Raw genomic sequence first — 57,671 nt, 5'->3', positions numbered from 1 at the left:
TTGAAGAAGATCGCATTACAGTAATGCAAATTTGTACGCAGTTTTCATTAACTGTGATGAATGTCGAAGTGTGGATGCGGGTGGATGTTAGAATACTCACAGACCCGCAAGGTAAAATTTATACGGCACTGCCGTTGGAGAATGTTATGACCGATTTAACTGCAAGCAGCCTGCGCGCGTTGAAACTGATGGACCTGACCACCCTGAACGATGACGACACCAATGAAAAAGTCATCGCCCTGTGCCATCAGGCGAAAACGCCCGTCGGTAACACCGCCGCCGTCTGTATCTACCCGCGCTTTATCCCGATTGCCCGTAAGACGCTGAAAGAGCAGGGCACGCCGGACGTGCGCATTGCAACCGTAACTAACTTCCCGCATGGCAACGATGATATCGAGATTGCGCTGGCAGAAACCCGCGCGGCGATTGCTTACGGTGCAGACGAAGTGGACGTGGTGTTCCCGTACCGCGCGCTGATCGCGGGCAACGAGCAGGTCGGTTTTGACCTGGTGAAAGCCTGTAAAGACGCGTGTGCGGCGGCAGACGTGCTGCTGAAAGTCATCATCGAAACCGGCGAGCTGAAAGAAGAGGCGCTTATTCGTAAAGCGTCTGAAATCTCTATTAAAGCCGGTGCGGATTTCATCAAAACCTCAACGGGTAAAGTGCCGGTTAACGCCACCCCGGAAAGCGCGCGCATCATGATGGAAGTGATCCGTGATATGGGCGTGTCCAAAACCGTTGGTTTCAAACCTGCGGGCGGCGTGCGTACCGCTGAAGACGCGCAGCAGTTCCTGGCGATTGCCGACGAGCTGTTCGGCTCCGACTGGGCCGATTCCCGTCACTACCGCTTCGGCGCGTCAAGCCTGCTGGCCAGCCTGCTGAAAGCGCTGGGTCACGGCGACGGTAAGAGCGCAAGCAGCTACTGATTGCCAGACAATGCCGGATGACGCTTCGCTTATCCGGCCTACAGGATCGTAGGGCGGGTAAGCGTAGCGCCACCCGCCACAACTCCCCCGATTCCGCATGGAGGTTACCGTGTTTCTCGCACAAGAAATTATTCGTAAAAAACGTGATGGTCATGCATTAAGCGACGAAGAGATCCGCTTCTTTATCAACGGCATTCGTGATAACACCGTCTCAGAAGGGCAGATTGCGGCTCTGGCGATGACCATCTTCTTCCACGATATGTCGATGCCTGAGCGTGTCTCGCTGACCATGGCAATGCGAGATTCAGGAACCGTTCTGGACTGGAAGAGCCTCAACCTTAACGGCCCGATTGTCGATAAACACTCCACCGGCGGCGTGGGCGACGTAACCTCCCTGATGCTCGGCCCCATGGTGGCAGCCTGCGGCGGTTACATCCCGATGATCTCCGGGCGCGGCCTGGGCCACACCGGCGGCACGCTCGACAAGCTGGAAGCCATTCCGGGCTTCGATATCTTCCCGGATGACAACCGCTTCCGCGACATTATTAAAGACGTTGGCGTGGCGATTATCGGCCAGACCAGCTCTCTTGCTCCGGCAGACAAGCGTTTCTACGCGACCCGCGATATCACCGCAACCGTTGACTCCATCCCGCTGATCACCGCCTCTATCCTGGCGAAGAAGCTGGCAGAAGGGCTGGACGCGCTGGTGATGGACGTGAAGGTGGGCAGCGGCGCATTTATGCCAACCTATGAACTCTCTGAAGCGCTGGCCGAAGCGATCGTTGGCGTCTCCAACGGCGCAGGCGTGCGCACCACCGCGCTGCTGACCGACATGAACCAGGTGCTGGCCTCCAGCGCCGGTAACGCGGTCGAAGTGCGTGAAGCCGTGCAGTTCCTGACGGGTGAATACCGTAACCCGCGCCTGTTCGACGTCACCATGGCGCTGTGCGTAGAGATGCTGATTTCCGGCAAGCTGGCGAAAGACGATGCTGACGCGCGTGCGAAGCTGCAGGCGGTGCTGGACAACGGCAAAGCGGCGGAGATCTTCGGCCGCATGGTCGCGGCGCAGAAAGGCCCGACCGACTTCGTGGAAAACTACGCGAAATACCTGCCAACAGCGATGCTCAGCAAAGCCGTTTATGCGGACACTGAAGGTTTTGTCTCCGCCATGGACACCCGCGCGCTGGGTATGGCGGTGGTCTCGATGGGCGGCGGCCGTCGTCAGGCATCAGACACCATTGATTACAGCGTCGGCTTCACCGATATGGCCCGCCTGGGCGACAGCGTTGACGGCCAACGTCCGCTGGCGGTGATCCACGCCAAAGACGAAGCCAGCTGGCAGGAAGCGGCGAAAGCGGTGAAGGCGGCCATTGCGCTTGATGATAAAGCGCCAGAAACCACACCGACCGTCTATCGCCGTATCACCGAATAGCGGTATACTGATCTGATCAATCATTTTTAAGCACTACGTACGGAGAACAATTATGAAACGTGCATTTATTATGGTGCTGGACTCATTCGGCATCGGCGCAACCGAAGATGCAGAACGTTTTGGTGACGTGGGTTCCGATACCATGGGTCACATCGCGGAAGCCTGTGCGAAAGGCGAAGCGGACAACGGTCGTAAAGGCCCTCTGACTCTACCTAACCTGACCCGCCTCGGTCTGGTGAAAGCACATGAAGGTTCTACCGGTAAAATCGCAGCCGGTATGGACGGCAACGCGGAAGTGGTGGGCGCCTACGGCTGGGCTCACGAACTCTCTTCCGGTAAAGATACCCCGTCTGGACACTGGGAAATCGCCGGTGTGCCGGTACTGTTTGACTGGGGATATTTCTCCGATCACGAGAATAGCTTCCCGCAGGCGCTGCTGGACAAGCTGGTTAAGCGTGCCAACCTGCCGGGCTACCTCGGTAACTGCCACTCTTCCGGTACCGTGATTCTGGATGAGCTTGGCGAAGAGCATATGAAAACCGGTAAGCCGATTTTCTACACCTCTGCTGACTCCGTGTTCCAGATTGCCTGCCACGAAGAGACCTACGGCCTGGATAAACTCTACGAGCTGTGCGAAATCGCCCGTGAAGAGCTGACCGAAGGCGGCTATAACATTGGACGCGTGATCGCACGTCCGTTTATCGGTGACAAAGCGGGTAATTTCCAGCGTACCGGTAACCGTCACGACCTTGCCGTTGAGCCACCGGCACCCACCGTGCTGCAGAAGCTGGTCGAAGAGAAAGACGGTCACGTGGTGTCCGTGGGTAAAATTGCGGATATCTACGCTAACTGCGGCATCACCAAAAAAGTGAAAGCCACCGGTCTGGATGCGCTGTTCGATGCCACCATCAAAGAGATGAAAGAAGCGGGCGACAAGACCATTGTCTTCACCAACTTCGTGGACTTCGACTCCTCGTGGGGCCACCGTCGCGACGTCGCGGGCTATGCGGCCGGTCTGGAGCTGTTTGACCGCCGTCTGCCGGAGCTGATGGAGCTGGTGGGTGAAGATGACATTCTGATCCTGACTGCGGACCACGGCTGCGACCCAACCTGGACCGGCACCGACCACACCCGTGAGCACATTCCGGTGCTGGTGTACGGCCCGAAAGTGAAGCCGGGCTCGCTGGGTCACCGTGAAACCTTCGCGGACATCGGCCAGACTATCGCGAAATACTTTGGTACGTCTGACATGGAATATGGCAAGGCTATGTTCTGAGGTCATTGCCGGGTGGCGGCTGCGCCTTACCCGGCCTACAAAACCGTAGGCCCGGTAAGCGAAGCGCCACCGGGCAAAAAAATTCAAATGAAAAGGAACTGAAGATGGCAACTCCTCACATTAATGCAGAAATGGGTGATTTCGCTGACGTCGTATTGATGCCGGGCGACCCGCTGCGCGCGAAGCACATTGCAGAAACCTTCCTGGAAGACGTGCGTGAAGTGAACAACGTTCGCGGCATGCTGGGCTTCACCGGTACCTATAAAGGCCGCAAAATCTCCGTAATGGGCCACGGTATGGGTATCCCATCCTGTTCTATCTACACCAAAGAGCTGATCACCGATTTCGGCGTGAAGAAAATCATCCGCGTTGGCTCCTGCGGCGCGGTGCGCATGGACGTTAAGCTGCGCGACATCGTTATCGGTATGGGTGCCTGCACCGATTCCAAAGTTAACCGTATGCGTTTCAAAGACCATGACTTCGCTGCCATTGCAGACTTCGGCATGGTGCGTGACGCGGTTGACGCGGCGAAAGCGCTGGGCGTTGAGGCTCGCGTGGGTAACATCTTCTCTGCTGACCTGTTCTATGCACCGGACGGCGGCGAGATGTTCGACGTGATGGAGAAATACGGCATTCTGGGCGTGGAAATGGAAGCGGCGGGTATCTACGGCGTAGCGGCTGAATTTGGTGCGAAAGCGCTGACCATCTGCACCGTGTCTGACCACATCCGTACTCACGAGCAGACTACCGCTGCCGAGCGTCAGACCACCTTCAACGACATGATCAAAATCGCGCTGGAATCCGTTCTGCTGGGCGATAAAGAGTAAGAGCTGTTGTGCCGGGTGGCGGCTTCGCCTGACCCGGCCTACGGTTTTGTAGGCCCGCTAAGCGTAGCGCCAGCGGGCTTTTTACTAGCGCACGGCCTGTGCAATCCAAGCTGACAGTTCCCGCAGCTCATTTTCCTGCTCCGGGAAATCCCCAATCAACGCGTCGCATTCCTGCTGCAGCATATCCGCCCGGTACAAACAGCCCTGCAAGCGTGCCGCAAGTGCTTCCAGCGGCGCCGGATTCAGACTGTCCGTAAACACCTGCGTGCGGGTGATATGACCTTTCTCGACGTCAAAATGCAGCTCCACGCCGCCCCAGGTAAAACGCTCATCCAGCAGATGGGAAAATGCAGGTGCCTGACCGAAGTTCCACTCCCAGCTGCTCTGGCGGGCGAAGGTTTCCGCGAAGTTTGGCAGGTCCGGGGTTTTGTCCGGTGAAATCACTTCTGCTTCCACGCGCTCGCCGTAATGCGCAAAGAACGCCTCGCGCACGGCCTCACAGATTTGCTCGTGTGTAACGCCCGGCAGCAGTTCGACCAGATTTGCCACGCGGCCGCGCACGGAGGTAATCCCTTTGGCCTGGAGTTTTTTCTTGTCGGGATTCAGGTAGTTCGCCAGGCGGCTGAGATCGGCGTTAAGAAGCAGAGTGCCATGGTGGAACCCGCGATCCATCGTTTCGCGGTAGGCAGAGCCGGACACTTTGCGATCTCCGTCGGGCGTTTTGACCACCAGATCGTTACGCCCGGAGGCTTCCGCCGTCACGCCGAGCGAGTTGAGCGCGTTGAGGACGATGGACGTTGAGATGGTTTTGTCGTACTCCGGTTTACCCGCCATAAAGGTAAAGCAGGTATTGCCCAGATCGTGAAACACCGCGCCACCGCCGCTGCTGCGGCGCGCCAGGCGGACGTTGTCCTCTTCCATACGCCGCGTATTACACTCTTTCCACGGATTTTGCGCGCGGCCGATGACCACCGTATCGGCGTTACGCCAGAGAAACAGGACGCGCTGGGTGGCGGGCATCTGGCGGAAGATGCACTCTTCTACCGCGAGATTAAACCAGGGATCGTAAGAGTCAGAGATAAGCAGGCGTAACGTCGTCATGGCAGAGTTCCTTTTCCGAATCGTTCGCCTACTTTATCACTATTCTTTCTTCTCGCTCTCTTCGTCTTCAGGGACGGATTTGCTGGCGGTCAGCAGGAACGGGGATTGCTGCCAGCGCGAGCGTTTGCCCCGAAGCAGGGTACGCGCCAGAACAACGCCAATGGCGAGTGAAAGCAGCAGCATCAGGCGCAGAATGTTGGTGGTATTATCGACCTGTTTGGCTTCGGTTGGCAGGGTGTGAGTATCAAGGGTCAGGCGCAAATACCCGAGCGGCCCATTTTTGCCCTGAATAGGTTCGACGATCTGCTGGTTAAAATAGCCCCCGGCTTTTTTACCGTCCAGCGCCAGCCTGTCGCGCACGTCGACGTGTTCGCCCGCGCGGGAGATCAGGTCGCCTTGCTCATCATAGACGCCGGCATCAAGGATGCGGCTGTTCTCCGTGAGCAGGCGTAAAACCTGGCCTATGCGCTTCTCGTCCGGCGTTTCGGTACGCATGGACGGTGCGATGTTGAGCGTCACCTGGCGTGCCAGCGTGCGGGCCAGCTCTTCAAACTGCGGGTTGCGTTGCCGTTGATGGTTCTGGCTAAACCAGGATGCCCCTTGCATCAGCACCACTAACAGTGCGAGACAGGAGAGGACAATCACGGCGCGATGGAGCCGGAATTTCAGTTTTGCGCGAGCCATATTCCACCTGCTGAAAATTTACGGCTTAATGTTGCCAGAAGTGATGGTTACAGGGTAGCCTCATGCGTTATTTTCCCTCTGCAACCTTCCGGCGCGAACGAAATTACAGGAGCTTTAATGCCGAACATTACCTGGTGTGACCTGCCAACGGATGTCTCTTTATGGCCAGGATTGCCGCTCTCTTTAAGTGGCGATGAGGTGATGCCTCTGGATTACCACGCCGGTCGTAGCGGCTGGCTCCTCTACGGACGCGGTCTGGATAAGCAACGTCTGACCCAGTACCAAAGCAAGCTGGGCGCCGCGATGGTTATCGTCGCCGCCTGGTGCGTGGAAGACTACCAGGTCATTCGCCTGGCCGGTTCCCTGACGCAGCGCGCAACGCGTCTGGCGCATGACGCCGGGCTGGACGTCGCGCCGCTGGGGAAAATTCCGCACCTGAAAACGCCGGGTCTGCTGGTTATGGACATGGACTCTACGGCGATTCAGATCGAATGTATCGACGAGATTGCGAAACTGGCGGGCAGCGGCGAGCTGGTGGCGGAAGTCACCGAGCGTGCGATGCGCGGCGAGCTGGACTTCACCGCCAGCCTGAGACAGCGCGTGGCGACCCTGAAAGGGGCCGATGCCAACATTTTGCGTCAGGTACGCGACGTGCTGCCGCTGATGCCAGGGCTGACGCAGCTGGTGCTGAAGCTGCAGTCGCTGGGCTGGAAAGTGGCGATTGCCTCCGGTGGCTTTACCTTCTTCGCGGATTACCTGCGGGAAAAACTGCATCTGACCACCGTGGTGGCCAATGAGCTGGAGATCATGGACGGCAAGCTGACCGGCCAGGTGATCGGCGATATTGTGGATGCCCAGTACAAAGCCAACACCCTGACCCGTCTGGCGGAAAAATATGAAATTCCGGTGGTCCAGACCGTCGCCATTGGGGACGGGGCGAACGACCTGCCGATGATCAAAGCGGCCGGGCTTGGCATTGCCTACCATGCCAAGCCAAAAGTGAATGAAAAGACGGAAGTGACTATCCGTCACGCTGACCTGATGGGGGTGTTCTGCATTCTCTCCGGCAGCCTTAATCAGAAATAACGGTCTGCTTTGTAGGCCGGGTAAGCGTAAGCGCCACCCGGCACGCAGGCCGCACAGAAATAACGAGGTAAACCGTGGCGAAAGCTCCAAAACGCGCATTTGTCTGTAATGAATGTGGTGCGGATTATCCGCGCTGGCAGGGGCAATGCAGCGCCTGTCATGCCTGGAACACCATCACCGAAGTGCGTGGTGTGGCGGCTTCGCCGAGCGTGGCCCGCAACGAGCGCCTGAGCGGCTATGCTGGTAACGCGGGCGTGGCGAAGGTACAAAAGCTCTCGGACATCAGCCTCGAAGAGCTGCCGCGCTTCTCCACCGGGTTCAAAGAGTTTGACCGCGTGCTCGGCGGTGGCGTGGTGCCGGGCAGCGCCATCCTGATTGGCGGTAATCCGGGCGCGGGTAAATCGACCCTGCTGCTGCAAACGCTCTGCAAGCTCGCCGAACAGATGAAAACCCTGTACGTCACGGGCGAAGAGTCTCTGCAGCAGGTAGCGATGCGCGCGCACCGTCTGGGCCTGCCGACCGGCAACCTGAACATGCTGTCGGAAACCAGCATCGAGCAGATCTGCATGATCGCTGAAGAAGAGCAGCCGAAGCTGATGGTGATCGACTCCATCCAGGTGATGCACATGGCGGACATTCAGTCCTCGCCGGGCAGCGTGGCGCAGGTGCGTGAAACGGCGGCCTACCTCACGCGCTTTGCTAAAACGCGCGGCGTAGCGATCGTGATGGTCGGCCACGTCACCAAAGACGGCTCGCTGGCGGGACCGAAAGTGCTCGAACACTGTATCGACTGCTCCGTGATGCTCGACGGCGACGCGGATTCCCGCTTCCGTACCCTGCGCAGCCATAAAAACCGCTTTGGGGCGGTGAACGAACTGGGCGTGTTTGCCATGACCGAGCAGGGGCTGCGCGAAGTCAGCAACCCGTCGGCCATCTTCCTGAGCCGTGGTGATGAGATCACCTCCGGCAGCTCGGTGATGGTGCTGTGGGAAGGGACGCGCCCGCTGCTCGTTGAAATTCAGGCGCTGGTGGACGTGTCGATGATGGGCAACCCGCGGCGCGTGGCGGTCGGTCTGGAACAGAACCGTCTGGCGATCCTGCTGGCGGTGCTGCACCGTCACGGCGGGCTGCAGATGGCGGATCAGGACGTCTTCGTTAACGTGGTCGGCGGCGTCAAAGTCACCGAGACCAGCGCTGACCTGGCGCTGCTGCTGGCGATGGTCTCCAGCCTGCGCGACCGGCCGCTGCCGCAGGATCTGGTCGTGTTTGGTGAAGTGGGGCTTGCCGGGGAAATCCGTCCGGTACCCAGCGGGCAGGAGCGTATCTCCGAGGCGGCAAAACACGGTTTCCGTCGGGCTATCGTTCCGGCCGCTAACGTGCCGAAAAAAATCCCGGAAGGGATGCAGGTATTTGGCGTGAAAAAACTCGCAGATGCGTTAAATGTCTTTGACGACTTATAATTACGTATTCGATTTTGCAGGAGGCACCGTAATTTATGTCATCATTTGACTACATTAAAACCGCAATCCGTCAGAAAGGCTGTACGCTACAGCAGGTGGCGGACGCCAGCGGTATGACCAAAGGCTACCTGAGCCAGCTGCTGAACGCCAAAATCAAAAGCCCCAGCGCGCAGAAGCTCGAAGCGCTGCACCGCTTTCTGGGGCTTGAATTCCCGCGTATGCAAAAGAACATCGGCGTGGTGTTCGGCAAGTTTTACCCGCTGCATACCGGGCATATCTATCTGATACAGCGCGCCTGTAGCCAGGTGGATGAACTGCACATCATCATGGGGTACGACGAAACCCGCGATCGCCAGCTGTTTGAGGACAGCGCCATGTCGCAGCAGCCGACCGTGCCTGACCGTCTGCGCTGGCTGCTCCAGACCTTTAAGTACCAGAAAAATATTCGTATTCATGCCTTTAATGAAGAGGGTATGGAGCCCTATCCGCACGGCTGGGACGTGTGGAGCAACGGCATCAAAGCGTTTATGGAAGAGAAGGGCATTGCGCCGAACTGGATCTACACCTCTGAAGAGTCCGATGCGCCGCAGTTCCGCGAGCATCTGGGCATTGAAACCGTGCTTATCGATCCAAAGCGCACCTTTATGAACATCAGTGGGGCGCAGATCCGCGAAAACCCGTTCCGCTACTGGGATTACATCCCGACCGAGGTGAAGCCGTTCTTTGTGCGCACCGTCGCGATCCTGGGCGGCGAGTCGAGCGGGAAATCTACGCTGGTCAACAAGCTGGCGAATATCTTCAATACCACCAGCGCGTGGGAGTACGGGCGCGATTATGTCTTCTCCCATCTGGGCGGCGATGAGATGGCGCTGCAGTATTCCGACTACGACAAAATTGCGCTCGGGCACGCCCAGTACATTGATTTCGCGGTCAAATACGCCAATAAAGTGGCGTTTATCGATACCGATTTCGTGACCACGCAGGCGTTCTGTAAAAAGTACGAGGGGCGCGAGCACCCGTTCGTGCAGGCGCTGATTGACGAATACCGCTTTGACCTGGTGATCCTGCTGGAAAACAACACTCCGTGGGTGGCCGACGGCATGCGCAGCCTCGGCAGTTCCGTGGACAGGCGGGAATTTCAGACCATGCTGGTGGAGATGCTCAATGAGAATAACGTTGAGTTTGTGCACGTTGAGGAGTCGGATTACGACTCCCGTTTCCTGCGCTGCGTCGAGCTGGTGAAGGAGATGATGGGGGAGCAGGGGTAAGCGTTAACCTCCCTCTCCCTGTGGGAGAGGGCCGGGGTGAGGGCATCAGATCACTCAATACTCAACCACCACTTTCCCGCGCATATGTCCGTCCAGCACCTTACGGTGCGCCTCGGTAATGCTTTCCACGCTCAGCCCGTGCAGCGTTTCACTCAGCGAGCTTTCCACCACGCCGTTATCCACCAGCTTCGCGACCTCGTCTAAGATCTCTCCCTGACGCGCCATATCCGCGGTCTGATACATGCTGCGGGTGTACATAAACTCCCAGTGCAGGGCGGCGGATTTGGACTTTAGCTTGTCCTGGTTCAGCGGACGTTCATTTTCAACAATGGAACAGATATGCCCCTGCGGCGCAATCAGGTCGCTGACCGCATCCCAGTGCCCGTCGGTGTCGTTGAGGATGAAAATATAATCCACAAAGGTGAGTCCCTCTTTCGCCAGCTCGTCTTTCAGATCGCGGTAGTTCACCACCACGTCTGCACCGCGGTCGCGGCACCACCGGGCGGAATCTTCACGTGACGCGGTTGCGACGATCTTCACCTTGCTGTTGTGCTTCGCAAACGGGATCGCCAGCGATCCCACCCCGCCCGCACCGCCGATGATCAGCAACGTTTTGTCCGCGCCGGCATCCTGAATGTTCAGCCGTTCAAACAGACCTTCCCACGCGGTGAGCGCGGTCAAGGGCAGTGCAGCGGCAGCCGCCCAGCCGAGGCTCGCAGGTTTGTGCCCGACAATACGCGCATCGATCAGCTGATGCGTGGTGTTGCTGCCCGGGCGGGTGATGTCGCCCGCGTACCACACCTCATCCCCCGGCTTGAATCCGGTGACGCCCGTCCCAACGGCTTTGACGATCCCGCTGGCATCCCAGCCGAGCACGCGCGGCTCTTTCAGCCCGTTTTTGGCAATACCCGCGTGGACTTTGGTATCGACCGGGTTAACGGAGACGGCTTTCACCTCCACCAGCAGATCGTGCTCGCCGGGCTGCGGCATCGGCGGGGTGATTTCAATGAAGGTGGAGGGATTTTCTGGGTTAACGGCAATGGCTTTAACTGACATGGTGTGCTCCTCAATGGAATGCGTTTTGTTGAGGCTAGTCTATTAAGTGGTCAGCTGCATGATAAGATGGACAATCAAGAACTCAGCGTTCGTACAGGATGAACAATCATGTTTAAACAGCTGCAGGACATGGCGCTGTTTGCGCTGGTGGCGGAGATGGGCAGTTTCACCGCAGCGGCACACAAAGCGGAACTGCCAAAATCCAGCGTGAGCCAGCGCATCAGCCAGCTTGAACAGCAGGTGGGTATTCGCCTGCTTAACCGCACCACGCGCAGGCTGAACCTGACGTTCGCGGGCGAGCACTATCTGGTCCACTGCCGGGAGATGCTGGCGGCCAGCGAGCGGGCGGAGTACGCCATTCAGCGCCTGCGCGAAAATCCGAGCGGACGGCTTCGCATCACCTGTCCGGCAGGGATCGGTGCCACGCTGCTGGCGCATATGAATGCCGAATTCCAGCTCCGCTATCCCGACGTTTCGCTCGATGTTTCCATTTCTGACGACGTGCTCGATCTGGTCGAGTCTGGCTTTGACGTGGCGCTGCGCACCGGTAAGCCGCAGGACTCCTCTCTGATTGGCCGGATGATCGGCCACTGTCCGCGCTATATGATGGCCTCACCGGCGTACCTGGCGCGTCGGGAGCCGCTGACGCATCCTCGCCAGCTGGTGGAGCACCGCTGCATTACCCACAAAGCCTGGTCCGAGTGGCTTCTGCAAAGTAAAAGTGAGGATTATCGCTATCTGCCGGATAATGCCCATCTGACGGATAACCTGGTTTACGCCCGTGAGTGCGCGATGGCCGGTGCGGGGATCACGCTGCTTCCGGCTTTTTTGCTGGAAGATAAGGTCGAGAAAGGGGCGCTGGTACAGGTGCTGCCGGAGTGGAACGTCGAAGGAAACGATCTGTGGCTGGCGTATCCGAGCCGTAAGCTTAACTCGCCCGCACTAATGAGCTATATCGAGTTTGCGATGCAGTTTGATGAGGTGAAGCGGTATTACGTGGGGCGTTGATTATGTGCGGCCTGATGCCCTCACCCTGTCCCTCTCCCACGGGGCTGAGGGATCCCACAAAATATGTCTGCACTGACGACCCCCTCTCCCTTGAGGGAGAGGGCTGGGGTGAGGGGGAACATACGGCAGTGGAGGTTATTCCGTTCACTTTATGTTCCTTGCTACTCTGTAACGGCATGGCCTGTGAACGTGCCAGGGCGGCTCAATCGCCACCGCCCTGGCGACCCGGGCTCCCGGCGGTAAATCGCCGCTTCGCGGTACCCTCAGCTTATTCCTTCAGGCTATCGGGTCGGGCATGAGCCTGCATCCCTGCAGGCCACGCCCTCTCGGCGCATCCCTGCGCCTCGCCCCGGCCTTACGGAAACGCCTCGGCGATTTACAGCCGGACCAGGGCATCGCTGTAAGCCATTAATTTACCTGAAGCAACATTCATCGCGTCCGGTTAAAAAATTACTGGGGATCCCTCTCCCACGGGGCTAAGGGAACAAACATAAAAAACGGCAACCGAAGTTGCCGTTTTGCTGTTATTTCGCGATACGCTTGTACTTAATACGCTTCGGCTCCAGCGCGTCTGCGCCCAGCGTGCGTTTCTTGTACTCTTCGTATTCGGTGAAGTTACCTTCGAAGAACTCCACTTTACCTTCGTCCTGATAGTCCAGGATGTGGGTCGCGATACGGTCCAGGAACCAGCGGTCGTGCGAGATAACCATGGCGCAGCCCGGGAACTCCAGCAGGGCGTTTTCCAGCGCGCGCAGGGTTTCGATGTCCAGGTCGTTGGTTGGTTCATCGAGCAGCAGTACGTTACCGCCCACCTGCAGCAGCTTCGCCAGGTGCAGACGACCGCGCTCACCGCCGGACAGCTCGCCCACGCGTTTGCCCTGGTCGGTGCCTTTGAAGTTGAAGCGGCCAACATAGGCGCGGCTTGGCATCTCGGTGTTGCCGATACGCATGATATCCAGACCGCCGGAAACTTCTTCCCAAACGGTTTTGCTGTTATCCATTGCGTCACGGAACTGGTCAACGGACGCCAGCTTCACGGTTTCACCCAGGGTGATAGAACCGCTGTCTGGCTGTTCCTGACCGGACATCATGCGGAACAGGGTTGATTTACCCGCGCCGTTCGGACCGATGATCCCGACGATTGCGCCTTTCGGCACGGAGAAGGTCAGGTCGTCGATCAGCAGGCGGTCGCCGTAGGACTTACGCAGGTTGGTCACTTCAACCACTTTATCCCCCAGACGTGCTCCAGGTGGAATAAACAGTTCGTTGGTTTCGTTACGTTTCTGGTATTCGGTATTGTTAAGCTCTTCAAAGCGTGCCAGACGGGCTTTGCCCTTGGACTGACGGCCTTTCGCGCCCTGACGCACCCACTCCAGCTCTTTCTCGATAGACTTACGACGCGCCGCTTCCTGAGAAGCTTCCTGCGCCAGACGCTGATCTTTCTGCTCCAGCCAGGAGGAGTAGTTGCCTTCCCACGGAATGCCTTCACCGCGGTCCAGCTCCAGGATCCAGCCCGCGACGTTGTCGAGGAAGTAACGGTCGTGGGTAATTGCCACAACGGTGCCTTCGAAGTCGTGCAGGAAGCGTTCCAGCCACGCCACGGATTCCGCATCCAGGTGGTTAGTGGGTTCGTCGAGCAGCAGCATGTCTGGTTTTTCCAGCAGCAGGCGGCACAGCGCCACGCGGCGGCGTTCACCACCGGAGAGATTGGCGATTTTCGCATCCCAGTCCGGCAGACGCAGGGCATCCGCCGCGCGCTCCAGCTGCACGTTCAGGTTGTGACCGTCGTGCGCCTGGATAATCTCTTCATACTTGCCCTGTTGTGCAGCAAGCTTGTCGAAGTCCGCATCCGGTTCGGCGTATTTGGCATACACTTCATCCAGACCTTTCAAGGCGTTAACCACTTCGGAAACGGCTTCTTCTACTGACTCACGCACGGTGTGTTCCGGGTTCAGCTGTGGTTCCTGCGGCAGGTAGCCGATTTTGATGCCAGGCTGCGGACGGGCTTCACCTTCGATGTCTGTATCGATGCCGGCCATGATGCGCAGCAGGGTGGACTTACCGGCACCGTTGAGACCCAGAACACCGATTTTTGCGCCCGGGAAGAAGCTCAGCGAGATATTTTTAAGAATATGACGTTTCGGCGGGACCACTTTGCCGACACGATGCATGGTATAAACGAATTGAGCCACGTTGGACTTCGCCTCTTTTATCGTGATGAGAAGGAATTTCAGCCTCGAAGTGTAGCCTTTTTCACGGCCTAATCCCAGCCAGGAACGTCGGGAGTGTTAAAACGCGCAAGAAAGGTAAAAAAGTGTCCATGACGTGGCGCGTTGCAGGATGCCTGGTTAGCATAAGTTGATTAGACTTTGACGTGGCAAGACGCTGCAATTGACGAAAAAACAATGAGGAAGAGCTTGTGGAAAAAGCCAAACGGGTGGTCTGGCGTCTGCTGGCTGCCAGCGTATGCGTAATGGCGGTAAGCCAGGCGGTGCATGCCGATTCACTGGATGAACAACGTAATCGCTACGCCCAAATTAAACAGGCGTGGGACAACAAGCAGATGGATACCGTGCAGGCGCTGATGCCGACGCTCAAGGATTATCCGCTGTATCCGTATCTGGAGTATCGCCAGATCACGGACGATCTCATGAACCAACCGACCGTCACCGTGAATAACTTCATTCAGGCGAACCCGACCCTGCCGCCGGCGCGGAACCTGCAGTCTCGTTTCGTTAACGAGCTGGCGCGTCGCGAAGACTGGCGCGGACTGCTGGCGTTTAGCCCTGAAAAGCCGAACGCCACCGAAGCCCAGTGTAACTATTACTATGCGAAATGGGCGACCGGGCAGCAGGAAGAGGCCTGGGCAGGGGCGAAAGAGCTCTGGCTCACCGGCAAAAGCCAGCCAAACGCCTGTGATTCCCTGTTTGGCGCATGGCGTGCTTCCGGCAAGCAGGACCCGCTGGCCTATCTTGAGCGCATCCGTCTGGCGATGAAAGCCGGCAACACGCGGCTGGTAACCACCCTGGCGGGGCAAATGCCGTCCGATTACCAGACTATCTCTACGGCGGTTATTGCCCTGGCAAACGATCCGAACAGCGTCCTGACCTTTGCCCGCACTACGGGGGCGACCGATTTTACCCGTCAGATGGCGGCGGTGGCTTTTGCCAGCGTGGCGCGTGACGATGTGGAAAACGCGCGACTGATGATCCCGCAGCTGGTGCAGGCGCAGCAGCTTAACGAGGAGCAGACCCAGGAGCTGCGCGACATTGTGGCGTGGCGACTGATGGGCACGGATGTGACCGACGAACAGGCGCGTTGGCGAGACGATGCCATTATGCGCTCGAACTCCACCTCGCTGGTGGAACGACGCGTGCGAATGGCGCTGGGCACGGGCGATCGCCGGGGGTTAAATACCTGGCTGGCGCGGTTGCCTATGGAAGCCAAAGAGAAGGACGAATGGCGCTACTGGCAGGCCGACCTGCTGATGGAGCGCGGTCGTGATGATGAAGCCAAAGATATTCTCCATTCGCTGATGCAGCAGCGCGGCTTCTACCCGATGGCGGCCGCGCAGCGCCTGGGCGAGGAGTACATCTTCCGCATTGATAAAGCGCCCGCTAACGCGAACCCGGCGCTGACGCAGGGGCCAGAAATGGCACGCGTTCGCGAGCTGATGTACTGGAACATGGACAACACCGCGCGCAGCGAATGGGCGAACCTGGTGACCAGCCGCACCACCGACGAGAAAGCCCAGCTTGCCCGCTATGCGTTTGATAATCACTGGTGGGATCTAAGCGTGCAGGCGACGATCGCCGGCAAGCTGTGGGATCATCTCGAAGAGCGTTTCCCGCTGGCTTATAAAGATCTTTTCGATCGCTACACCAGCGGCAAAGATATCCCGCAAAGTTACGCGATGGCGATTGCCCGTCAGGAGAGTGCGTGGAACCCGAAAGTCCGTTCCCCGGTGGGTGCCAGCGGTCTGATGCAGATCATGCCGGGTACGGCGACGCACACGGTGAAGATGTTTAATATTCCTGGGTACAGCAGCCCGTCACAGCTCCTGGATCCGGATACCAACATCAACATCGGTACCAGCTATCTCCAGTACGTGTATCAGCAGTTCGGCAATAACCGCATCTTCTCTTCGGCGGCGTATAACGCGGGTCCCGGGCGCGTGCGCACCTGGCTCGGCAACAGCGCCGGGCGCATTGACGCCGTGGCGTTTGTCGAGAGCATTCCGTTCTCGGAAACGCGCGGATACGTGAAAAACGTGCTGGCGTATGATGCGTACTATCGCTACTTCATGGGGCAGAAAGATACCCTGATGAGCGATGCCGAGTGGCAGAGACGTTACTGATCGGCGTGGGTTGTGTTATGCTGTACTCGCTAATGAGTACAAGAGGCAGCATAACATGACCCAGCATTCCCCGTATTCCTCGGCAATGGCCGAACAACGTCATCAGGAGTGGCTTCGTTTTGTGGAGTTGCTTCGCCAGTCTTACGATCAGGATTTGCATTTACCCCTGATGCAGCTGATGCTCACGCCGGACGAGCGCGAGGCGCTGGGCACGCGCGTGCGGATCATTGAAGAGTTGCTGCGCGGCGAGATGAGCCAGCGCGAGCTTAAAAATGAGCTCGGCGCGGGTATCGCAACGATTACCCGCGGATCGAACAGCCTTAAGTCGGCACCGGTTGAGCTGCGTCAGTGGCTGGAAGCGGTATTGCTGAAAAACGCTGGATGACGGCTTCGCCTGATCCGGCCTACACATTCAACGATAAATCGCGTTATGGAACGGGCTTAACGCCAGGATCACCGCCTGGTGATACACGCCTGAACGCGTCAGCGCGCCGGCGGTAAAGACGCCAATGGCCCCTTCTTTACGGCCAATCTCATCAATGCCGGTGTACTGCGACATCACCGGCCCGAGCGCTTCACCCGCGCGTACTTTCTCAAGAATAATGTCCGGTAGCGGCAGGGTAGCCGAACGCGCTTCACCGCGCTGCTCGCGACTTTCGATAACCACCCAGCTAAACGTTGCGCCTTCGTCGATACCTGCTTCAATGGCCACCCAAAAGTCAGCATCCGGTGCCGCAGCCTTCGCATTCGCCACGCGATTTCGTGCGCCAGCGCGCGTTTCCTCGCTGCCGAACGGCTGTTCAGGAACGCCACTCTCGACGCCGATGGCCTCAATATGGCAGGATCCTGCGCCGAAGATCTCTTCAAATGCCCTTAGAATTGCCTGAATTTTGGCAGGATTAGTGGTAGCAGAGACAACATGGTGCATAATTAAGCTCGATTCAAAAAAACTCATCGCAGTATAACGGAAAAAAAGCATGTTACAGGTATACCTTGTTCGCCACGGTGAAACGCAGTGGAACGCCGAGCGACGTATTCAAGGCCAGTCAGACAGTCCGCTCACTGAGAAGGGCGTGCAGCAAGCGTGGCAGGTGGCAGAGCGCGCCAGAACGCTGGGCATTACCCACGTCATCACCAGCGACTTAGGTCGCACACAGCAGACGGCGCGCATCATCGCAGACGCCTGCGGCTGTGACGTCATGCTTGAGCCGCGCCTGCGCGAGCTGGATATGGGCGTGCTGGAAAAACGCCATATCGATACGCTGACGGAAACGGAAGAGGGCTGGCGTCGCACGCTAGTGAACGGTACCGAAGATGGCCGTATTCCTGAGGGAGAATCCATGCAGGAGCTCAGCGTGCGCATGCATGCTGCTCTGGCCGAGTGCCTGAAGCTTCCGGCAGGAAGCCGTCCGCTACTGGTGAGTCACGGGATTGCGTTGGGTTGCCTGGTGAGCACCATTCTGGGGTTACCGGCGTATGCTGAGCGCCGTTTGCGTCTGCGCAACTGCTCCATTTCCCGGATTGATTACCAGGAGAGCGCGTGGCTGGCGTCGGGCTGGGTAGTGGAGATGGCAGGGGACATTTCGCATCTTGATGCCCCTGCGCTTGACGAACTGCAGCGTTAACGACGTATCGGAATCAAGAATTCCATACGCAGATTGATTGGGCCTTCTTCCGGTTTAGCATCCTGCGCCGGGTAGTAGCGCTCAATGTCCTGACCCTTACGGCGATTCAGATTCAGCATCGGCATGCAGGTCCCGTAAACGGTCAGGATGAACTCCTGAACCCCCGTTCCCAGCCCTTCATACGCGAACATCACGTACTCACCGCCTTCCAGCACGACAGGCTTCGACCCCTGAATGTAGCCATTGGCCATATCCGGTGTCAGCGCGGTGGTGTAGAACACCTCCTGTTCGTCGTCTTTTTCCTGGCTCGGGTGCGTTTCGTTGAGACCATACAGAATCGGCGGGATCGCCGGCGCGTGGCTCAGGAAGTCGCGCCAGAACTGGACGCGCATCTGATGTCGGAACTCAGAAATCTGCTCCAGAGAGCACGAGTAACTCTGCGTTGTACCGATCAGATGGGTTTCAGGCAGCGTGACAATTTCGTATTTCGGCATCGCGAACTCGCCCAGACGCAGCGGCGGACGCATGCCAAACGAGCTCCAGTCAGGCGAGCGACGATAAAGCGCTGGCGTCAACGAGAACTGTTTCTTAAAGGCGCGGGTGAAGGTTTGCTGCGAATCGAAACGGTATTGCAGGGCAATATCCAGAATCGGGCGTGCGGTCAGGCGCAATGCCACAGCAGACTTTGACAGACGACGTGCGCGAATATAGGCCCCGATAGCATGACCGGTGACATCTTTGAACATCCTCTGCAGATGCCACTTGGAATAGCCTGCTTTAGCCGCCACATTATCCAGTGACAAAGGCTGGTCGAGATGACCTTCCAGCCAGGTGAGCAGGTCGCGAATAATTCCAGCCTGATCCATATACTATCCTCATCCTTAAAACAGCAGGTGCCTGATAACAGGTTAGCGGATAATAGCATTTTTTGATGTTTTAGCATTCAGTGTTTTTTTTGCGCATTCATGCTTTTTGGAGCACATTATGGGCAAATATATTCTAATCCTGTGATCTTGCTACATTTTTGTCTAAAGTGTTGAATAATCGCTCAGCGTAATTTTAAAGAATGGTAACAATATGAAATACAAGACTTTGATCTTCACCGCATTGATGTTGATGGTTGGCCGCGTCGCACAGGCAGAACAGATTGGTTCGGTCGATACCGTGTTCAAAATGTTCGGCCCGGACCACAAAATTGTGGTGGAGGCGTTTGACGATCCGGACGTGAAAAACGTCACCTGCTACGTCAGCCGCGCGAAAACGGGCGGTATCAAAGGCGGCCTGGGGCTGGCGGAAGATACTTCCGATGCGGCGATCTCCTGCCAGCAGGTGGGGCCGGTTGAGCTGAGCGATAAAATTAAAAACGGTAAAGCGCAGGGTGACGTGGTGTTCCAGAAACGGACCTCGCTGGTGTTTAAAAAGCTTCAGGTAGTGCGCTTCTATGATGCCAAACGCAACACCCTGGCATACCTGGCCTATTCCGACAAAGTGGTGGAAGGCTCGCCGAAAAACGCGATCAGCGCGGTGCCGATTATGCCGTGGCACTAATTCAGGGATGAACCATGCAACAACCTGTGGTCTGGCTGGTTGAAGACGAAATCAGTATCGCCGATACGCTTATCTACATGCTCCAGCAGGAGGGATTTGCAGTAAAGGCGTTTGAACGGGGTTTGCCGGTGCTGGAGGAGGCGAGGCGACAGGCTCCGGCGCTCGCCATTCTGGATGTCGGGCTGCCGGACATCAGTGGGTTTGAGCTTTGTCGCCGACTGCTGGCGCAGCATCCTTCATTGCCGGTGCTGTTTCTGACGGCGCGCAGTGATGAGGTGGACAAGCTGCTTGGGCTCGAAATGGGGGCCGATGACTACGTGGCCAAGCCTTTTTCACCCCGTGAAGTCTGTGCGCGGGTGCGGACAATTTTACGGCGCATGCAAAAATCCGCCGCGCCTTCAGAGATTGTGCGCATCGGCCAGTTTGAGCTGAATGAACCAGCCGCGCGAATTAGCTGGTGTGGTGAAGCATTACCGCTCACGCGCTATGAGTTTTTACTGCTTAAAACCTTACTGCAGGCTCCCGGACGGGTGTTCTCCCGTCAGCAGTTAATGGACAAGGTGTGGGGCGAAGACGGCGACAGTTTCGATCGTACCGTGGACACCCACATCAAAACCCTGCGCGCCAAGCTGCGGGCGGTGAATGAGGAACTTTCACCCATCAGTACCCATCGCGGTATGGGCTATAGCCTGGGGCTTTATTAATGCGCATTGGAATGCGGTTGCTGCTGGGGTATTTCCTGATCGTCGCCATCGCCGCGTGGTTTGTGCTGTCGATCTTTGTTCAGGAAGTGAAGCCCGGCGTGCGCAGAGCAACCGAGGGCACGTTGATCGATACCGCGACCCTGTTGGCCGAAATCGGACGTGACGATTTGCTTTCGGGTAATGCGCAGCAGGGCAAGCTGGCGCAGGCCTTTTCGCAGCTTCATCAACGCCCTTTGCGCGCCAATATCGGCGGGATTCATAAAGTGCGTAACGAGTATCACGTCTACATGACCGATGCACAGGGCCGGGTCGTGTTTGATTCCGCCGGTCTGGCCGTGGGAAAAGATTATTCGCGCTGGAACGACGTCTGGCTGACGCTTCGCGGTGAATATGGCGCGCGCAGCACCCAGAGCTTTCCCGACGATCCGGAGAGCACGGTGATGTATGTTGCGGCACCGATCAGGGATCGGGGCAAGATTATCGGTGCGATCTCGGTAGGCAAACCGAACAGCGCGATGGCGCCGGTGATTCACCGCAGCGAACGACGGATCCTGTGGGCAGGCGGAGCGCTGCTCGGCATTGCCCTGCTGATTGGCTTTGCTGTGGCGTGGTGGATCAATCGATCCATCGGCACCTTATCGCGCTATGCCGACTCGGTGACCACCGATACGCCTCTCCCGCTACCGAATCCCGGCAGTAGCGAACTGCACAAGCTGGCGCAGGCGCTGGAAAATATGCGCATTCGCCTGGAAGGGAAAAACTATATTGAACGCTATGTCCATGCGCTCACCCACGAGCTGAAAAGCCCGATCGCGGCCATTCGCGGTGCGGCAGAAATTCTCTCTGAACAGCCACCGCCGCAGGTGGCCGAGCGGTTTATCGATAATATTCTGGTACAGAACGCGCGCATGCAGTCGCTGGTCGAAAAGCTGCTCACCCAGGCTCGGCTTGAAAATCGCGTCGAGATTATTCCTGAGGTCGTCAGCGTCGACTCGCTGTTCACGCGGCTTGCCGACGCGCGCGCGGCACTGTTGGCAGCGAAAGAGATTGTGCTGACCCTTCAGCCGGCCTCGCTTTACGTGGCGGGCGATCCCGACCTTCTCGAACAGGCGCTTGGCAATTTGCTGGATAACGCTATAGATTTCACGCCGCAGGGCGGGGCCATTGCACTAGTGGCCCGGGAAGATCGCAGGCAGGTACAGCTGATCGTCACCGACAGCGGAAGCGGGATCCCGGACTATGCGCGGGAACGTATTTTTGAACGCTTCTATTCCCTTCCTCGTGAGAACGGGTTGAAGAGCAGCGGTCTCGGGCTGGCTTTTGTGCAGGAGGTTGCGCGTCTGCATCAGGGAGAGATCGATTTACGCAATCGTGATGAAGGAGGCGTGATGGCCACGCTCACGCTTCACCGTCCCTTCACATAACTTCAAACTGGCCCCACATGGCCCGGTTACGCTCTCCCCATCACAAAGGAGACGTAATGATGAAATCCCCCCTGTTCTGGAAAATTAGCACCCTGCTGGGGTGCATCCTGCTGCTGTTAGTCCCGCTGTTTATGGTCAGTAACCTGATTTCAGAGCGCGAGAGCTATCGCAACGACGTTGAAAATACGCTGCGCCAAAGCACCAGCGGACCGCAAAAACTGGTCGGTCCGATGATTGCCATTCCGATGACGGAGATCTTTTACAAGATAGAGGACGAGAAGAAGGTCGAATTTAAGAAAAACTATATGCATTACATTCTGCCGGAATCTCTGGTTATTGAAGGGAACCAGCACGTGGAGTCGAGAAATATTGGCATCTATGACGGGCAAATCTGGAACACTGACCTGAAGATTAAAGCGCAGTTTAATACCGAAGCGCTAAAACAGCTGAGAGGGGAAACGATAACAACAGGGCAGCCGTTTATCGTGACGGGCGTTGGCGACGCGCGGGGTATTGGCACCGTCAGCATCTCTAAAATCAATGGTGAAACGCTAAGCGTGGAACCCGGTTCCGGTGTCTACGGGGCGCTAGCGGGGATCCACATCCCTCTGACCGACAAAGCGCTGGAAGCCAAAACGTTTGCACTTGAGATGTCACTCAACCTGGCGGGAACCGGCAGTTTTGCGGTGGTACCGGTAGGGCGTAATAGCGAAATGACGCTCAACAGCAACTGGCCGCATCCGGGTTTTATGGGCGATTACCTTCCGGTTAAGCATCAGATAGGCGAGTCTGGTTTCCAGGCGAACTGGCAGAGCAGCTGGTTTGCAAATAACCTGGAGAGCTGGTTCTACGACAAGGAATCACCGGAGTGGGAAGCGCTCCCGGCCTTTAGCGTGACGGTAGCCACGCCAGCCGACCAGTATCAATTGACGGATCGGGCAATTAAATACGCTATTTTGCTGATTGCCCTGACGTTTATGGCCTTCTTTGTCTTCGAGACCTTAACCGGATTACGCCTTCACCCGATGCAGTATCTGCTGGTGGGGCTATCGCTGGTACTGTTCTATTTGGTGTTGCTGGCCCTGTCTGAACACGTCGGGTTTACCCCCGCCTGGATTGTCGCAAGCCTCGTTGGGGCGGCGATGAACGGAATGTACCTGCAGGCGGTGCTGAAAAGCTGGAAGCGCAGCGGAATGTTTGTGCTGGCACTCCTCGGACTGGATGTGGTGATGTGGTTCCTGCTGCGTTCGGAGGACAGTGCATTGTTGCTGGGCTCTGCTGTTCTCGCCCTGGCGCTGTTCGCGGTGATGTATCTGACCCGTCATTTTGACTGGTACTCGCTCTCTCAGCCGAGGCGCCCTCAACCTCCTGTAGAGCCTGATAACGACACGATGCGGATCTGGAAATAAAAAAAACGGCGCATAAGCGCCGTTTTTTAATGCATTAACTGCGGGATTACTCCTGCAGATCGCCGCAGAAACGGTACCCTTCGCCGTGGATCGTGGCGATGATTTCCGGCGTATCTGGCGTAGATTCGAAATGTTTACGAATACGACGGATGGTGACGTCTACGGTACGGTCGTGTGGCTTCAGCTCACGGCCGGTCATTTTCTTCAGCAGCTCTGCACGGGACTGAATTTTGCCCGGGTTTTCGCAGAAGTGCAGCATCGCGCGGAATTCACTGCGCGGCAGTTTATACTGCTCACCGTTCGGGCTAATCAGCGAACGGCTATTGATATCAAGTTCCCAGCCGTTGAATTTGTAGCTGTCTACGCTACGACGCTCTTCGCTGACCGTACCCAGGTTCATGGTGCGGGACAGCAGGTTGCGTGCACGAATGGTTAACTCGCGAGGATTGAACGGCTTGGTGATGTAGTCATCCGCACCGATTTCCAGGCCAAGAATTTTATCAACTTCGTTGTCACGGCCCGTCAGGAACATTAACGCGACGTTCGCCTGCTCGCGCAGTTCGCGCGCCAGAAGAAGACCGTTTTTGCCCGGCAGGTTAATATCCATGATCACCAGGTTGATATCATTTTCAGAAAGGATCTGATGCATCTCTGCGCCATCGGTCGCTTCAAAGACATCGTAGCCTTCTGCTTCGAAAATGCTCTTTAACGTGTTGCGTGTTACCAACTCGTCTTCAACGATAAGAATGTGCGGGGTCTGCATGTTTGCTACCTAAATTGCCAACTAAATCGAAACAGGAAGTACAAAAGTCCCTGACCTGCCTGATGCATGTCGCAAATTAACATGATCGGCTTAACGTGACTAAAGTACGTAATTGCGTTCTTGATGCACTTTCCATCAACGTCAACAACATCATTAGCTTGGTCTTGGGTACTTTCCCTTTGGACCCGACAGTGTCAAAAACGGCTGTCATCCTAACCATTTTAACAGCAACATAACAGGCTAAGTGACACCAGACACCCAATAAAACTACGCTTCGTTGACATATATCAAGTTCAATTGTAGCACGTTAACAGTTTGATGAAATCATCGTAGCCGAATGCTAGCCTTTGTCACAATTTTTCAATAAACCAACTAGTTGCGGACATTGATTTATAAACGAAGCGAATCCAATCAGAATAGGGTATTCATATCGCTATTATCATTATAAAACATAGGGATAATAGTGTTCTGTTAACATTCTAACTGATTGTTCAGACAAGGAATAGTTTAGCGTTTTTAATTTGTTATGAAACGCTATTTCGGTGATTTGTGTTGCAATTTTGTAAATTCGCGCTGCGTAATATGTTGAAGCGCATCACATTTTTACCCGCTAACTGATTAAAAAGAGAGCATAAATGCATCTGTCGATTGTACTGGTCGCCCCAGCCAGAGCAGAAAATATAGGCGCTGCCGCGCGCGCCATGAAGACCATGGGATTTACCGATTTACGTATCGTGGACAGCACTGCCCACCTGGAGCCTGCGGCACGCTGGGTGGCGCACGGATCGGGCGATATTCTCGATAATATAACCACTTACGATACCCTCGCCGCGGCGCTACACGATATCTCCTTCACCGTCGCCACCACGGCGCGCAGCCGGGCGAAGTTTCACTATTACGCCACGCCAGCGGAGCTTGTGCCGATGCTGAGCGAGAAAAGCCAGTGGCTGGAAAAAGCGGCGCTGGTGTTTGGTCGTGAAGATTCCGGATTAACAAACGAAGAGCTGGAGCTGGCTGACGTTCTTACCGGCGCGCCGATGGTGGCCGATTACCCGTCCCTGAACTTAGGCCAGGCAGTAATGGTTTATTGCTATCAATTAGCCTCCCTAATACAAATTCCCCAACCTCAGGCTGAAGGGGCAAACGAAAATCAGCTGGCCGCGCTGCGCGCTCGCGTTGAGCAGCTGTTAACCCAGCTGGGGGTGGCGGACGATCAAAAAATGGCTGACTGGCTGCAGCAGCGTCTTGGGCGTCTTGAGCAGCGGGACACCGCAATGCTGCATCGTTTGCTGCATGATATTGAAAAAAAATTGGCCGAGTAAAATACTGCCATAAGTTTTTACTATGGCGGATAAGTCTGTTGCAAAGGGTTGCATCTGGGGGAATCGGATGAAAATAAATCTGCCCGCAGCGGGACGTGAGAGTCTCTCAAAATGTGATCAAATTAAAAATCCATTGACTTAAGGGGCCCGATCCTTTAACCCTAAAAGAATACAGCACAGACAGATAATAATGACAGAGTACACAACATCCATGAAACGCATCAGCATCACCACCATTACCACAACCATCATCATTACCACAGGTAACGATGCGGGCTGACGCGTACAGGAAAAACAAAAAAAAGCCCGCACCTGAACAGTGCGGGCTTTTTTTTCGGCTAAAGGAAACGAGGTAGAACCATGCGAGTGTTGAAGTTCGGCGGTACATCAGTGGCAAATGCAGAACGTTTTCTGCGTGTTGCCGATATCCTGGAGAGCAACGCCAGGCAGGGGCAGGTTGCAACCGTGCTCTCTGCCCCGGCAAAAATCACTAACCATCTGGTGGCAATGATTGAAAAGACCATCGGTGGCCAGGATGCACTCCCGAACATTAGCGACGCCGAGCGTATCTTCGCTGAGCTGCTGCAGGGGCTGGCAGAGGCGCTGCCTGGCTTCCCGCACGCTCAGCTGAAGTCCTTTGTTGAGCAGGAATTCGCGCAAATTAAACATGTTCTTCACGGAATCAGCCTGCTGGGACAGTGCCCGGACAGCATCAACGCGGCGCTGATCTGCCGGGGCGAAAAACTGTCTATCGCCATTATGGCGGGCGTGCTGGAAGCGCGTGGTCACAACGTGACCGTGATCGATCCGGTTGAAAAACTGCTGGCAGTGGGCCACTACCTCGAATCCACGGTTGATATTGCCGAATCAACCCGCCGTATCGCCGCGAGCAAAATCCCGTCTGACCACATGATCCTGATGGCCGGCTTCACCGCCGGTAACGAGAAGGGCGAGCTGGTGGTGCTGGGTCGTAACGGTTCCGACTATTCCGCCGCCGTGCTGGCCGCCTGTTTACGCGCGGACTGTTGTGAGATCTGGACTGACGTTGACGGCGTCTATACCTGCGACCCGCGCCAGGTGCCCGATGCCAGACTGCTGAAGTCGATGTCGTACCAGGAAGCGATGGAGCTCTCCTACTTCGGCGCTAAAGTGCTTCACCCGCGTACCATCTCCCCGATAGCCCAGTTCCAAATCCCTTGTCTGATTAAAAACACCGGTAATCCGCAGGCGCCGGGTACGCTGATTGGCGCCAGTACCGATGAGGACGGCCTGCCGGTGAAAGGTATCTCCAACCTTAACAATATGGCGATGTTCAGCGTCTCCGGTCCGGGGATGAAAGGAATGGTCGGCATGGCGGCTCGCGTGTTTGCGGCCATGTCCCGCAACGGCATTTCTGTAGTGCTGATCACCCAGTCCTCTTCCGAGTACAGCATTAGCTTCTGCGTGCCGCAGGGCGACTGTCTGCGCGCCCGCCGCGCGCTGGAAGAAGAGTTCTATCTGGAGCTGAAAGAAGAGCTGCTTGAGCCGCTCTCCATTCAGGAGCGCCTGGCGATTATCTCTGTGGTCGGCGACGGTATGCGCACGCTGCGCGGTATCTCCGCCAAATTCTTTGCCGCGCTGGCGCGCGCCAACATTAATATTGTGGCAATTGCCCAGGGGTCGTCAGAGCGTTCAATTTCTGTTGTCGTGGACAACGATGACGCCACCACCGGCGTACGCGTGGTTCACCAGATGCTGTTCAATACCGATCAGGTCATCGAGCTGTTCCTGATTGGCGTCGGAGGCGTGGGCGGTGCGCTGCTGGAGCAGGTGAAGCGTCAGCAGGCGTGGCTGAAGAAGAAACATATCGATCTGCGCGTCTGCGGGATTGCCAACTCGAAAGCGCTGCTGACCAACGTTCACGGGCTGAACCTGGAAAACTGGCAGGCCGAGATGAACGAGGCGAAAGAGCCGTTCAACCTGGGCCGCCTGATCCGTCTGGTGAAAGAGTATCACCTGCTTAACCCGGTGATTGTTGACTGTACCTCCAACCAGGCGGTGGCCGATCAGTACGCCGACTTCCTGCGCGAAGGTTTCCACGTGGTGACGCCAAACAAAAAGGCCAACACCTCGTCGATGGATTACTATCACCAGCTGCGTCTGGCGGCGAGCAAGTCGCGCCGCAAGTTCCTGTACGACACCAACGTGGGCGCGGGGCTGCCGGTTATCGAGAACCTGCAAAACCTGCTCAACGCGGGCGATGAACTGCAGCGTTTCTCCGGCATTCTCTCCGGCTCGCTGTCCTTTATCTTCGGCAAGCTGGATGAAGGCATGAGCCTGTCAGAAGCAACCCGCGCCGCGCGCGAGCTGGGCTATACCGAGCCGGATCCGCGTGACGATCTCTCCGGGATGGACGTGGCGCGCAAGCTGCTGATCCTCGTGCGTGAAACGGGCCGCGAGCTTGAGCTTTCGGATATCGTGATTGAGCCGGTGCTGCCAGCAGAGTTTGATGACAGCGGTGACGTCAGCGCCTTTATGGCGAATTTGCCGCAGCTTGACGACGCTTTTGCCGCTCGCGTTGCGAAAGCCCGTGATGAAGGTAAGGTATTGCGCTATGTTGGCAACATTGAAGAAGATGGTGTGTGCCGGGTGAAGATTGCCGAAGTGGATGGCAACGATCCGCTCTACAAAGTCAAAAACGGCGAAAACGCCCTCGCGTTTTACAGCCACTATTATCAGCCATTGCCGCTGGTGCTTCGCGGCTATGGCGCAGGGAACGATGTTACAGCGGCGGGTGTGTTTGCCGATCTGTTGCGTACCCTGTCATGGAAGTTAGGAGTTTAACATGGTCAAAGTTTATGCCCCGGCTTCCAGCGCCAATATGAGCGTCGGATTTGACGTGCTGGGCGCGGCGGTCACTCCGGTGGATGGTTCGCTGCTGGGCGATACGGTCACGGTTGAAGCGGCAGAAAGTTTCAGCCTGAATAACGTGGGCCGTTTCGCCAGCAAGCTGCCGTCTGACCCGCGCGAGAATATTGTCTATCAGTGCTGGGAGCGCTTCTGTCAGGAGATCGGCAAAAACGTGCCGGTCGCCATGACGCTGGAAAAAAGTATGCCGATTGGCTCGGGCCTGGGCTCCAGCGCTTGTTCCGTGGTCGCCGCGCTGGTGGCGATGAACGAGCACTGCGGCAAACCCCTGAACAACAACCGCATGCTTGCCTTAATGGGCGAGCTGGAAGGCCGTATCTCCGGCAGCATTCATTACGACAACGTGGCGCCGTGCTTCCTCGGCGGTATGCAGCTGATGATCGAAGAAAATGGCATCATCAGCCAGCAGGTGCCAGGGTTTGATGAGTGGCTGTGGGTGCTGGCCTATCCGGGCATTAAGGTTTCAACCGCAGAAGCGCGTGCGATCCTGCCCGCGCAGTATCGTCGTCAGGATTGCATCGCCCACGGGCGTCACCTGGCGGGCTTTATTCACGCCTGCTACACCCGTCAGCCACAGCTGGCGGCGAAACTGATGAAGGACGTCATTGCCGAGCCGTACCGCACGAAGCTGCTGCCGGGCTTTAACGAGGCGCGACAGGCATCCATGGATATCGGCGCGCAGGCGTGCGGCATCTCCGGCTCCGGCCCGACGCTGTTCGCCCTGTGCGATAAGCCAGACACTGCGCAGCGCGTGGCGGACTGGCTCTCTAAACACTACCTGCAAAATCAGGAAGGCTTTGTTCATATTTGCCGTCTGGACACGGCTGGCGCACGAGTACTGGGATAATTAATGAAACTCTACAACCTTAAAGATCATAACGAGCAGGTCAGCTTCGCGCAGGCGGTAACGCAGGGACTGGGCAAAAATCAGGGGCTGTTTTTCCCCCATGACCTGCCGGAATTTCAGCTGACCGAGATTGATGAACTGCTGAAGCTGGACTTTGTCACCCGCAGCACCAAAATTCTGTCGGCGTTTATCGGCGACGAAATTCCGCAGGAGCTGCTGGAAGAACGCGTGCGTGCGGCGTTCGCTTTCCCGGCACCCGTTCAGCAGGTTGAGCCTGACGTCGGTTGTCTGGAGCTGTTCCACGGCCCAACCTTGGCGTTTAAAGACTTCGGCGGCCGCTTCATGGCGCAGATGCTGACCCACATCAGCGGCGACAAACCGGTGACCATCCTGACCGCCACCTCCGGCGATACCGGTGCGGCGGTAGCCCACGCATTTTACGGCCTGAAAAACGTCCGCGTGGTGATCCTCTATCCGAAAGGCAAAATCAGCCCGCTGCAGGAAAAACTGTTCTGCACGCTCGGCGGCAATATTGAAACCGTGGCGATCGACGGTGACTTTGATGCCTGCCAGGCGCTGGTCAAGCAGGCCTTCGACGACGAAGAGCTGAAGGTGGCGCTGGGTCTGAACTCCGCCAACTCCATCAACATCAGCCGTCTGCTGGCGCAGATCTGCTACTACTTCGAAGCGGTGGCGCAGCTGCCGCAGGAAGCCCGTAACCAGCTGGTGATCTCCGTGCCGAGCGGTAACTTCGGCGACCTGACGGCTGGCCTGCTGGCGAAATCGCTGGGACTGCCGGTGAAACGCTTTATCGCTGCCACCAATGCCAACGATACCGTGCCGCGCTTCCTGAAAGACGGGAAGTGGGCGCCAAACGCCACGCAGGCGACGCTCTCCAACGCGATGGATGTGTCCCAGCCGAACAACTGGCCGCGCGTTGAAGAGCTGTTCCGCCGTAAGATCTGGCGTCTGAGTGACCTGGGCTACGCGGCGGTGACGGATGAAACCACCAAAGCCACCATGCGTGAGTTAAAAGCGGTAGGTTACACCTCTGAACCGCACGCGGCGATTGCTTACCGCGCGCTGCGCGACCAGCTTAACCCGGGTGAGTATGGCCTGTTCCTGGGAACCGCGCATCCGGCGAAGTTCAAAGAGAGCGTGGAAGCAATTCTGGGCGAAACGCTGCCGCTGCCGAAAGAGCTGGCTGAGCGTGCCGACCTGCCGCTGCTGTCTCATGAGCTGCCGGCGGATTTTGCCGCGCTGCGTAAGCTGATGATGATCCGAGCATGATTTTTGTCGGGTGGCGGCTACGCCTTACCCGACCTACAACGGCTCAGAACGTAGGCCGGGTAAGCGCAGCGTCACCCGGCAACAGCAACACTGTACCGAGGCCGGGTAAGGCGAAGCCGCCACCCGGCTTTTTTATGGAGAAATTAAGGAGAAATTACGCAGGAAAAAAGCAGAAATTCCCAATAAATGCGGTCACTTAGCGTTTAGGATTGCAGAGAATAACATCCCCCGTTCCCCTCGCGTAATCTCCTTACATCGGCCCACGTTGGGCAAGAGTAACGAGGAGTCACCTATGTCTAAACTGAAACCTGCTCTCATCGCGCTTTCACTGATGCTGGTCGCTCCCATGGCGGTACAGGCATCTGAAATCACGCTGGTTCCTGCGGTAAAACTGCAGATTGGCGACCAGGATAATAACGGGCACTACTGGGACGGCGGCCGCTGGCGCGACCATGACTGGTGGAAGGCGCATTATGACTGGCGCGATAACCACTGGCGTCCGCATGATGAGCATCGCGATCGTGACAATCACCACGACCGTCACGATGACCGACATGACGATCATCGTCCAGGCCCGGACTGGAAACATCATTAATGCAAAACCCCGCCAGCTGGCGGGGGGCTGTTTTACTGCTCGTGGCGCTTAAACACCAGCTCGCCTTTCCCTGACGACGCCTCGTCAAAGAAATAGCCTTCGCTGTTAAAGGCGGTCAGTTGCTCCGGCTTCGTCAGGCGGTTCTGGATGATGAAGCGGCTCATCAGGCCGCGCGCTTTCTTGGCGTAGAAGCTAATCACTTTGAACTTACCGTTCTTCTCGTCGAGGAACACCGGCTTGATAATTTCCGCATCCAGCTTTTTCGGTTTCACCGACTTGTAGTATTCATCAGACGCCAGGTTAATCACCACGTTATCACCCTGAGCGTGCAGCGCCGCATTCAGCTTATCGGTGATGATATCGCCCCAGAAATGGTACAGATCTTTGCCTTTGGCATTTGCCAGGCGAATCCCCATCTCCAGACGATACGGCTGCATCAGATCCAGCGGACGCAGTACGCCATACAGGCCCGACAGCATGCGCAGATGCTGCTGGGCAAAATCGAAATCGGCTTCGCTAAAATCTTCCGCCTGCAGGCCGGTATAGACATCGCCCTTAAACGCCAGAATGGCCTGGCGGGCGTTAGCCGGGGTGAAATCCGGGTGCCACTCGTGAAAGCGGGTCGCGTTAAGGTCTGCCAGCTTGTCGCTGATGCTCATCAGCGAGGCGATTTGCGGCGCAGAGAGTTTGCGCGCTTCGCGGATCAGCTGTTGAGAGTAGTCCAGCAGTTCAGGCTGGGTATAGCGCTCGGTGGCGAGCGGGCTCTGGTAGTCGAGCGTTTTTGCAGGTGAAATCAGAATCAGCATATCCAGTCCTTGCGGGAAATTTAGAGCGACTTTAGCAAAAAATCGCTCTGAATTGATCGATAGCTGTTATTGCCGCGGCAAATCATCCCACGTGCCGGGAGCCAGCTGCGCCTTAACGTCGGGATAGCGAGCGGGATCAAATACCGGCGGAATGCCCAGCTTGCGCTGACGGAGGTAGTCTCTGGCAATCAGGGTCACAACCGGTGAAAGTAGCAGGATCGCCGTCAGGTTCGTGATTGCCATCAGCGCCATAATGATATCGGCCAGCTGCCAGACCAGCGGCATGCTGAGGAGGGAGCCAGCGACGACCATCAGTATGACGCCCAGGCGCAGCGCTCCGATTGCGGCGCGGGAGTCGAGCCTCAGGAAAATAAGGTTATTTTCGGCGTAGAGGTAATTCACCACAATCGAGCTGAAGGCAAACAAGGCCAGGATGAGCGAGACAAATCCGGCTCCCCAGCCGCCGGTCAGGCTCATCAGCGCCTGCTGGAGAAGCTGTATTCCGGCGGTTTCCGACGAATGCGGCACGGGGCCTGCCAGCAGCAAAATCATGGCGCTGGCGGAACAGATAACAATGGTATCGGTAAAGACGCCAATCATCTGCACAATACCTTGCGCGGCAGGATGCGGCGGCCACGACGAGGCGGCGGCGGCGGCGTTGGGTGTCGACCCCATGCCGGCTTCATTGGAAAACATGCCTCGCTGGAACCCCGCCATCAGCGCCTGGCTGAAGGTGTAGCCCAGCGCGCCGGATGCAACCTCACGCCAGCCAAAGGCGCTTTTGACGATGGTCGCTATCACGCCCGGAACCTGGTCGACGTGCAGTGCGGCGACGAACAGGCTCGCGGCAATCCAGAGCAGAGCCATGATGGGAACCAGCCACTGCATGAGACGGGCGATGCCTTTGAGGCCGGTAGAAATGGTGAGCAGAACGATGAGTGCTAAAACGGTACCGGCGATCCACTCCGGACACGCGAAGGCGTAGCGCAGGGCATTGGCGACCGAGTTAGCCTGGACGGTATTAAAAATAAGACCGTACGCGAGCAGTAAAAAAAGCGAGAACAGAACGCCCATCCAGCGCATCCCTAAGCCACGCGCCATGTACCAGGCAGGACCGCCGCGAAACTGGCCGAGCTTATCTTTTTCTTTGTAGAGCTGCGCGAGCGAACTTTCGGCGAAGGAGGTGGCCATACCGAGAAGCGCCGTCACCCACATCCAGAAGACCGCGCCAGGCCCACCGGCGCTGATGGCCAGCGCGACCCCCGCCAGATTCCCGCTGCCGAGGCGTGCCGCAAGGCTGGTACAGAGCGCCTGGAATGAGGTTAATCCGCCCGGCTGGGGCGTGACGCTGTTTTTCAGACTTCTGCCAAACTTGCGGATATAGCGAAACTGGATAAACCCACTGCGTAGCGTAAACCAAATACCTGCTCCCAGAAGCAGGTAAATCATTATCGAGCCCCACAGGACTTCGTTTATAAAGAAAAAGAAATCAGGCATTAACGTCCCTCTTGTTGATGCCAAAGTGTATATGTAAGCGCTACCACTGATTGGGCATGCTGTTGCTTAGCAGCCTGTTAATATTCCGAGTTTATCATACTCTGCCTAAGCGCACTGTCTGCGGTTGCGCTACCCCTCCGTCGTGTTATCATCAGGGCAGACCGGTTACATCCCCCTAACAAGTAAACCTGTCATTTTTCCGCTGCAGGCATGCTGTCGGTAGCGTGAATTATCCAGGGCACGTTAAAAGAGAAACACTATCATGACGGATAAATTGACCTCCCTTCGTCAGTTCACCACTGTCGTAGCTGACACCGGAGATATCGCGGCAATGAAGCTGTACCAGCCGCAGGATGCCACAACTAACCCTTCTCTGATTCTTAACGCCGCACAGATCCCTGAGTATCGCAAACTGATTGACGACGCAGTGACCTGGGCGAAAGCACAGAGCAACGACCGCGCGCAGCAGGTTGTGGATGCCACTGATAAACTGGCAGTAAACATCGGTCTGGAAATTCTGAAGCTGGTTCCTGGCCGTATCTCTACTGAAGTAGATGCGCGTCTGTCCTACGACACCGAAGCGTCTATCGCGAAAGCAAAACGTCTGATCAAAATGTACAACGATGCGGGCATCAGCAACGACCGTATCCTGATCAAACTGGCTTCTACCTGGCAGGGCATCCGCGCTGCAGAGCAGCTGGAAAAAGACGGTATCAACTGTAACCTGACCCTGCTGTTCTCCTTCGCGCAGGCGCGTGCCTGTGCAGAAGCCGGCGTGTACCTGATTTCTCCATTCGTAGGCCGTATTCTGGACTGGTACAAAGCCAACACCGACAAGAAAGAGTACGCACCAGCTGAAGATCCAGGCGTGGTTTCCGTGACTGAAATCTACGAATACTACAAACAGCACGGCTATGAGACTGTGGTTATGGGCGCAAGCTTCCGTAACGTCGGTGAAATCATCGAGTTGGCTGGCTGTGACCGCCTGACCATCGCGCCTGCACTGCTGAAAGAGCTGGCTGAAAGCGAAGGTACCCTGGAGCGTAAACTGTCCTACACCGGTGAAGTGAAAGCACGCCCTGAGCGCATCACTGAATCCGAGTTCCTGTGGCAGCACAACCAGGATCCAATGGCGGTAGACAAACTGGCGGACGGTATCCGTAAGTTTGCTGTTGACCAGGGCAAACTGGAAAAAATGATCGGCGACCTGCTGTAATCATCCTGCGTGACCGGGCTCCCGGTCACGCGTCTTCCTTCGTACCCTGTCTGAATCTCCTCTCAGCGTGTATCATTCCCTTTAATCAGTACTCTTTGAATGGAATGGATATGAATACCTTACGCATCGGCTTAGTGTCGATTTCTGACCGCGCCTCCAGCGGTGTTTACCAGGATAAAGGCATCCCCGCTCTGGAAGAGTGGCTTGGCAACGCGCTGACTACCCCCTTTGAAATTCAGACCCGCCTGATCCCAGACGAACAGCCGATCATTGAGCAGACGCTTTGTGAGCTGGTTGATGAGATGAGCTGCCATCTGGTGCTGACCACCGGGGGAACGGGGCCTGCCCGCCGCGATGTGACGCCGGACGCGACGCTGGCTATCGCCGATCGTGAAATGCCGGGCTTTGGCGAACAGATGCGCCAGATCAGTCTACACTTTGTCCCGACGGCCATTCTCTCCCGTCAGGTAGGCGTAATCCGCAAACAGGCGTTGATTCTGAACCTGCCGGGCCAGCCGAAGTCGATCAAAGAGACGCTGGAAGGGCTGAAAGCGGAAGACGGCAGCGTCATCGTGCGCGGTATATTCGCCAGTGTACCGTATTGTATACAGCTGCTGGAGGGGCCGTACGTTGAGACGGACGAGAAAGTGGTAGCAGCTTTTCGTCCTAAAAGCGCACGCCGCGAAACAATCTCCTGAAAATAACGATTATGTGACATTAGCTGAAGCTGCGATGGCGTGGTAAGGTTTTTACGATATAGTAATTTTTTCTTTACGATAGCTGTAAAAATAAATCCACAACAAAAGCTAAATGGTTCGCTATGTCACATAACACCCGACCTCTGAATCGACAGGACTATAAAACTCTCACGCTCGCGGCCTTAGGCGGCGCGCTGGAGTTTTACGATTTCATCATCTTCGTCTTCTTCGCCGCCGTGGTGGGGGAGCTCTTCTTCCCGGCGGATATCCCCGAGTGGCTGCGTCAGGTACAAACCTTCGGCATTTTTGCCGCAGGGTATCTGGCGCGTCCGCTGGGCGGCATTGTGATGGCGCACTTTGGCGACCTGGTAGGGCGTAAGAAGATGTTTACCCTCAGCATTCTGCTGATGGCCGTACCCACGCTGGCCATTGGTCTGCTGCCCACCTATGCCTCACTGGGCATCCTTGCTCCTTTGCTGCTGTTGCTGATGCGCGTGCTTCAGGGCGCGGCGATTGGCGGTGAAGTGCCGGGCGCGTGGGTATTCGTGGCGGAACATGTTCCGGCGCGCCGGATTGGTATTGCCTGTGGAACCTTAACGGCGGGCCTGACCATCGGGATCTTGCTGGGGTCGGTGGTGGCGACGATTGTCAACACCAGCATGACGCCGCAGGCCGTGCACGACTGGGGCTGGCGTGTTCCGTTCCTGCTGGGCGGGGCGTTTGGTCTGGTAGCGATGTATCTGCGTCGCTGGCTGCAGGAGACACCGATTTTCCTGGAGATGCAGCAGCGCAAAGCGCTGGCGCAGGAGCTGCCGGTGAAAGCCGTCGTGGTACGCCATAAAAAAGCGGTAGTGGTGTCGATGCTTCTTACCTGGCTGCTTTCGGCGGGCATTGTCGTGGTGATATTAATGTCGCCGGTCTGGCTGCAGAAACAGTATGGATTCGCCCCGGCGGTGACGCTACAGGCAAACAGTATCGCGACCATTATGCTCTGCTTTGGCTGTCTTGCTGCCGGGCTGGCGGTCGACCGTTTTGGCCCGAGCCTGACCTTCATCACAGGCAGCCTGCTGCTGGCGGCGTCCAGCTGGGCATTTTATCACCTGGCGGGTAGCCATCCTGAACAGCTGTTTGTGTTGTACGGTGTGGTGGGGCTGTGCGTCGGGGTTGTCGGCGCGGTGCCGTATGTCATGGTACGTGCGTTCCCGCCAGAGGTTCGCTTCACCGGCATCTCGTTCTCTTACAATGTGTCGTATGCCATTTTTGGCGGACTCACGCCGATCGCGGTCACGGTGCTGATGGGCGTATCACCGATGGCACCCGCCTGGTATGTTCTCGCGCTTTCGGTCATGGGGCTGGTATTGGGAATTTGGCTTCGGCAGGCGTGGGGATGTCGTGCCCGCGAGGCGGGCACGACAGAGGGATCAGTGTTTTTCACCAATCGGTAGAATGGTGCGGTCAAACTGCTCGTTCAGCACTTCACCCATTGCCAGGTAGATAGCGCTTGCGCCGCAAACCAGACCAATCCAGCCTGCAACGTGAACGATGCCTTCGTTATCCACCAGGTGACCAATCGCCAGCAGGGCGAACAGTACGGTCAGGCTCAGGAAGACGAACTGCAGCGCGCGGTTACCTTTCAGGGTGCCGAAGAACATGAACAGGGTGAACACGCCCCAAAGGCCCAGGTAAACGCCCAGGAAGTGGGCATTTGCCGCGTCTGCCAGGCCCATTTTAGGCAGCAGCAGAATGGCAACCAGGGTCAGCCAGAAAGAGCCATAAGAGGTGAAGGCGGTTAAGCCGAAGGTGTTGCCTTTCTTATATTCCAGCAGGCCCGCGAAGATTTGCGCGATACCGCCGTAAAAAATGCCCATCGCCAGGATGATGCCATCCATCGGGAACATCCCGATATTGTGCAGGTTCAGCAGGATAGTGGTCATGCCAAAACCCATCAGGCCCAGCGGAGCCGGATTAGCCAACTTAGTGTTGCCCATAAGTCCTCAAAAAAATCATCATTAATATGGTGAAATGGTTAAACCCGCGTCAGTTCTCCCTGACGGGGCGCGGCATCATAATGGGCGCAATCGATGGCGTCTATGATCTCATCGGGGTGAAATTAAAAATTTTTTTATCCTTCCCCCTTGATGGACGACGTTGCGACCCCATCTTGTAAGCAACCGCAGTGTGTGGACCTGAAAAAAATCAAATCTGGGCAGTTGAAAAAGCACGTTCTGCCCTTATTACAGGTACACAACCACATGTTGACTGAATTTTTAGTGGAGACGTTTAGATGGGTAAAATTATTGGTATCGACCTGGGTACTACCAACTCTTGTGTAGCGATTATGGATGGCACTACTGCACGCGTGCTGGAGAACGCCGAGGGCGATCGCACCACGCCTTCTATCATTGCTTATACCCAGGATGGTGAAACTCTGGTTGGTCAGCCGGCTAAACGTCAGGCAGTGACAAACCCGCAAAACACCCTGTTTGCGATTAAACGCCTGATCGGTCGCCGCTTCCAGGACGAAGAAGTTCAGCGTGACGTTTCCATCATGCCTTACAAAATCATCGCGGCAGATAACGGCGATGCATGGCTTGATGTGAAAGGCACCAAAACTGCACCACCGCAGATTTCTGCTGAAGTGCTGAAGAAAATGAAGAAAACCGCTGAAGATTACCTGGGTGAGCCGGTAACTGAAGCTGTTATCACCGTTCCTGCATACTTCAATGATGCTCAGCGTCAGGCAACTAAAGATGCTGGCCGTATCGCAGGTCTGGAAGTAAAACGTATCATCAACGAACCAACCGCGGCTGCGCTGGCTTACGGTCTGGATAAAGAAGTGGGCAACCGCACTATCGCGGTTTACGACCTCGGCGGTGGTACCTTCGATATCTCTATTATCGAAATCGACGAAGTTGACGGCGAAAAAACCTTCGAAGTTCTGGCAACCAACGGTGATACTCACCTGGGTGGTGAAGACTTCGATACCCGTCTGATCAACTACCTCGTTGACGAGTTCAAGAAAGATCAGGGCATTGACCTGCGTAACGACCCGCTGGCTATGCAGCGCCTGAAAGAAGCCGCTGAGAAAGCGAAGATCGAACTGTCTTCCGCTCAGCAGACCGACGTGAACCTGCCGTACATCACTGCAGACGCGACCGGTCCTAAACACATGAACATCAAAGTGACCCGTGCGAAACTGGAAAGCCTGGTAGAAGACCTGGTGAACCGTTCTATCGAGCCGCTGAAAGTTGCCCTGCAGGACGCTGGTCTGTCCGTCTCTGACATCCAGGACGTTATCCTGGTTGGTGGTCAGACGCGTATGCCAATGGTTCAGAAGAAAGTGGCTGAGTTCTTTGGTAAAGAGCCACGTAAAGACGTTAACCCGGACGAAGCGGTTGCTATCGGTGCTGCGGTTCAGGGTGGCGTACTGACTGGTGAAGTGAAAGACGTACTGCTGCTGGACGTTACCCCGCTGTCTCTGGGTATCGAAACCATGGGCGGTGTGATGACTCCACTCATCAACAAAAACACCACCATCCCGACGAAGCACAGCCAGGTGTTCTCTACCGCTGAAGACAACCAGTCTGCGGTAACCATCCATGTGATTCAGGGTGAGCGTAAGCGTGCGGCGGATAACAAATCTCTGGGTCAGTTCAACCTGGACGGTATTAACCCGGCACCGCGCGGCATGCCGCAGATCGAAGTGACCTTCGACATCGATGCTGACGGTATCCTGCACGTGTCTGCGAAAGACAAAAACAGCGGTAAAGAGCAGAAGATCACCATCAAGGCATCTTCTGGCCTGAACGAAGCGGAAATCGAAAAAATGGTTCGCGATGCCGAAGCTAACGCTGAATCCGACCGTAAGTTCGAAGAGCTGGTTCAGACCCGTAACCAGGGTGACCATCTGCTGCACAGCACCCGTAAGCAGGTTGAAGAAGCAGGCGATAAACTGCCAGCGGAAGACAAGACTGCTATCGAAGCTGCACTGAGCGCGCTGGAATCTTCACTGAAAGGTGAAGACAAAGCGGATATCGAAGCGAAGATGCAGGAGCTGGCGCAGGCTTCTCAGAAGCTGATGGAAATCGCTCAGCAGCAGCACGCTCAACAGCAGGCGGGCGCTGACGCTTCGGCGAACAACGCGAAAGACGACGACGTTGTCGACGCTGAGTTCGAAGAAGTTAAAGATAAAAAATAATCGCCCTGATGCAGGGTAATTAATCGGCACGGGCGTAGGAGAACTCTCCACGCCCGTGCTCGCATGTTAAGGGGCTTAAAAAAACCAATGGCAAAGCAAGACTATTACGAGATTTTAGGCGTTCCGAAAACTGCGGAAGAGCGTGAAATCAAAAAGGCGTATAAGCGCCTGGCCATGAAATTCCACCCGGACCGTAACCAGGGTGACAAAGAGGCTGAAGCCAAATTTAAAGAGATCAAAGAAGCCTACGAAGTCCTGACCGATGCACAAAAACGTGCGGCCTATGACCAGTATGGTCACGCAGCCTTTGAACAGGGCGGCATGGGCGGCGGTGGATTCGGCGGCGGCGGCTTTGGCGGCGGCGCTGACTTCAGCGATATCTTTGGCGATGTGTTTGGCGATATCTTCGGCGGTGGCCGTGGTCGTCAGCGCGCGGCGCGCGGCGCGGACCTGCGCTACAACATGGAGCTGTCGCTGGAAGAGGCCGTTCGCGGCGTCACCAAAGAGATCCGTATCCCGACGCTGGAAGAGTGTGACGTCTGCCACGGCAGCGGCGCGAAAGCGGGCACCCAGCCGCAGACCTGTCCGACCTGTCACGGCTCTGGTCAGGTACAGATGCGTCAGGGCTTCTTCGCCGTACAGCAGGCCTGTCCTCACTGTCACGGTCGCGGTACGCTGATTAAAGATCCGTGCACCAAATGCCACGGCCACGGCCGCGTTGAGAAAACCAAGACCCTGTCCGTTAAAATCCCGGCTGGCGTGGATACGGGCGACCGCATCCGTCTGGCTGGTGAAGGTGAAGCCGGCGAACACGGCGCACCGGCAGGCGATCTGTACGTTCAGGTGCAGGTGAAACAGCACGCTATCTTCGAGCGCGAAGGGAACAACCTGTACTGTGAAGTGCCGATCAACTTCGCGATGGCTGCCCTCGGTGGCGAAATCGAAGTACCTACGCTGGATGGCCGCGTCAATCTGAAGATCCCGGGTGAAACCCAAACCGGTAAGCTGTTCCGCATGCGCGGGAAGGGCGTGAAATCCGTTCGCGGTGGTGCGCAGGGCGACCTGCTGTGCCGCGTCGTCGTGGAAACGCCGGTCGGCCTGAACGATAAGCAGAAACAGCTGCTGAAAGAGCTGCAGGAAAGCTTTGGCGGCCCGACGGGTGAGAAAAACAGCCCACGCTCCAAAAGCTTCTTCGATGGCGTCAAAAAATTCTTCGATGATTTGACCCGCTAATCAGTTAGCAGGTTTCATTTGCAAAAGCCCGGAAGTGATTCCGGGCTTTTTCTATTTGTGGATATTGCTCGGTAAAACTGAATCTATACTCAATATTAATCTGTTTTTGCCGAGTTATAGGGCTTGGTATTATGGTTTTATCGAGGTATTGTTGTAAAAGAGAGAATTAAAGTGAAATTACTACACCGTTTTTTTAGCAGTGAAGCGTCCGGTGGCGTGATCCTGATTATTGCCGCTGCGGCCGCGATGGTGCTGGCAAACGTCGGCTTTACCCGCGATCTGTATCATGCTTTTCTGGAAACGCCCGTCGAGCTGAAGGTCGGGGCGCTGGAAATCAACAAGAACATGTTGCTGTGGATCAACGATGCGCTCATGGCGGTGTTTTTCCTGCTGGTCGGGCTTGAGGTGAAGCGTGAGCTGGTACTGGGCTCGCTTGCCAGCCGCCAGCGTGCGGCGTTTCCGGTGATTGCCGCGCTCGGTGGGATGGTGGTTCCGGCGCTGCTCTTCCTGGCGTTCACCTGGCAGGATCCGATTGCACGTCACGGCTGGGCAATCCCGGCAGCGACGGATATCGCTTTTGCGCTCGGGGTGCTGGCACTACTGGGAAGCCGCGTGCCGGTTGCCCTGAAAATCTTCCTGATGGCGCTGGCGATCATTGATGACCTGGGCGCCATTGTGATTATCGCGCTGTTCTATACCAGCGATCTGTCGATTCTGTCTTTGAGCGTGGCCGCAGGAGCGATTGCGGTCCTGGCGCTGCTGAACGTCTTTAATGTTCGCCGCATCGGTATCTACATCCTCGTGGGGATGGTGCTGTGGACCGCGGTGTTGAAATCGGGCGTGCATGCCACGCTGGCAGGCGTGATTGTCGGTTTCTTCGTGCCGCTTAAGCCGCAGGAGGGCAAATCACCCGCTAAACAGCTGGAGCATGTCCTGCATCCGTGGGTTGCCTTTATGATCCTGCCCCTGTTTGCGTTTGCCAACGCGGGCGTTTCCCTCGGCGGCGTTACGCTGGACGGGCTGACGTCGGTGCTGCCGCTGGGCATTATTGCCGGGCTGTTTATCGGTAAGCCGCTGGGCATTAGCCTTTTCTGCTGGCTGGCGACGAAGCTGAAGCTGGCTTCATTGCCGCACGGCACCACGTTTACGCAGATTATGGCCGTTGGCGTGCTGTGCGGAATCGGGTTTACGATGTCGATCTTTATCTCGACGCTGGCGTTTGGCGCGCATGCGCCTGAGCTTATCGTCTGGGCTAAACTCGGCATTCTCATCGGGTCATTACTGGCCGCGGTGATCGGTTATACCTTATTGAAGGTGAAATTGTCCGGACAGGCCGTCCAGGCATAACGGAAAGCCGGGAGGAGGGGATCCTTCTCCCGATACACACTCAGGGAGAGAAGACGCGATGTCTCATTTAAATTACAACCATCTTTACTACTTCTGGCACGTCTACAAACAGGGCTCGGTGGTCGGGGCGGCAGAGGCCCTTTACCTGACGCCGCAAACGATCACCGGGCAGATCAAGGCGCTGGAAGAACGTTTGCAGGGCAAGCTGTTCAAGCGTAAGGGGCGTGGGATTGAACCCAGCGAACTGGGCGAGCTGGTTTTCCGCTACGCGGATAAAATGTTCACCCTGAGCCAGGAGATGCTGGATATCGTCAACTACCGCAAAGAGTCGAACCTGCTCTTTGATGTCGGCGTGGCGGACGCGCTGTCCAAGCGGCTGGTGAGCGGCGTGCTGGATGCGGCCGTGGTAGAAGATGAGCAAATCCACCTGCGCTGCTTTGAATCCACCCACGAGATGCTGCTGGAACAGCTGAGCCAGCACAAGCTGGACATGATTATCTCCGATTGTCCGATCGACTCCACGCAGCAGGAAGGGCTGTTCTCGGTGAAGATTGGTGAATGCGGCGTGAGCTTCTGGTGTATTAACCCGCCGCCGGAAAAACCCTTCCCGGCCTGCCTGGAAGAGCGTCGCCTGCTGATACCGGGAAGGCGTTCCATGCTGGGACGCAAGCTGCTGAACTGGTTTAACTCACAGGGCCTGAACGTTGAGATCCTCGGCGAGTTCGACGACGCGGCGCTGATGAAAGCCTTTGGCGAAGCGCACAATGCTATCTTCGTTGCACCGACGCTGTACGCGCACGATCTCTATTCAGATAACAGGATTACGGAGATTGGTCGGGTCGATAACGTGATGGAGGAGTATCACGCGATTTTTGCGGAAAGGATGATTCAGCACCCGGCGGTGCAGCGTATCTGTAACCGTGACTACTCGGCGCTGTTTACACCACCGGCAATCTGAAGGCATAAAAAAACCCGCGTTAAGCGGGTTCTTTAAACAAGCAACAACAAGTAGCGATTAAGCCAGTTTGTTGATCTGCGCGGTCAGGTTTGCTTTATGACGCGCTGCTTTGTTTTTGTGGATCAGACCTTTAGCAGCCTGACGATCCACGATTGGTTGCATTTCGTTAAATGCGTTCTGCGCTGCAGCTTTATCGCCAGCTTCAATTGCTGCGTATACTTTCTTGATGAAGGTACGCATCATAGAGCGACGGCTTGCGTTGTGCTTACGAGCCTTTTCAGACTGAACGGCACGTTTCTTAGCTGATTTGATATTAGCCAAGTCCAACTCCCAAATATGATCTATGTGGACAATTCAAAGGCCGAGGAATATGCCCTCTTTGCCTTCTTTTGTCAATGGATTTGTGCAAATAAGCGCCGTTAATTAGCGACGCTACGTTACGTAGTGATGGCGCAGGATTCTACCAGCTTGTCTTCTCTGAATACAGCCTTTCGGCATAAAAATCGCAGTTCACGAGCAGATTTTTTCGCTGCGAAAGGTCAGCCTGATGAAATCATTACGGCTTTCTGTTTTGCACGAACAATCGCCGGTTAACCTTAACCGCTGTACAAGGTATACTTTGGCGATTTTCACTGTTTTGAGCCAGACATGAAGCTGATACGCGGCATACATAATCTCAGCAGAGCACCGCACGGGTGCGTGCTGACAATTGGTAATTTCGACGGCGTGCATCGTGGTCATCAGGCGCTGTTGCAGGGATTGCGTAAAGAAGGGGAGGCCCGCGGCCTGCCCGTGGTAGTGATGATTTTCGAACCGCAGCCGCTGGAGCTGTTCGCGGGCGATAAATCTCCCGCCCGTCTCACCCGCCTGCGCGAGAAGCTGCGCTATCTGGCGGAGTCCGGCGTGGACTACGTATTGTGCGTACGTTTCGATCGTCGCTTTGCCGCGCTGACAGCACAAAATTTTGTCAGTGACCTGCTGGTTGAGCGTCTTGGCGTGCAGTTTCTTGCCGTGGGGGATGATTTCCGCTTTGGCGCTGGTCGTCAGGGTGATTTCTTGCTATTACAGAAGGCTGGCCTGGAATACGGCTTTGACGTCACCAGTGCGATGACCTTCTGTGAAGGCGGCGTGCGCGTCAGCAGCACGGCAGTACGTCAGGCGCTGGCCAATGATGAACTGGATACGGCAGAAACCCTGCTGGGGCATCCGTTCACCATTTCAGGCCGCGTTGTCCATGGCGACGCGCTCGGCCGCACCATTGGTTTCCCGACGGCGAATATACCGCTGCGTCGTCAGGTTTCCCCGGTTAAAGGGGTCTATGCGGTAGAAGTGGCAGGACTGGGCGATAAGCCATTTTATGGCGTCGCCAACATTGGTACGCGTCCTACCGTCGCCGGTGTGCGTCAACAGTTAGAAGTGCACCTGCTGGACGTTGTAATGGACCTTTATGGTCGCCATATAGATGTGATACTGCGTAAAAAAATACGCAACGAGCAGCGATTTGGTTCGCTGGATGAACTCAAAGCGCAAATTGCGCGTGATGAATTGACGGCCCGCGAGTTTTTTGGGCTTTGAACCCGGCTTAAATGCCTACGTGATAAATACGGAACCGAGAATCTGATGAGTGACTATAAATCAACCCTGAATTTGCCGGAAACAGGGTTCCCGATGCGCGGCGATCTCGCCAAGCGCGAACCGGGAATGCTGGCGCGTTGGACCGATGATGACCTGTACGGCATCATTCGTGCAGCCAAAAAAGGCAAGAAAACCTTCATTCTGCATGATGGCCCTCCATATGCGAATGGCAGCATTCATATTGGTCACTCGGTTAACAAGATTCTGAAAGACATTATCGTGAAGTCCAAAGGCCTCACGGGATATGACTCGCCTTACGTTCCGGGCTGGGACTGCCACGGTCTGCCGATCGAGCTGAAAGTAGAGCAAGAGTTTGGTAAACCGGGTGAGAAATTCACCGCCGCAGAGTTCCGTGCGAAATGCCGCGAATACGCAGCCACGCAGGTTGACGGTCAGCGCGCTGACTTCATCCGTCTGGGCGTATTGGGCGACTGGTCGCACCCGTACCTGACCATGGACTTCAAAACTGAAGCCAACATCATCCGTGCGCTGGGTAAAATCATCGGTAACGGCCACCTGCATAAAGGCGCTAAGCCCGTGCACTGGTGCGTGGACTGCCGTTCTGCGCTGGCTGAAGCGGAAGTGGAGTATTACGACAAAACCTCTCCGTCTATCGACGTGGCGTTCCACGCGGTGGATCAGGATGCGGTGAAAGCTAAATTCGGCGTCTCCTCGGTAAACGGCCCGATCTCGCTGGTGATCTGGACCACCACCCCGTGGACCCTGCCAGCTAACCGCGCGATCTCCCTGTCCGGTGAGTTCGAATATGCGCTGGTGCAGGTAGAAGGTCAGGCAGTTATCCTGGCGAAAGATCTGGTTGAGAGCGTGCTGAAACGCGCGAATATCACCGACTACACCGTGCTGGGCACCGTGAAAGGTGACGCGCTGGAGCTGATGCGCTTCAAACACCCGTTCCTGGACTTCGATGTTCCGGCGATCCTCGGCGACCACGTCACCCTGGACGCGGGTACCGGTGCGGTACATACCGCCGGTGGCCACGGTCCTGATGACTACAGCATCAGCCTGAAGTACGGTCTGGAAATCGCTAACCCGGTGGGCCCGGACGGCTCTTACCTGCCTGGCACCTACCCGGCGCTGGACGGTATCAACGTCTTTAAAGCCAACGACATCATCGTGGATATGCTGCGCACCAGCGGCGCGCTGCTGCACGTAGAGAAAATGCAGCACAGCTATCCGTGCTGCTGGCGCCACAAAACGCCGATCATCTTCCGTGCGACCCCGCAGTGGTTCATCAGCATGGATCAGAAAGGCCTGCGTGCGCAGTCCCTGAAAGAGATCAAAGGCGTGCAGTGGATCCCTGACTGGGGCCAGGCGCGTATCGAATCCATGGTCGCTAACCGTCCTGACTGGTGTATCTCCCGTCAGCGTACCTGGGGCGTGCCGATGTCTCTGTTCGTGCATAAAGAGACGCAAGAACTGCACCCGAACACCCTGGAACTGATGGAAGAAGTGGCGAAACGCGTCGAAGTTGACGGTATTCAGGCGTGGTGGGATCTCGACTCCCGCGACATCCTGGGCGCTGACGCAGACAGCTACGAGAAAGTGCCGGATACCCTGGACGTGTGGTTCGACTCCGGGTCTACCCACTCCTCCGTGGTTGACGTGCGTCCGGAGTTTTCCGGTCACGCCGCCGACATGTATCTGGAAGGGTCTGACCAACACCGCGGCTGGTTCATGTCATCCCTGATGATTTCCACCGCCATGAAAGGCAAAGCTCCTTACCGTCAGGTACTGACCCACGGCTTCACCGTGGATGGTCAGGGCCGCAAGATGTCCAAATCTATCGGTAACACCGTTTCTCCGCAGGATGTGATGAACAAACTGGGCGCAGATATTCTGCGTCTGTGGGTGGCCTCCACCGACTACACCGGCGAAATGGCGGTATCTGACGAGATCCTGAAACGTGCTGCCGACAGCTATCGTCGTATCCGTAACACCGCGCGCTTCCTGCTGGCGAACCTGAACGGGTTTGATCCGGCAAAAGACATGGTGAAACCGGAAGAGATGGTCGTGCTGGACCGCTGGGCGGTAGGCTGCGCGAAAGCGGCGCAGGACGATATCCTGAAGGCCTATGAGTCTTACGACTTCCACGAAGTGGTGCAGCGCCTGATGCGCTTCTGCTCCATCGAGATGGGCTCGTTCTACCTCGACATCATCAAAGACCGCCAGTACACCGCGAAAGCGGACAGCGTGGCGCGTCGTAGCTGCCAGACCGCGCTGTTCCACATCGCAGAAGCGCTGGTTCGCTGGATGGCGCCGATCATGTCCTTCACCGCGGATGAAATCTGGGGCTATCTGCCGGGCGACCGCGAGAAATATGTCTTCACCGGCGAATGGTACGAAGGTCTGTTCGATCTCTCCAGCACTGAAGCGATGAACGATGCCTTCTGGGACGAGCTGCTGAAAGTACGTGGCGAAGTGAACAAGGTTATCGAGCAGGCGCGTGCTGACAAGAAAGTCGGTGGTTCTCTGGAAGCAACGGTCACGCTGTACGCGGAACCGGAGCTGGCGGCTAAACTGACGGCGCTGGGCGATGAATTACGATTTGTCCTGTTGACCTCCGGCGCGAAAGTTGCGGATTATGCCGAAGCTTCTGCTGATGCTCAGCAGAGCGAGCTGCTCAAAGGACTGAAAGTCGCGCTGAGCAAAGCCGACGGTGAGAAATGCCCGCGCTGCTGGCATTACACTACCGATGTCGGTCAGGTGGCGGAACACGCAGACATCTGCGGACGCTGTGTAAGCAACGTCGCCGGTGACGGCGAAAAACGTAAGTTTGCCTGATGAGTAAAACTCTCTGTTCAACAGGACTGCGCTGGCTGTGGCTGGTTGTGGTGGTGCTGATTATCGATCTGGGCAGCAAGTTCCTGATCCTCCAGAATTTTGCTCTGGGGGATACGGTCCCGCTGTTCCCGTCGCTTAACCTGCACTACGCGCGTAACTACGGCGCGGCGTTCAGTTTCCTGGCCGACAGCGGTGGCTGGCAGCGCTGGTTCTTTGCGGGTATCGCTCTCGGTATCTGCGTGATCCTGGCAGTGCTGATGTACCGCTCAAAGGCGACGCAAAAGCTGAATAACATCGCCTACGCGCTGATCATTGGAGGCGCGCTGGGCAACCTGTTTGACCGCCTGTGGCACGGCTTTGTGGTCGATATGATCGACTTCTACGTCGGCGACTGGCACTTCGCGACCTTTAACCTCGCCGATAGCGCAATTTGCATCGGTGCGGCGTTAATCGTGCTGGAAGGCTTCCTGCCGAAACCAGCCGCGAAAGAGCAGGCGTAAGCATCAATGCCGGGTGACGCGTAGCTTACCCGGCCTACCGAATATGCCGACACTTGTAGGCCGGGTAAGCGCAGCGCCACCCGGCACACAGGCGAGACAACATTAAAGAGCAATGTGTATGTCTAAATCCGTACAGAGCAATAGCGCAGTTCTCGTTCACTTCACGCTGAAACTGGATGATGGTTCAACGGCTGAATCCACCCGAAATAACGGCAAGCCGGCCCTGTTTCGTCTTGGCGATACCTCCCTGTCTGAAGGTCTTGAGCAGCAGCTTCTGGGTCTGAAAGAGGGTGAGAAAAAAGCCTTTTCGCTGGAGCCGGATGCCGCGTTTGGTGTCCCGAGCCCGGACCTGATCCAGTATTTCTCGCGCCGTGAGTTTATGGATGCGGGTGAACCGGAAATTGGGGCGATTATGCTCTTTACCGCTATGGACGGCAGCGAAATGCCTGGCGTGATCCGCGAAATCAACGGCGACTCGATTACCGTTGACTTCAACCATCCGCTTGCCGGGCGTACCGTTCATTTTGATATTGAAGTGCTGGAAATCGATCCTGCACTGGAGGCCTGAAATGCAGATCCTGTTGGCTAACCCGCGCGGCTTCTGCGCCGGTGTAGACCGCGCTATCAGCATTGTTGAAAACGCGCTGGAAATTTACGGCGCGCCGATTTATGTGCGTCACGAAGTGGTGCACAACCGCTACGTGGTCGACAGCCTGCGCGAGCGCGGTGCCATCTTTATTGAACAAATCAGCGAAGTTCCGGACGGTGCGATCCTGATTTTCTCCGCGCATGGCGTCTCTCAGGCGGTACGGAACGAAGCGAAAAGCCGCGATTTGACCGTGTTCGATGCCACCTGCCCATTAGTCACGAAAGTGCATATGGAAGTCGCACGCGCCAGCCGTCGTGGTGAAGAGTCGATTCTGATTGGCCATGCCGGTCATCCGGAAGTTGAAGGCACCATGGGCCAGTACAGCAACCCGGAAGGGGGGATGTATCTGGTTGAGTCGCCTGAAGATGTGTTAACGCTGAACGTAAAAAATGAAGCCCGTCTGTCGTTTATGACCCAGACCACGCTCTCCGTAGACGATACCTCGGACGTGATTGACGCCCTGCGTCAGCGTTTCCCGAAAATCGTCGGTCCGCGTAAGGATGACATCTGCTACGCAACCACTAACCGTCAGGAAGCGGTGCGTGCCCTTGCTGAACAGGCGGATGTGGTGCTGGTGGTCGGCTCCAAAAACTCGTCTAACTCCAACCGTCTGGCCGAACTGGCGCAGCGGATGGGGAAAGCGGCTTTCCTGATTGATGACGCGTCGGATATTCAGGAAGCGTGGGTTAAAAACGCGGCCTGCGTGGGCGTGACGGCAGGGGCTTCCGCGCCGGATATACTGGTACAGAATGTCATTACTCGTCTGCAGGAACTCGGCGGTGGCGAAGCGGTGCCGCTGGAAGGACGTGAAGAGAACATCGTTTTCGAAGTCCCGAAAGAACTGAGAATTGATGCCCGCGAAGTCGAATAGTCCCTTTTCTGATGAAAGGCCAGCACCTCCTGTGCTGGCCTTTTTTTTACCCGTTACTTTATCGTGACGACAAAATCATGTCTTTTACTGATATTTAAGTCGGTTTCACGTTAAATTCTAATTATCGGTGTTTTCAGTTGGCAGTGCTTCTCAAGGCTGGTTAATCTGAAAACGGTTTACATCATTTTAACGTAAGAGAATAACTATGCATGATGCACAGATCCGTGTCGCTATTGCGGGCGCGGGTGGACGTATGGGCCGTCAGCTGATTCAGGCGGCGCTACAGATGGATGGTGTGGCACTTGGCGCGGCGCTGGAACGTGCAGGTTCATCACTACTTGGCACCGATGCGGGTGAGCTGGCGGGCGCAGGCCACACGGGCGTAACCGTGCAGAGCAGCCTGGAGGCTGTAAAAGATGACTTTGACGTGTTCATCGATTTTACGCGCCCTGAAGGCACATTGAATCACCTGGCGTTTTGCCGTCAGAACGGTAAAGGGATGGTGATTGGCACCACCGGTTTTGACGAGGCGGGTAAACAAGCCATTCAGGAGGCATCAAACGAGATTGCGATCGTCTTCGCTGCCAACTTTAGTGTAGGCGTTAACGTGATGCTGAAGCTGCTGGAAAAGGCGGCGAAAGTGATGGGCGACTATACCGACATTGAAATTGTTGAAGCGCATCACCGCTATAAAGTCGACGCGCCATCAGGCACGGCGCTGGCAATGGGCGAAGCGATTGCTTATGCAATGGATAAAGACTTAAAAGACATCGCGGTCTATTCTCGCGAAGGTCATACGGGCGAACGCGTTCCGGGATCCATTGGTTTCGCAACGGTGCGAGCAGGCGATATCGTCGGCGAACATACCGCGATGTTCGCCGATATCGGCGAACGTGTAGAGATCACGCATAAGGCATCTAGCCGAATGACATTTGCAAATGGCGCAGTGCGCTCCGCGTTGTGGTTGAAAGGCAAGCGTAATGGTCTTTTTGATATGCGAGATGTACTCGATCTCAACAATTTGTAAGCATTATTACCCATCGTGATGTGGTTATTGCAGTCGTAATATATTGATTGCATAGGGCAATAATTTATTGCCCTTTTATTTTGTCTTCTTTGTGAGTGTTATTAAGTTAAAGCTTTAAAACAATATCTCTTCTCTCTGTTTTACGTTGCGTAATTGTAAATTTTGACCATATGGTCCACTTTTTATTGCCCCGCGCACGAAATTTCCGTTAAACTTACCGCGCAAGCGTTTTCCAGAATGATTTGCCTGATCTTTTTGCCCGTTAAATCGCATTCCAGCCGCCAGGCTCGCAAAAGACTAAACAAAATATCCGTTTTAAGTTGACTTTTACCCACCAAATCCCCAGAATGCCGCCGTTTGCCAAAAATCCGCTGGCAACACATTTGCATTGATCCATGACATGGTTATGAATTAATATGCAAATAAAGTGAGTGAATATTCTCTGGAGGGTGTTTTGATTAAGTCAGCGCTATTGGTTCTGGAAGACGGAACCCAGTTTATCGGTCGGGCCATAGGGGCAACGGGTTCGGCGGTTGGGGAAGTCGTTTTCAATACTTCAATGACCGGTTATCAAGAAATCCTCACTGATCCTTCCTATTCTCGCCAAATCGTTACTCTTACTTATCCTCATATCGGCAATGTCGGCACCAATGCGGCTGACGAAGAGTCCTCTCAGGTACATGCGCAAGGCCTGGTCATTCGCGACCTGCCGCTGATTGCCAGCAACTTCCGCAACACCGAAGACCTCTCTTCCTACCTGAAACGCCATAACATCGTGGCGATTGCCGATATCGATACCCGTAAGTTAACGCGTCTGCTGCGCGAGAAGGGTGCACAAAACGGCTGCATCATTGCAGGCGATAACCTCGATGCGGCCCTGGCGCTGGAAAAAGCGAAAGCCTTCCCGGGCCTGAACGGCATGGACCTGGCAAAAGAAGTGACTACCGCTGAAGCCTACAGCTGGACGCAGGGTAGCTGGACGCTGGAAGGCGACCTGCCGGAAGCGAAAAAAGAGAGCGAGCTGCCTTTCCACGTGGTGGCTTATGATTTTGGCGCCAAGCGCAACATCCTGCGCATGCTGGTTGACCGCGGCTGCCGTCTGACGGTGGTGCCGGCGCAGACCTCTGCCGAAGACGTACTGAAGATGAACCCGGACGGCATCTTCCTCTCTAACGGCCCAGGCGACCCGGCTCCTTGTGACTACGCCATCGCTGCCATCAAGTCCTTCCTGGAAACCGACATCCCGGTATTCGGCATCTGCCTCGGCCATCAGCTGCTGGCTCTGGCGAGCGGTGCGAACACCGTTAAGATGAAGTTCGGTCACCACGGTGGTAACCACCCGGTGAAAGACATTGATAACAACACGGTGATGATTACCGCGCAGAACCACGGTTTCGCCGTCGATGAGGCCTCAATGCCGGCTAACCTGCGCGTGACCCATAAGTCGCTGTTCGATGGCACCCTGCAGGGGATTCATCGTACCGATAAGCCAGCATTCAGCTTCCAGGGCCACCCTGAAGCCAGCCCGGGCCCACACGATGCCGCGCCGCTGTTCGATCACTTCATCGAACTTATTGAGCAATACCGTAAGACCGCTAAATAATCAGGAGCCGAGAAGACAATGCCAAAACGTACAGACATAAAAAGCATCCTGATCCTTGGCGCTGGCCCGATCGTCATCGGCCAGGCCTGCGAATTCGACTATTCCGGTGCGCAGGCGTGTAAAGCCCTGCGCGAAGAGGGTTACCGCGTTATCCTGGTCAACTCTAACCCGGCAACCATCATGACCGACCCGGAAATGGCTGATGCAACCTACATCGAGCCGATTCACTGGGAAGTGGTACGCAAAATCATCGAAAAAGAGCGTCCGGACGCGGTGCTGCCAACCATGGGCGGCCAGACGGCGCTGAACTGTGCGCTGGAGCTGGAGCGTCAGGGCGTGCTGGAAGAGTTCGGCGTGACCATGATTGGCGCAACCGCCGACGCGATTGATAAAGCAGAAGACCGTCGTCGCTTTGACGTGGCGATGAAGAAAATCGGCCTCGACACCGCGCGTTCCGGCATCGCACACAATATGGAAGAAGCGCTGGCCGTCGCGGCTGACGTGGGCTATCCGTGCATCATCCGTCCATCCTTCACCATGGGTGGCACCGGCGGCGGGATCGCCTACAACCGCGAAGAGTTCGAAGAGATTTGCGAACGCGGTCTGGATCTTTCCCCAACCAAAGAGCTGCTGATTGATGAATCGCTGATTGGCTGGAAAGAGTACGAGATGGAAGTGGTGCGTGATAAAAACGACAACTGCATCATCGTCTGCTCCATCGAAAACTTCGATGCGATGGGGATCCACACCGGCGACTCCATCACCGTTGCGCCAGCCCAGACCCTGACCGACAAAGAGTATCAAATCATGCGTAACGCCTCGATGGCGGTACTTCGTGAAATCGGCGTGGAAACCGGCGGTTCTAACGTGCAGTTCTCCGTGAACCCGAAAACCGGCCGTCTGATTGTTATCGAAATGAACCCGCGCGTGTCCCGTTCCTCCGCGCTGGCCTCTAAAGCGACCGGCTTCCCGATTGCGAAAGTGGCGGCGAAGCTGGCGGTGGGTTATACCCTCGACGAGCTGATGAACGACATCACCGGTGGCCGCACCCCGGCGTCCTTCGAGCCGTCCATCGACTACGTTGTGACCAAAATTCCACGCTTCAACTTCGAGAAATTCGCCGGCGCGAACGACCGCCTGACCACCCAGATGAAATCTGTTGGCGAAGTGATGGCGATTGGCCGCACGCAGCAGGAATCCCTGCAGAAAGCGCTGCGCGGCCTGGAAGTCGGTGCGACCGGCTTTGACCCGAAAGTAAGCCTGGACGACCCGGAAGCGCTGACCAAAATTCGCCGCGAGCTGAAAGACGCGGGCGCTGAGCGCATCTGGTACATCGCCGATGCCTTCCGTGCGGGCCTGTCCGTGGACGGCGTGTTCAACCTGACCAACATTGACCGCTGGTTCCTGGTGCAGATTGAAGAACTGGTGCGTCTGGAAGAACAGGTGGCTGAGCTGGGCATCACCGGCCTGGACGCTGACTTCCTGCGCGTGCTGAAGCGTAAAGGCTTCGCCGATGCGCGTCTGGCTAAGCTGGCGGGCGTGCGTGAAGCGGAAATCCGTAAGCTGCGCGACCAGTACGACCTGCACCCGGTCTACAAGCGCGTAGACACCTGTGCGGCAGAGTTCTCAACTGACACTGCTTACATGTACTCCACCTATGAAGATGAGTGCGAAGCGAACCCGTCCGTCGACCGCGACAAGATTATGGTGCTGGGCGGCGGTCCAAACCGTATCGGCCAGGGCATCGAGTTCGACTACTGCTGTGTACATGCCTCGCTGGCGCTGCGCGAAGACGGTTACGAGACCATCATGGTCAACTGTAACCCGGAAACGGTCTCGACCGACTACGACACCTCTGACCGCCTCTACTTCGAGCCGGTTACCCTGGAAGACGTGCTGGAAATCGTGCGCATCGAGAAGCCAAAAGGCGTTATCGTGCAATACGGCGGCCAGACCCCGCTGAAGCTGGCGCGCGCGCTGGAAGCGGCTGGCGTGCCGGTTATCGGTACCAGCCCGGATGCGATTGACCGTGCGGAAGACCGCGAGCGTTTCCAGCAGGCCGTTGACCGCCTGAAGCTGAAACAGCCGGCAAACGCCACCGTCACCGCCATTGAAATGGCCGTTGAGAAGGCGAAAGAGATTGGCTACCCGCTGGTGGTGCGTCCTTCGTACGTGCTGGGCGGCCGCGCGATGGAAATCGTGTATGACGAAGCCGACCTGCGTCGCTACTTCCAGACGGCGGTGAGCGTCTCCAACGATGCGCCAGTGCTGCTCGACCGCTTCCTCGACGACGCGGTAGAAGTGGACGTTGACGCCATCTGCGACGGCGAAATGGTGCTGATTGGCGGCATCATGGAGCATATCGAGCAGGCGGGCGTGCACTCCGGCGACTCCGCCTGTTCTCTGCCAGCGTACACCCTGAGCCAGGAAATTCAGGACGTGATGCGCCAGCAGGTGCAGAAGCTGGCCTTCGAGCTGCAGGTTCGCGGCCTGATGAACGTCCAGTTCGCGGTGAAAGACAACGAAGTCTACCTGATTGAAGTGAACCCGCGCGCGGCGCGTACCGTACCGTTCGTCTCCAAAGCCACCGGCGTCCCGCTGGCGAAAGTGGCGGCACGCGTGATGGCGGGCCAGACGCTGGCACAGCAGGGCGTGACCAAAGAAATTATTCCACCGTACTACTCGGTGAAAGAAGTGGTGCTGCCGTTCAACAAATTCCCGGGCGTTGACCCGCTGTTAGGGCCAGAGATGCGCTCCACCGGGGAAGTGATGGGCGTGGGCCGCACCTTCGCAGAAGCCTTCGCGAAGGCGCAGCTGGGCAGTAGCTCCACCATGAGAAAATCAGGCCGTGCGCTGCTCTCCGTTCGCGAAGGCGACAAAGAGCGCGTGGTTGACCTGGCCGCCAAGCTGCTGAAGCAGGGCTTCGAGCTGGATGCAACCCACGGTACGGCGATTGTGCTGGGTGAAGCCGGTATCAACCCGCGTCTGGTGAACAAGGTGCATGAAGGTCGTCCGCACATTCAGGATCGTATCAAGAATGGCGAATACACCTACATCATCAACACCACCGCAGGCCGCCAGGCGATTGAAGACTCCAAGCTGATTCGCCGCAGCGCGCTGCAGTACAAGGTGCACTATGACACCACCCTGAACGGCGGTTTCGCTACGGCCATGGCGCTGAACGCGGATGCCACCGAGAAGGTGATTTCAGTGCAGGAAATGCACGCGCAGATTAGCAAGTAAGTAAAAATGCCCGGTGCCGTTAGGTTGCCGGGCATTCTCCCTATCTTCAGAACCTTCTGGTTTTCCATCCGCATTCAGTCAGTTAGCCTAAAATGGTTAGGTCGATAACGAAATTCAACTGAGAGCAGGGGAAAACACCATGCAAAATAAATTACTGATCGCTTCCGTTCTGGCTGCCACTGCAATGTTCACCGTGGCGGGCTGTTCGTCTAATCAGGCCGTAAAAACTACCGATGGTAAAACCATTGTCACCGACGGCAAGCCGCAGGTGGATGACGATACCGGCCTGGTGTCGTACAAAAACGCTGAAACCGGTCAAACTGAGCAGATTAACCGTGACCAGGTTAAATCCATGGGCGAGCTGGATAACTAATTCAGAATTCTGACGTAAGCCCGTCAATAATATTCACTATTAGCCTGTTGAATTACTGACTACACTCTTTTGTTAAAAGAAAGCAGTAACAACAGGCTAATCAATGATTCTGATAATTTACGCCCATCCTTATCCGCAGCACTCGCATGCGAATAAGCGGATGCTTGAGCAGGTAAGGACGCTTGATAACGTAGAGATACGTTCCCTCTATCAACTCTATCCCGATTTTAATATCGATATCGCCGCCGAACAGGAGGCACTTTCCCGCGCCGATCTGATTATCTGGCAGCATCCCATGCAGTGGTACAGCACGCCCCCGCTCCTGAAACTGTGGATTGATAAAGTTTTCTCCCACGGCTGGGCGTATGGACACAACGGCAATGCGCTTAAAGGCAAAAGCCTGATGTGGGCGGTAACCACCGGCGGAGGGGAAAGCCACTTTGATATTGGTTCCTTCCCGGGGTTTGACGTCCTGGCGCAGCCGCTGCAGGCGACCGCGCTCTATTGTGGTCTGAACTGGCTCCCGCCTTTTGCCATGCACTGCACGTTTGTCTGCGACGATGAAACGCTGCAGGCGCAGGCTCGCCATTATAAACAACGCTTACTCGAGTGGCAGGAGACGCATCATGGATAGCCATACGCTGATACAGGCGCTGATTTACCTCGGCGCGGCGGCGCTGATTGTGCCCGTGGCGGTACGCCTGGGGCTGGGCTCCGTTCTCGGCTATCTGATTGCCGGCTGCGTCATTGGGCCGTGGGGGCTTCGTCTGGTCACGGATGCAGAGGCGATTCTGCATTTCGCTGAAATTGGCGTTGTGCTGATGCTCTTTGTGATTGGTCTGGAACTCGATCCGCAGCGCTTGTGGAAGCTTCGCGCCTCGGTATTTGGCGGTGGCGCGTTGCAAATGGTGGCCTGCGGACTGCTGTTGGGCGGGTTCTGTATCCTGCTGGGAATGGACTGGAAAGTGGCAGAGCTCATCGGCATGACGCTGGCGCTCTCCTCAACGGCGATTGCCATGCAGGCCATGAACGAGCGTAACCTGACGGTCTCCCAGATGGGCCGCAGCGCGTTCTCCGTGCTGCTGTTCCAGGATATTGCCGCTATCCCGCTGGTGGCGATGATCCCGCTGCTGGCGGCAAGCGGTTCCTCGACGACGCTGGGCGCTTTCGCGCTGTCCGCACTGAAGGTGGCGGGCGCGCTGGCGCTGGTGGTTCTGCTTGGACGCTACGTTACCCGTCCGCTGCTGCGGTTTGTTGCCCGCTCAGGCCTGCGCGAAGTGTTCAGCGCCGTGGCGCTGTTCCTGGTGTTTGGCTTTGGTCTGCTGCTGGAAGAGGCCGGGCTGTCGATGGCGATGGGGGCATTCCTCGCAGGCGTTCTGCTGGCGAGCTCTGAATATCGTCACGCGCTGGAAAGCGATATTGAGCCGTTCAAAGGGCTGCTGCTAGGGCTGTTTTTCATCGGCGTAGGGATGTCCGTCGACTTCGGCACGCTGGTAACGCACCCGCTGCGGATCGTCATCCTGCTGGTGGGCTTCCTGGTCATTAAAATGGTGATGCTCTGGCTGATTGCGCGTCCACTGAACGTGCCGACCCGGCAGCGACGCTGGTTTGCCGTGCTGCTGGGGCAGGGGAGTGAATTTGCGTTCGTGGTCTTTGGCGCAGCGCAGATGGCAAACGTGCTCGATCCGGAGTGGGCGAAAGCGCTGACGCTGGCGGTCGCACTGTCGATGGCGGCGACGCCTGTTCTGCTGGTGGTGCTGACGCGTCTGGAAAAATCGGGCAGCGAGCAGGAGCGCGAAGCCGATGAAATCGACGAGGAGCAGCCGCGCGTCATTATCGCCGGCTTTGGCCGCTATGGGCAGATCGTGGGTCGTTTACTGCTGTCGAGCGGGGTGAAAATGGTCATCCTCGATCACGATCCTGACCATGTCGATACCCTGCGTAAATTTGATATGAAGGTGTTTTACGGAGATGCGACCCGCGTCGATCTGCTGGAATCCGCCGGGGCGGCAAAAGCCGAGGTGCTGATTAACGCCATTGACGATCCAGAGACCAGCATGCAGATGGTGGAACTGGTTAAAGAGCATTTCCCGGCGCTGA

51 protein-coding genes, 1 pseudogene and 1 other annotated feature (1 of these 53 cut by a window edge) are annotated in these 57,671 nt (G+C 56.4%); of the genes and pseudogenes, 41 read left to right on the top strand and 11 right to left on the bottom strand.

From position 1 onward, the window contains the following. Positions 1-146 precede the first annotated feature (146 nt). The 4 genes from deoC to deoD all read left to right on the top strand — a co-directional run bounded on the left by deoC (position 147) and on the right by deoD (position 4,461). Positions 147-926 (top strand): deoxyribose-phosphate aldolase, encoded by a 780-nt coding sequence (deoC, locus tag AC3WOK_RS14485; RefSeq protein ID WP_492354709.1) that lies wholly within the window; start codon positions 147-149, stop codon positions 924-926. 109 nt (positions 927-1,035) lie between these two features. Continuing rightward, positions 1,036-2,358, top strand: coding sequence for a thymidine phosphorylase (deoA, locus tag AC3WOK_RS14480; RefSeq protein ID WP_059312624.1), 1,323 nt, complete (start codon positions 1,036-1,038; stop codon positions 2,356-2,358). Positions 2,359-2,410: 52 nt separating this feature from the next. Beyond that, a complete protein-coding gene (gene deoB, locus AC3WOK_RS14475; protein WP_063957450.1) occupies positions 2,411-3,634 on the top strand; it encodes a phosphopentomutase in 1,224 nt (407 codons plus the stop codon). A 104-nt stretch (positions 3,635-3,738) separates the two neighbouring features. Further along, positions 3,739-4,461, top strand: a complete 723-nt coding sequence (deoD, locus tag AC3WOK_RS14470) for a purine-nucleoside phosphorylase (RefSeq protein ID WP_010427122.1) — start codon at positions 3,739-3,741, stop codon at positions 4,459-4,461. A gap of 84 nt (positions 4,462-4,545) precedes the next feature. Here the strand turns inward: deoD and lplA are convergent, their stop codons facing one another. Both lplA and AC3WOK_RS14460 read right to left on the bottom strand, forming a co-directional pair. Then, positions 4,546-5,562, bottom strand: a complete 1,017-nt coding sequence (gene lplA / locus AC3WOK_RS14465; RefSeq protein ID WP_063429591.1) for a lipoate--protein ligase — start codon at positions 5,560-5,562, stop codon at positions 4,546-4,548. Positions 5,563-5,601: 39 nt separating this feature from the next. After that, positions 5,602-6,246 carry a YtjB family periplasmic protein gene (locus AC3WOK_RS14460; RefSeq protein ID WP_447855075.1) on the bottom strand — a complete coding sequence of 215 codons (645 nt, stop codon included), beginning with the start codon at positions 6,244-6,246 and terminating at the stop codon, positions 5,602-5,604. Between the two features lie 117 nt (positions 6,247-6,363). On the opposite strand from AC3WOK_RS14460, the gene serB reads away from it, so the two are divergent. The 3 genes from serB (at position 6,364) to nadR (ending at position 10,060) form a co-directional block, all read left to right on the top strand. Then, positions 6,364-7,332: a phosphoserine phosphatase gene (gene serB / locus AC3WOK_RS14455; protein WP_025757501.1), complete on the top strand. Its 969-nt coding sequence runs from the start codon at positions 6,364-6,366 to the stop codon at positions 7,330-7,332. A 74-nt stretch (positions 7,333-7,406) separates the two neighbouring features. Further along, positions 7,407-8,792 carry a DNA repair protein RadA gene (gene radA / locus AC3WOK_RS14450; protein ID WP_014068810.1) on the top strand — a complete coding sequence of 462 codons (1,386 nt, stop codon included), beginning with the start codon at positions 7,407-7,409 and terminating at the stop codon, positions 8,790-8,792. Positions 8,793-8,827: 35 nt separating this feature from the next. Then, positions 8,828-10,060: a multifunctional transcriptional regulator/nicotinamide-nucleotide adenylyltransferase/ribosylnicotinamide kinase NadR gene (gene nadR / locus AC3WOK_RS14445; RefSeq protein WP_015572616.1), complete on the top strand. Its 1,233-nt coding sequence runs from the start codon at positions 8,828-8,830 to the stop codon at positions 10,058-10,060. 54 nt (positions 10,061-10,114) lie between these two features. On the opposite strand, the gene AC3WOK_RS14440 is transcribed toward nadR, so the two are convergent. Continuing rightward, positions 10,115-11,116, bottom strand: coding sequence for a zinc-binding alcohol dehydrogenase family protein (locus AC3WOK_RS14440; RefSeq protein WP_492354708.1), 1,002 nt, complete (start codon positions 11,114-11,116; stop codon positions 10,115-10,117). A gap of 108 nt (positions 11,117-11,224) precedes the next feature. On the opposite strand from AC3WOK_RS14440, the gene AC3WOK_RS14435 reads away from it, so the two are divergent. After that, positions 11,225-12,124: a LysR family transcriptional regulator gene (locus AC3WOK_RS14435; RefSeq protein ID WP_447855078.1), complete on the top strand. Its 900-nt coding sequence runs from the start codon at positions 11,225-11,227 to the stop codon at positions 12,122-12,124. A 524-nt stretch (positions 12,125-12,648) separates the two neighbouring features. Here AC3WOK_RS14435 and ettA read toward each other — a convergent pair. Continuing rightward, entirely contained in the window at positions 12,649-14,316 is a 1,668-nt protein-coding gene (gene ettA / locus AC3WOK_RS14430; RefSeq protein WP_006810191.1) for an energy-dependent translational throttle protein EttA, read from the bottom strand. Between the two features lie 227 nt (positions 14,317-14,543). Between ettA and sltY the strand changes: the two genes are divergently transcribed. Beyond that, positions 14,544-16,481 (top strand): murein transglycosylase, encoded by a 1,938-nt coding sequence (sltY, locus tag AC3WOK_RS14425; RefSeq protein ID WP_063957454.1) that lies wholly within the window; start codon positions 14,544-14,546, stop codon positions 16,479-16,481. Between the two features lie 55 nt (positions 16,482-16,536). Next, positions 16,537-16,866, top strand: coding sequence for a trp operon repressor (trpR, locus tag AC3WOK_RS14420; RefSeq protein ID WP_047346298.1), 330 nt, complete (start codon positions 16,537-16,539; stop codon positions 16,864-16,866). Between the two features lie 27 nt (positions 16,867-16,893). Here trpR and yjjX read toward each other — a convergent pair whose 3' ends face one another. After that, entirely contained in the window at positions 16,894-17,409 is a 516-nt protein-coding gene (gene yjjX / locus AC3WOK_RS14415) for an inosine/xanthosine triphosphatase (protein WP_059312712.1), read from the bottom strand. A 49-nt stretch (positions 17,410-17,458) separates the two neighbouring features. On the opposite strand from yjjX, the gene gpmB reads away from it, so the two are divergent. Then, on the top strand, positions 17,459-18,106 hold the full coding sequence (gene gpmB / locus AC3WOK_RS14410) for a 2,3-diphosphoglycerate-dependent phosphoglycerate mutase GpmB (protein WP_008502057.1): 648 nt from the start codon (positions 17,459-17,461) through the stop codon (positions 18,104-18,106). Here the strand turns inward: gpmB and robA are convergent. Next, positions 18,103-18,972, bottom strand: a complete 870-nt coding sequence (robA, locus tag AC3WOK_RS14405) for an MDR efflux pump AcrAB transcriptional activator RobA (RefSeq protein WP_025758049.1) — start codon at positions 18,970-18,972, stop codon at positions 18,103-18,105. The genes gpmB and robA overlap by 4 nt on opposite strands. A 211-nt stretch (positions 18,973-19,183) precedes the next feature. Here robA and creA point away from each other — a divergent pair, with 211 nt between their 5' ends. The 4 genes from creA to creD are packed head-to-tail and all read left to right on the top strand — an operon-like array spanning position 19,184 to position 23,191. Continuing rightward, positions 19,184-19,654 (top strand): protein CreA, encoded by a 471-nt coding sequence (gene creA / locus AC3WOK_RS14400; protein ID WP_023334448.1) that lies wholly within the window; start codon positions 19,184-19,186, stop codon positions 19,652-19,654. A gap of 14 nt (positions 19,655-19,668) precedes the next feature. Further along, positions 19,669-20,358: a two-component system response regulator CreB gene (gene creB / locus AC3WOK_RS14395; RefSeq protein ID WP_063957455.1), complete on the top strand. Its 690-nt coding sequence runs from the start codon at positions 19,669-19,671 to the stop codon at positions 20,356-20,358. Beyond that, positions 20,358-21,782, top strand: a complete 1,425-nt coding sequence (creC, locus tag AC3WOK_RS14390; RefSeq protein WP_447855080.1) for a two-component system sensor histidine kinase CreC — start codon at positions 20,358-20,360, stop codon at positions 21,780-21,782. The genes creB and creC overlap by 1 nt, the downstream gene beginning before the upstream one ends. 56 nt (positions 21,783-21,838) lie before the next feature. Next, on the top strand, positions 21,839-23,191 hold the full coding sequence (gene creD / locus AC3WOK_RS14385) for a cell envelope integrity protein CreD (RefSeq protein ID WP_492354707.1): 1,353 nt from the start codon (positions 21,839-21,841) through the stop codon (positions 23,189-23,191). 46 nt (positions 23,192-23,237) lie between these two features. On the opposite strand, the gene arcA is transcribed toward creD, so the two are convergent. Then, entirely contained in the window at positions 23,238-23,954 is a 717-nt protein-coding gene (gene arcA, locus AC3WOK_RS14380) for a two-component system response regulator ArcA (protein WP_003856501.1), read from the bottom strand. Between the two features lie 95 nt (positions 23,955-24,049). On the opposite strand from arcA, the gene yjjY reads away from it, so the two are divergent. From yjjY to AC3WOK_RS14345, 7 genes are all read left to right on the top strand, one after another. Continuing rightward, positions 24,050-24,190, top strand: a complete 141-nt coding sequence (gene yjjY, locus AC3WOK_RS14375; RefSeq protein ID WP_085928893.1) for a YjjY family protein — start codon at positions 24,050-24,052, stop codon at positions 24,188-24,190. A gap of 399 nt (positions 24,191-24,589) precedes the next feature. Continuing rightward, positions 24,590-25,276, top strand: coding sequence for a tRNA/rRNA methyltransferase (locus tag AC3WOK_RS14370; RefSeq protein WP_063429602.1), 687 nt, complete (start codon positions 24,590-24,592; stop codon positions 25,274-25,276). 211 nt (positions 25,277-25,487) lie between these two features. Next, the gene (thrL, locus tag AC3WOK_RS14365) at positions 25,488-25,556 is read left to right on the top strand and encodes a thr operon leader peptide (protein ID WP_015572623.1); all 69 of its coding nucleotides are present in this window, start codon (positions 25,488-25,490) and stop codon (positions 25,554-25,556) included. Beyond that, positions 25,495-25,612, top strand: a sequence feature (Thr leader region). It overlaps the preceding gene by 62 nt. A 24-nt stretch (positions 25,613-25,636) precedes the next feature. Next, positions 25,637-28,099: a bifunctional aspartate kinase/homoserine dehydrogenase I gene (gene thrA, locus AC3WOK_RS14360; RefSeq protein WP_063429604.1), complete on the top strand. Its 2,463-nt coding sequence runs from the start codon at positions 25,637-25,639 to the stop codon at positions 28,097-28,099. A gap of 1 nt (position 28,100) precedes the next feature. Next, the gene (thrB, locus tag AC3WOK_RS14355; RefSeq protein ID WP_059312612.1) at positions 28,101-29,030 is read left to right on the top strand and encodes a homoserine kinase; all 930 of its coding nucleotides are present in this window, start codon (positions 28,101-28,103) and stop codon (positions 29,028-29,030) included. A gap of 3 nt (positions 29,031-29,033) precedes the next feature. Then, positions 29,034-30,320 (top strand): threonine synthase, encoded by a 1,287-nt coding sequence (gene thrC, locus AC3WOK_RS14350; protein WP_059312611.1) that lies wholly within the window; start codon positions 29,034-29,036, stop codon positions 30,318-30,320. 292 nt (positions 30,321-30,612) lie between these two features. Next, on the top strand, positions 30,613-30,915 hold the full coding sequence (locus AC3WOK_RS14345; RefSeq protein WP_059312610.1) for a DUF2502 domain-containing protein: 303 nt from the start codon (positions 30,613-30,615) through the stop codon (positions 30,913-30,915). A gap of 32 nt (positions 30,916-30,947) precedes the next feature. Here AC3WOK_RS14345 and yaaA read toward each other — a convergent pair whose 3' ends face one another. Both yaaA and AC3WOK_RS14335 read right to left on the bottom strand, forming a co-directional pair. Then, the gene (yaaA, locus tag AC3WOK_RS14340) at positions 30,948-31,721 is read right to left on the bottom strand and encodes a peroxide stress protein YaaA (protein ID WP_059312609.1); all 774 of its coding nucleotides are present in this window, start codon (positions 31,719-31,721) and stop codon (positions 30,948-30,950) included. A 66-nt stretch (positions 31,722-31,787) separates the two neighbouring features. After that, the gene (locus AC3WOK_RS14335) at positions 31,788-33,218 is read right to left on the bottom strand and encodes an alanine/glycine:cation symporter family protein (RefSeq protein WP_492354706.1); all 1,431 of its coding nucleotides are present in this window, start codon (positions 33,216-33,218) and stop codon (positions 31,788-31,790) included. 262 nt (positions 33,219-33,480) lie between these two features. Here AC3WOK_RS14335 and tal point away from each other — a divergent pair, with 262 nt between their 5' ends. From tal to AC3WOK_RS14320, 3 genes are all read left to right on the top strand, one after another. Then, positions 33,481-34,434 (top strand): transaldolase, encoded by a 954-nt coding sequence (gene tal / locus AC3WOK_RS14330; protein WP_023334458.1) that lies wholly within the window; start codon positions 33,481-33,483, stop codon positions 34,432-34,434. A gap of 110 nt (positions 34,435-34,544) precedes the next feature. Continuing rightward, positions 34,545-35,132, top strand: coding sequence for a molybdopterin adenylyltransferase (gene mog / locus AC3WOK_RS14325; RefSeq protein WP_492354705.1), 588 nt, complete (start codon positions 34,545-34,547; stop codon positions 35,130-35,132). 122 nt (positions 35,133-35,254) lie between these two features. After that, the gene (locus AC3WOK_RS14320; RefSeq protein ID WP_492354704.1) at positions 35,255-36,577 is read left to right on the top strand and encodes an MFS transporter; all 1,323 of its coding nucleotides are present in this window, start codon (positions 35,255-35,257) and stop codon (positions 36,575-36,577) included. Here the strand turns inward: AC3WOK_RS14320 and satP are convergent. Then, on the bottom strand, positions 36,554-37,120 hold the full coding sequence (satP, locus tag AC3WOK_RS14315) for an acetate uptake transporter (protein ID WP_047346310.1): 567 nt from the start codon (positions 37,118-37,120) through the stop codon (positions 36,554-36,556). The two genes, AC3WOK_RS14320 and satP, sit on opposite strands and share 24 nt — an antisense overlap. Positions 37,121-37,416: 296 nt before the next feature. Between satP and dnaK the strand changes: the two genes are divergently transcribed. The 4 genes from dnaK to nhaR all read left to right on the top strand — a co-directional run bounded on the left by dnaK (position 37,417) and on the right by nhaR (position 42,868). Continuing rightward, positions 37,417-39,330, top strand: coding sequence for a molecular chaperone DnaK (gene dnaK / locus AC3WOK_RS14310; RefSeq protein ID WP_059312606.1), 1,914 nt, complete (start codon positions 37,417-37,419; stop codon positions 39,328-39,330). An 87-nt stretch (positions 39,331-39,417) separates the two neighbouring features. Continuing rightward, positions 39,418-40,563, top strand: a complete 1,146-nt coding sequence (gene dnaJ, locus AC3WOK_RS14305; protein ID WP_059312605.1) for a molecular chaperone DnaJ — start codon at positions 39,418-39,420, stop codon at positions 40,561-40,563. Positions 40,564-40,734: 171 nt separating this feature from the next. Beyond that, the gene (nhaA, locus tag AC3WOK_RS14300) at positions 40,735-41,910 is read left to right on the top strand and encodes a Na+/H+ antiporter NhaA (RefSeq protein ID WP_059312604.1); all 1,176 of its coding nucleotides are present in this window, start codon (positions 40,735-40,737) and stop codon (positions 41,908-41,910) included. A 58-nt stretch (positions 41,911-41,968) separates the two neighbouring features. After that, positions 41,969-42,868 (top strand): transcriptional activator NhaR, encoded by a 900-nt coding sequence (gene nhaR, locus AC3WOK_RS14295; RefSeq protein ID WP_063957460.1) that lies wholly within the window; start codon positions 41,969-41,971, stop codon positions 42,866-42,868. A gap of 57 nt (positions 42,869-42,925) precedes the next feature. On the opposite strand, the gene rpsT is transcribed toward nhaR, so the two are convergent. Continuing rightward, positions 42,926-43,189 (bottom strand): 30S ribosomal protein S20, encoded by a 264-nt coding sequence (gene rpsT / locus AC3WOK_RS14290; RefSeq protein WP_003856458.1) that lies wholly within the window; start codon positions 43,187-43,189, stop codon positions 42,926-42,928. 101 nt (positions 43,190-43,290) lie between these two features. Here rpsT and AC3WOK_RS14285 point away from each other — a divergent pair. The 12 genes and pseudogenes from AC3WOK_RS14285 to kefC form a co-directional block, all read left to right on the top strand. Continuing rightward, positions 43,291-43,509, top strand: a pseudogene (locus AC3WOK_RS14285) (DUF2575 domain-containing protein). A 7-nt stretch (positions 43,510-43,516) separates the two neighbouring features. Further along, positions 43,517-44,443 carry a bifunctional riboflavin kinase/FAD synthetase gene (gene ribF / locus AC3WOK_RS14280; protein ID WP_047346314.1) on the top strand — a complete coding sequence of 309 codons (927 nt, stop codon included), beginning with the start codon at positions 43,517-43,519 and terminating at the stop codon, positions 44,441-44,443. 45 nt (positions 44,444-44,488) lie between these two features. Then, complete coding sequence (gene ileS / locus AC3WOK_RS14275; RefSeq protein ID WP_059312602.1) at positions 44,489-47,305, top strand: isoleucine--tRNA ligase; 2,817 nt, start codon at positions 44,489-44,491, stop codon at positions 47,303-47,305. Next, positions 47,305-47,805, top strand: coding sequence for a signal peptidase II (lspA, locus tag AC3WOK_RS14270; RefSeq protein ID WP_047346316.1), 501 nt, complete (start codon positions 47,305-47,307; stop codon positions 47,803-47,805). Before ileS ends, lspA begins: the two co-directional genes overlap by 1 nt. Before the next feature lie 118 nt (positions 47,806-47,923). Next, a complete protein-coding gene (fkpB, locus tag AC3WOK_RS14265) occupies positions 47,924-48,373 on the top strand; it encodes an FKBP-type peptidyl-prolyl cis-trans isomerase (protein WP_023345412.1) in 450 nt (149 codons plus the stop codon). Between the two features lies 1 nt (position 48,374). Further along, positions 48,375-49,325 (top strand): 4-hydroxy-3-methylbut-2-enyl diphosphate reductase, encoded by a 951-nt coding sequence (ispH, locus tag AC3WOK_RS14260; RefSeq protein ID WP_063429531.1) that lies wholly within the window; start codon positions 48,375-48,377, stop codon positions 49,323-49,325. 205 nt (positions 49,326-49,530) lie between these two features. Continuing rightward, positions 49,531-50,352 (top strand): 4-hydroxy-tetrahydrodipicolinate reductase, encoded by an 822-nt coding sequence (gene dapB / locus AC3WOK_RS14255; RefSeq protein ID WP_063429529.1) that lies wholly within the window; start codon positions 49,531-49,533, stop codon positions 50,350-50,352. Between the two features lie 454 nt (positions 50,353-50,806). Further along, positions 50,807-51,955, top strand: coding sequence for a glutamine-hydrolyzing carbamoyl-phosphate synthase small subunit (gene carA / locus AC3WOK_RS14250; protein WP_032642612.1), 1,149 nt, complete (start codon positions 50,807-50,809; stop codon positions 51,953-51,955). Positions 51,956-51,973: 18 nt separating this feature from the next. After that, entirely contained in the window at positions 51,974-55,198 is a 3,225-nt protein-coding gene (gene carB / locus AC3WOK_RS14245) for a carbamoyl-phosphate synthase large subunit (protein ID WP_023310356.1), read from the top strand. Positions 55,199-55,337: 139 nt separating this feature from the next. Continuing rightward, positions 55,338-55,571 carry a YgdI/YgdR family lipoprotein gene (locus AC3WOK_RS14240; RefSeq protein ID WP_003856439.1) on the top strand — a complete coding sequence of 78 codons (234 nt, stop codon included), beginning with the start codon at positions 55,338-55,340 and terminating at the stop codon, positions 55,569-55,571. A gap of 103 nt (positions 55,572-55,674) precedes the next feature. Further along, the gene (gene kefF, locus AC3WOK_RS14235) at positions 55,675-56,205 is read left to right on the top strand and encodes a glutathione-regulated potassium-efflux system oxidoreductase KefF (RefSeq protein WP_023310358.1); all 531 of its coding nucleotides are present in this window, start codon (positions 55,675-55,677) and stop codon (positions 56,203-56,205) included. Continuing rightward, positions 56,198-57,671, top strand: partial view of a glutathione-regulated potassium-efflux system protein KefC gene (kefC, locus tag AC3WOK_RS14230; RefSeq protein WP_429055049.1) — the 5' portion only. Its footprint extends 392 nt past the window's final position; the window shows 1,474 of its 1,866 coding nt (coding positions 1-1,474); it begins with the start codon at positions 56,198-56,200; its stop codon lies off the right edge, out of view. Before kefF ends, kefC begins: the two co-directional genes overlap by 8 nt.

The organism is Enterobacter sp. FW301-JW81 (genome assembly GCF_058788735.1).
This window is presented reverse-complemented; position numbering and strand designations above follow the sequence as displayed.

Coding starts and splice junctions, on each gene's coding strand:
- deoB (WP_063957450.1), top strand. CDS start 2,411: ATGAAACGTGCATTTATTATGGTGCTGGACTCATTCGGCATCGGCGCA.
- yjjX (WP_059312712.1), bottom strand. CDS start 17,409: ATGCACCATGTTGTCTCTGCTACCACTAATCCTGCCAAAATTCAGGCA.
- carB (WP_023310356.1), top strand. CDS start 51,974: ATGCCAAAACGTACAGACATAAAAAGCATCCTGATCCTTGGCGCTGGC.
- satP (WP_047346310.1), bottom strand. CDS start 37,120: ATGGGCAACACTAAGTTGGCTAATCCGGCTCCGCTGGGCCTGATGGGT.
- lspA (WP_047346316.1), top strand. CDS start 47,305: ATGAGTAAAACTCTCTGTTCAACAGGACTGCGCTGGCTGTGGCTGGTT.
- arcA (WP_003856501.1), bottom strand. CDS start 23,954: ATGCAGACCCCGCACATTCTTATCGTTGAAGACGAGTTGGTAACACGC.
- AC3WOK_RS14435 (WP_447855078.1), top strand. CDS start 11,225: ATGTTTAAACAGCTGCAGGACATGGCGCTGTTTGCGCTGGTGGCGGAG.
- AC3WOK_RS14460 (WP_447855075.1), bottom strand. CDS start 6,246: ATGGCTCGCGCAAAACTGAAATTCCGGCTCCATCGCGCCGTGATTGTC.
- dapB (WP_063429529.1), top strand. CDS start 49,531: ATGCATGATGCACAGATCCGTGTCGCTATTGCGGGCGCGGGTGGACGT.
- gpmB (WP_008502057.1), top strand. CDS start 17,459: ATGTTACAGGTATACCTTGTTCGCCACGGTGAAACGCAGTGGAACGCC.
- ribF (WP_047346314.1), top strand. CDS start 43,517: ATGAAGCTGATACGCGGCATACATAATCTCAGCAGAGCACCGCACGGG.
- mog (WP_492354705.1), top strand. CDS start 34,545: ATGAATACCTTACGCATCGGCTTAGTGTCGATTTCTGACCGCGCCTCC.
- nadR (WP_015572616.1), top strand. CDS start 8,828: ATGTCATCATTTGACTACATTAAAACCGCAATCCGTCAGAAAGGCTGT.
- tal (WP_023334458.1), top strand. CDS start 33,481: ATGACGGATAAATTGACCTCCCTTCGTCAGTTCACCACTGTCGTAGCT.
- yaaA (WP_059312609.1), bottom strand. CDS start 31,721: ATGCTGATTCTGATTTCACCTGCAAAAACGCTCGACTACCAGAGCCCG.
- creD (WP_492354707.1), top strand. CDS start 21,839: ATGATGAAATCCCCCCTGTTCTGGAAAATTAGCACCCTGCTGGGGTGC.
- AC3WOK_RS14440 (WP_492354708.1), bottom strand. CDS start 11,116: ATGTCAGTTAAAGCCATTGCCGTTAACCCAGAAAATCCCTCCACCTTC.
- thrB (WP_059312612.1), top strand. CDS start 28,101: ATGGTCAAAGTTTATGCCCCGGCTTCCAGCGCCAATATGAGCGTCGGA.
- robA (WP_025758049.1), bottom strand. CDS start 18,972: ATGGATCAGGCTGGAATTATTCGCGACCTGCTCACCTGGCTGGAAGGT.
- fkpB (WP_023345412.1), top strand. CDS start 47,924: ATGTCTAAATCCGTACAGAGCAATAGCGCAGTTCTCGTTCACTTCACG.
- AC3WOK_RS14320 (WP_492354704.1), top strand. CDS start 35,255: ATGTCACATAACACCCGACCTCTGAATCGACAGGACTATAAAACTCTC.
- creA (WP_023334448.1), top strand. CDS start 19,184: ATGAAATACAAGACTTTGATCTTCACCGCATTGATGTTGATGGTTGGC.
- ileS (WP_059312602.1), top strand. CDS start 44,489: ATGAGTGACTATAAATCAACCCTGAATTTGCCGGAAACAGGGTTCCCG.
- ispH (WP_063429531.1), top strand. CDS start 48,375: ATGCAGATCCTGTTGGCTAACCCGCGCGGCTTCTGCGCCGGTGTAGAC.
- AC3WOK_RS14370 (WP_063429602.1), top strand. CDS start 24,590: ATGCATCTGTCGATTGTACTGGTCGCCCCAGCCAGAGCAGAAAATATA.
- creC (WP_447855080.1), top strand. CDS start 20,358: ATGCGCATTGGAATGCGGTTGCTGCTGGGGTATTTCCTGATCGTCGCC.
- AC3WOK_RS14240 (WP_003856439.1), top strand. CDS start 55,338: ATGCAAAATAAATTACTGATCGCTTCCGTTCTGGCTGCCACTGCAATG.
- AC3WOK_RS14345 (WP_059312610.1), top strand. CDS start 30,613: ATGTCTAAACTGAAACCTGCTCTCATCGCGCTTTCACTGATGCTGGTC.
- deoD (WP_010427122.1), top strand. CDS start 3,739: ATGGCAACTCCTCACATTAATGCAGAAATGGGTGATTTCGCTGACGTC.
- thrA (WP_063429604.1), top strand. CDS start 25,637: ATGCGAGTGTTGAAGTTCGGCGGTACATCAGTGGCAAATGCAGAACGT.
- deoC (WP_492354709.1), top strand. CDS start 147: ATGACCGATTTAACTGCAAGCAGCCTGCGCGCGTTGAAACTGATGGAC.
- creB (WP_063957455.1), top strand. CDS start 19,669: ATGCAACAACCTGTGGTCTGGCTGGTTGAAGACGAAATCAGTATCGCC.
- thrC (WP_059312611.1), top strand. CDS start 29,034: ATGAAACTCTACAACCTTAAAGATCATAACGAGCAGGTCAGCTTCGCG.
- nhaR (WP_063957460.1), top strand. CDS start 41,969: ATGTCTCATTTAAATTACAACCATCTTTACTACTTCTGGCACGTCTAC.
- dnaK (WP_059312606.1), top strand. CDS start 37,417: ATGGGTAAAATTATTGGTATCGACCTGGGTACTACCAACTCTTGTGTA.
- kefF (WP_023310358.1), top strand. CDS start 55,675: ATGATTCTGATAATTTACGCCCATCCTTATCCGCAGCACTCGCATGCG.
- lplA (WP_063429591.1), bottom strand. CDS start 5,562: ATGACGACGTTACGCCTGCTTATCTCTGACTCTTACGATCCCTGGTTT.
- dnaJ (WP_059312605.1), top strand. CDS start 39,418: ATGGCAAAGCAAGACTATTACGAGATTTTAGGCGTTCCGAAAACTGCG.
- trpR (WP_047346298.1), top strand. CDS start 16,537: ATGACCCAGCATTCCCCGTATTCCTCGGCAATGGCCGAACAACGTCAT.
- serB (WP_025757501.1), top strand. CDS start 6,364: ATGCCGAACATTACCTGGTGTGACCTGCCAACGGATGTCTCTTTATGG.
- AC3WOK_RS14335 (WP_492354706.1), bottom strand. CDS start 33,218: ATGCCTGATTTCTTTTTCTTTATAAACGAAGTCCTGTGGGGCTCGATA.